The following is a 55,438-nucleotide window of genomic DNA, read 5'->3' on the forward strand; positions in this document are numbered from 1 at the left end:
TAGCGCAGCGGTAGCGAGTCCGCGATAGCGTTAGCGTTAGCGAAGCGGTAGCGAGGTACGAGCGTCAGCGTTAGCGATAGCGTAGCGTAAAGCCTGCGGCATAGCTTCGCTTAGAGCGAGTCATCGAGCGTCGGTACGAGCGTCAGCGTAAAGCCTGCGGCATAGCTTCGCTTAGAGCGAGTCATCGAGCGTCGCGTCATTACGAATTACGAATTACGAATTATTTAAAGGAATTCCTGAGTTGAGGCGATCGCTTTCACACTATCTCATATTTGGCTAATTCTGGGGTACGCCCTTTCAACCCAATCATCAGTTTGAGCATAAATACTTTTAAGATGGGTACTCGCTGCATCAACCATAAACCCAAGCGACGAACTACTACCACAGGTAAGAAGTTATTAGAGAATATTCGATCTAGTAAATCGGTGAAACCTAAAATTGTCAGGTTCTCTAGCTGACGCCAACGTTCATAGCGCTTGAGGATTTGCATGTTGCCGATATCTTCGCCTGCTGCGTGCGCTGCTTGTAGTACCTGTGCCAAAGCTGCTGCATCACGAATACCCAAATTTAAGCCTTGTCCACCGACGGGATGACAATTGTGTGCCGCATCGCCAACCAATGCCAATCGGGAAAGTACATAGCGATCGCTTTGCATGAGTTGCACTTGAAAAATAAAGCGATCGCCTAGTAGTTCTAACTTACCCATATGATCGCCATAGCGACGGCTTAATTCCGCCAAAAATTGCTCATCATTTAAAGCACACAAAGCTTGTGCTTCTGCGTGGGGGGCTGTCCACACGATGCGGCAACGGTTCCCAGGTAAAGGTAAAATCGCAAACGGGCCGCTAGACCAAAATCTTTCGTAAGCTGTGTTGTTGTGGGGTTTTTCTGGTTTGACAAAGGCGACAATGCAAGATTGCCAATACTTCCAGCCGTGGGTTTTAATACCAGCTGCTTGGCGAATCGGCGATCGCGCCCCATCTGCGGCTACAAGTAATCTACTCCGAACTGTCCGCAGTTGCTCAGCAACTTTAATATCTATTGCTACTATGTCCTGTTGGTATTGCGTACTCACCACTTCAGCCGGACAGAGGTAAGTGACATTGGGGCAATTTTGGACAAATTCCTGCAAAGGCTGCAATAGCGCTTGGTGTTCAGCCACATAACCCAACTCTGGTTTACCGATATCAGCCGTGTCGAACTCCACCACATCGGGATAATCGGCATCAGAAAGACGCACACGGCAATATTTGGTGATTTGAGGTAACATTTTATCCCAAATGCCAATTCCTTGATAAATCAGTGCCGAAAGCATGTGAACGGCGTAAGCTTGTCCCTTAGCGACTGCGGTGGAGGTGACTTTGGCTTCGATGAGTAACACACTCAAGCCTGAATCTTTTAAAGCCGAGGCTAGGGTTAAGCCAATAATCCCGCCACCGACAATTACCAAATCATAATCGTATCCCAGTGTACGGGGAGGGGTAGGAGTTTGATTAAGCTCTGCTAGCGCCATTGTTAAGATAAGTTACAAACCTTAATTAATATTCTTACGCGATCGCGCCTGTTTGAGCAAGAAAGCTCATTAAATAATTCGTAATTCGTAATGACGCTCGTACCTCGCTACCGCTGCGCTAACGTAATTCACATCAGACGTAATGCGGTTTTGCTAAAGTAAGTCAGTGATGGAAAATAGCCGTTGGCGGTCTAGTTCCTGAAGCCGCAATTTTTCGGTGTAGAATGCTTGATAATATGATTGCCATCGTTCTGGTTCTGCTTGCGGATCCGTTTGCTGCCATAGTTCTAAGAAATAGCGATAGCGCTTTTCTCTGAATACTCTTTCGATACAAGCGATCGCAGCTTGAATTACTTGCGGAGTACGCAATATTTCTTTTTTGCTGTTCTCATTCAGATGAAATAAATGAGAGATTAATCCTATTTCTTCAGATAATTCTAGGTACTGATTTTGCAAACTTGAGATTAAATCTAGTTGCTCTCCTGTTAACTCTAAAATCTGTCGCCACAAAAGTCGATGGTGAGAAAGGCTAAATTCTAAATCTCGCTGTCCTAAAGCTTCAATAATAGTTTGACGTTGTTCGGGGCAATGCAGGTAAATTTGCAGCAATAAAGCCTCTGCTAGTTCTAAAAGACTGCGGGCTTGCTCTGAAGGAAGTCGAAGGGAAGTGGGGGGGGATTGAGAATTTCTGGTGCTTCCCCACTGTTTACTTGCTGGTAAAGGCTGAGAGTAGGTAGCCGCAGCTGGAGCAATTTGAGTTAAGAGGTTTTCTACTCGTAACGGTATCAGTCTGCTATCTCCTAAGCTGAGTATTTCTGCACAGTGGGAAACGTAATAGTTACGCGTATCACTATTGGCTATATTTTTCAGTAATTTTACTATTTGTTGAGTTACTTGCTGAAAATCAGTAGCCTGTTTTAAGTCACGGTCTTTGATAATTTGGTCAATCTGCCAATTGAGCCAAAGTGGAGCATTTGCTAACAGTTCCTGATAGTCTTCTGGGGTTCGCTCACGCAAGTATTCATCGGCATCTTTACCATTGGGCAAATTGAGAATTTTGAGTTGGACTTCGCCTTTATATGCTAAATCTGCAATTTCACCGATCGCTCTTTCAGCGGCGTTTGTCCCTGCTTTATCAGCATCAAAGTTGAGAACTAACTGCTTGGAGTCGGTATAACGTAATACTTGTCTAACTTGTTCTAAGCTGAGGGCAGTACCAAGAGAAGCGACGGCATTGTTGATACCCACAGCATGGAGGGCGATCGCATCAAAATATCCCTCCACTACTACAGCTTGATCGAGTTGCGAAATCCCAGTTTTGGCTTGATCGAGGGCAAATAGTGTTTTACCTTTACTAAAAAGTTCTGTTTCTGGTGAATTGAGATATTTGGGTTGTTGAGACACTGTGTTGCGGGGGTTCCCAGAATTGTAACAAGTGTCGTCATTGGTAAGAGTTCTGCCACCGAAGCCAATCACCCGTCCTTGGACATCGCGAATGGGAATCATCAAGCGATCGCGAAACACATCATAATAACTGCCCCCTTCCTTGCGCGGTTTAATCAATCCCGCTTTTTCTACTACCTGCACCGGATAGTGCTTATCTAGCACTAGATAGCGATAGAGGGTTTCCCAACCTGCGGGTGCATAACCTAAACCAAACTGCTGAATTGTTTCTTCTTTGAGTTGGCGATTAGCTCGCAAATATTGAATTGCATTTTGCCCTTGTGATTGTCTGAGGGCGTGTTGATAAAACTGTGCTGCGGAAGCGAGAACTTCGTATAACTGCTCACGCAAAGACAACTGACGCTGTAATTCTTGTTTTTGTTCAGGTTCTAAGGTTTGCACAGGCACTTGATAACGCCGTGCTAAATCTAGCACCACTTCAGTAAAAGAGTGTTTACCCAAATCCATTAAAAACTTAATGGCATTGCCTCCAGCTTGACAGCCGAAGCAAAAATACATTTGCTTACTTTGGCTGACTGTAAAGCTAGGTGTTTTTTCATCATGGAAGGGACATAAACCAACAAAATCTTTGCCTCGTTTGCGTAAAACTACGTATTCTGAGACGACATCTACAATGTCAGCTCGTAGTTTAATCTCCTCAATTGTGTCTGGGTGCAAGCGGGGGATTTGCATGGTATTGGGGACTGGGGAACAGGGGAACAGGAGAATAATTTAGTTGGCTTCCTCACTTAATTTTAGACCGCCAAATTTACTATTCACTGAGCTAACTACCCATTTTTAACCAACCAAAAACTTGTTCGGCAGTTAGTGCAAGTTCAATTTCTGGTAACACAGGTAAAGGGTCTTTCCCCTGTAGCAGCAATTGCTGCTGCTCTGGTAGAAAGACCAAGATACTGAGGTCATCAGGGTCAAGAAACCATCCCAGGCGGCTACCATACTTAAGACAGTGCAGAATATTGCCAATCACTTTATTAGGTTTTTGTTCTGGCGAGAGAATCTCGATTGTCCAATCTGGTGAGAGTTCAAAGTTATCTAGAACTTCATCATTGCTCGTAAGTGATATACGCTTCCACTGAAATACAGCCACGTCGGGTACGATTGAACGTTCCCCAAAGGTACAACGTAATTCAGGGAACGCATAAGCAATCTTTTTTTCTTCTGCAACATAATTGATCGCAGCACAAAGTTTACCTTGCAGGCGGCTGTGTCTCCCTTTTGGTATTGGCTTTTGAATAATCTCACCGTTGATGTATTCGCTTGCAGGCTTGGTTTCTGGGAGCTTAAGAAATTCTTCTAGGCTGAGGGGTTGGGTAATTGTGGTACTCATGGCTCCAAAATCCTGCGTGACGCGATGTTTTGGGGAAGGGTTGTCTTTTTTCCCTGATTTTTGCAACAAGTTTATTGGTCTTGAACTTTGGAGAAATAACAAAGGACAAAGGACAAAAGACTTCTGATGGCTATTATATTCTTGTTGCTCGACTAAAAATGATTCATAGATTTGCTGACGCTTGATTTTATCAGAGGAAATATTCAAGATGGGACGTGTTTTTATTTCAGCAGCTCATGGAGGCAAAGAAGCGGGAGGGATTGATCCAGGTGCGATCGCAGGTGGGACAACGGAAGCGAGGGAAATGATTCTGCTGCGGGATTTGATTGTTACGGAATTGCGATCGCGGAGTTTTGAAGTTTTAGCGGTTCCTGATGATTTAAGTGCTGCCCAAACTATTGCCTGGATTAATTCTCGTAGCCGTCGTGGTGATGTGGCTTTAGAAATTCAAGCTGATGCGGCAAATAATCCTTCCGTGCGTGGGGCTAGTGTCTTTTATATTGCCAGTAATAATGAGCGTAAAAGCAATGCTGAATTGTTACTAGTAGGACTTTTGCGCCGCGTACCCCAATTACCAAATCGTGGAGTCAAGCCAGATACAGATAGTGGCTTGGGCCGTTTAGCATTCTGTCGCCAGACAACACTACCTTCTTTATTGATGCAGGTAGGCTTTCTTAGCAGTCCAGAGGATCGTTCTTTGCTGCAAAATCGTCGCCGCGATTTTGCGTTGGGAATTGCTGATGGGCTAGCATCTTGGAGTCGTGTAATTGACCCCAGTCCTGGAAATACTAATGAACCAACCTATCAACCAATCAACATTAATATTAATGGACAAAAGTACTCAGAACAAGGAATTTTAATCAACGGTAACGCTTATATTCCGATTGATTTAGTAGATCGGTTGCGGATTGACCTCTCGAAAATAGCTAATATCCGCAGAATTACTTATCGCAAAGTAGTATATGTTAAAGCCGTGGAACTGCGTGATTTTAACGTTGCAGTCGGTTGGGACGCAGCCACTCGCACAGTTAGCTTGCGATCAAATTTAGTAGTTTGTCCTGGTCAATTTGACCGATTAATGTCAAACGGCACTACATCAGAAGTGCAAATGCAACTATTTCTGCGAAACAACAACGAAAATGCTTTGGTAAAATTTCCTGATATCCCCAAACTCTATCGAGAAGAAGCCACTACAGAAGGTGTAAACTATGACATTGCCTTTTGCCAAATGTGTTTAGAAACAGGATTTTTGCGCTTTGGTGGTGATATCAAACCTGAGCAAAATAACTTTGCGGGTTTAGGCGCGATTGGTGGTGGTGCCCAGGCTGCTTCTTTTGAGAGTGCCAGAATTGGCGTGAGAGCGCACATTCAACATTTAAAAGCTTACGCTAGTCTAGAACCATTAGTAAATGAGGTTGTAGACCCACGGTTTCGCTTTGTGACACGTGGTATTGCCCCATTAGTAGAACAACTAGCAGGACGCTGGGCAGCTGATTTAGACTATGGTACCAAGATTACAGCGATGCTCAAACGGTTGTATGAATCAGCAGGAATGCTGTGAGTGAGGGAATGGGGACGCCGAGAAATTTTCTCCCTCATCTCCCTCATCTCCCTCATTCCCCACTCCAACCCAGAAGCATAAAATAAGCTAAAATTCAAGCAGAGTAAGCATTTCCCGCTGGAAAACGCCCCATGCTTGAAACATTGCAAACCCGATTCTACGAACTAGAACAATTCGCCAACACCCTTGTCTCTAACCAGCTGACTCACCTCAGTTTGCTGAGTGTTCTGATAATTTTTGTCGCTGGCTTGCTAACCAGCCTCACGCCTTGTATGCTCTCTATGCTACCAATTACCATTGGTTACATCGGTGGTTATGAAGCAAAAAGCCGTCTACAAGCAGCTGCACAATCTACTTGGTTTGCTTTGGGATTAGCAACCACATTGGCGGCATTGGGAGTAATCGCCGCTTTGGTTGGCAAAGTCTACGGTCAGATAGGTATCGGTTTACCAATCATCGTCAGTATCATCGCCATTCTCATGGGGTTGAATTTACTCGAAGCTTTACCGCTGCAATTTCCATCTTTTGGCGATACTAATTGGATTTCGCAAGATTTACCGCCGGGTGTACGTTCTTACGCGATTGGATTAACTTTTGGTCTGGTTGCATCTCCTTGTAGCACCCCTGTCTTAGCCAGCATATTGGGTTGGGTTGCTAGCACGCAAGATTTAGTTTTAGGTGCTGCTTTACTACTTTCCTACACAGCAGGTTATGTAGCACCGTTAATTTTGGCTGGCACTTTTACCGCAGCAATTAAAAAGTTGTTAGAGGTACGGCGTTGGTCTGGTTGGATTAATCCAGTCAGCGGTGCGTTGTTGGTAGGATTTGGTGTAATTTCCTTAGTTTCGCGGTTTCCCTTTGGCAACTTTTAAACAATGACTTTAGAAAATTCCGCATCCCCAAAATCAAGTTGGTGGTCAATCGTTGGTAAGTATTTTAAGCAGGACTTCTTACCTATATTGACAGATTTACGCTTGGCGATCGCCTTACTGCTGATCATCGCACTTTTCAGCGTTAGCGGTACTGTAATTGAGCAAGGTCAATCACCCGCATTCTACCAAGCCAACTACCCAGAACATCCCGCATTGTTTGGTTTCTTGAGTTGGAAGGTAATTCAAGTAGTCGGCTTAGACCATGTGTATCGTACTTGGTGGTTTTTATCGTTACTAATTTTATTCGGCACAAGCTTAACAGCTTGTACATTTACCCGCCAATTACCAGCCTTAAAAACTGCCCGTCGTTGGAAATATTACGAAGAACCGCGACAATTTCAAAAGTTAGCTTTGAGTGCAGAACTAGATACAGGTTCTCTCGATTCTCTAGGCGAAATATTACGAAAACATCGCTATAAACTTTTTCAAGAAAAAGACAATATTCTCTATGCGCGAAAAGGAATAGTTGGACGCATCGGGCCGATTATTGTGCATATAGGCATTGTATCGATATTGCTGGGCGGAATTTGGGGTGCAATGACAGGATTTATGGCCCAAGAAATGGTTCCTAGTGGCGACACGTTTCAGGTGAAAAATATTATTGATGCTGGGCCTTTTGCTGCTACCAACGTTACCAAAGATTGGTCTGTGCGAGTTAATCGTTTTTGGATTGATTACACTCCCTCTGGTGGAATTGACCAATTTTATTCGGATATGTCTGTCTTAAATAATCAGGGAAAAGAAGTTGACCATAAACAGATTTTTGTCAATCAACCTCTGCGTTATCATGGCGTCACTTTCTATCAAACTGATTGGGGAATTGCAGCTGTTCGCGTCAAAATTAATAATAGCCCCATTTTTCAGTTACCCATGGCACCTTTGGATACCAAGGGCAAAGGGCGTATTTGGGGTACATGGATTCCCACTAAACCAGATTTGAGTGCAGGTGTCTCTCTGTTAGCTAGAGACTTGCAAGGGATGGTGTTAATTTATGACTCTACTGGTCAACTAGTTGATACTGTCCGTGCGGGTATGTCCACTAAGGTCAACGGTGTCACACTAAAAATTTTAGATGTAGTTGGTAGTACTGGCTTACAAATTAAATCTGATCCAGGGATTCCCATTGTTTATACAGGGTTTGCTGTGCTGATGGCAGGTGTAGTGATGAGTTATTTTTCTCACTCCCAATTTTGGGCATTACAAAAAGGCGATCGCTTGTATGTTGGTGGCAAAACTAATCGCGCCCAAGTTGCCTTTGAACGCGAGGTTTTAGAGATTTTAGATCAGTTGAGTTTACAGCCAAAGATTGAGCAAACAGAAACCATATCAACTTAAAAAATATGCTTTTAGAATTACAACAAATTATCGTCAAACCAGGACAACAAATGTTACTGCAAGATATTAACTGGCAGCAGCTAGAAAACATCTTAGAAGAATTAGGAGAAAAGCGTGCAGCACGTATTTCTTATAGTGATGGCTGGTTAGAAATTATGGTTCCATTGCCTGAACATGAAAAAGATAAAGAAATTGCTGGTGAATTAGTCAGAATTCTCTTAGATGAACTCCAGATTGATTTTGAACCTTTCGGTTCAACCACTTTGAAAAATGAGCGAACACAACAAGCTGTAGAACCGGATACCTGTTTCTATATTAAAAATCAAGCTGCTGTCATTGGCAAAAAACGCCTAGATTTAAATGTAGAACCACCACCAGATTTAGCAATCGAAATTGATATTACTTCCCGCACTAAGTTTGATAACTATCGGATTTTGGGAGTACCTGAGTTATGGCGATATAGTCCAAAAGGATTGCAAATTAATCTACTACAAGCAGGGAAATATATAGAATCTAATTTTAGTCCCAATTTTCCTAATATCCCAATTATTGAACTAGTGAACGAATACACTGAGCAGTGCATGAAAGTTGGCAGAAGTCAAGCAATTAGAGCCTTCAGAAGTTGGGTCAAACAAAATTTACACTAAATGTGATGTGTTTTTCAAGTGATATCCAGGTGCGTCAGCAAACAAAAACCCTTAATCACCCAAGAAATTATTCGTACTGACACACCCTACTAACTCTGGCGCAGCGCTTCAGAAAAACGCGTCATTGTTCCAATCACACTACTTGTACGCTGGCTCACCTGTTTACTCATAACTTAAAAAATATGCTTTTAGAATTACAACAAATTATCGTCAAACCAGGACAACAAATGTTACTGCAAGATATTAACTGGCAGCAGCTAGAAAACATCTTAGAAGAATTAGGAGAAAAGCGTGCAGCACGTATTTCTTATAGTGATGGCTGGTTAGAGATTATGGTTCCATTGCCTGAACATGAAAAAGATAAAGAATGCATCGGTGATTTAGTAAAAATTCTCTTAGATGAACTCCAAGTTGATTTTGAACCTTTTGGTTCAACCACTTTGAAAAATGAGCGAACACAACAAGCCGTAGAACCAGACACCTGTTTTTATATTCAAAACCAAGCGGCTGTAATTGGCAAAAAACGTCTAGATTTAAATGTAGATCCACCACCTGATTTAGCAATCGAAATTGATATTACTTCCCGCACTAAGTTTGATAACTATCGGATTTTGGGAGTACCTGAGTTATGGCGATATAGTCCAAAAGGATTGCAAATTAATCTACTACAAGCAGGGAAATATATAGAATCTAATTTTAGTCCCAATTTTCCTAATATCCCAATTATTGAACTAGTGAACGAATACACTGAGCAGTGCATGAAAGTTGGCAGAAGTCAAGCAATTAGAGCCTTCAAAAGTTGGATTAAACAAAACTTACACAGTTCCGTGGGTTTCAGTCCCCCGGTTCTATAATCGGCAAGTTTTGTGTTGGGGTCTTACAAAGTTCAGAAGACGCTGCGCGAACATGATCGACTGTGCAATTTATGTGCAATGCAGACATTTTTTAGCTTATAATTACGCCACACCCACAGCTACCGATGGGAAAATTACTAAGGCTGTTTATTAAAAATTGTCACAGATAGATTTGTATGCCTGCTCAACTTCAACTCAAGCGAATAGCTCACTTTCTCACTCTAGTTGCTGTTGCGTTGAGTGTTGTTGCTTGCGCTGCTCATAGTAAAAATACAAATAAGGTTTATCTTGTTGGTGCCGGAGCAAGTTTTCCGGAACCTTTGTATCAGAACTGGTTTTTAAATTACAACAAACAAAACCCCAACGTCGAAATTAACTACCAAGCAATAGGTAGTAGTGCTGGAGTGCAACAGTTAATTAACAATACTGTAGATTTTGCAGCCAGCGATGTGGCAATTACCAATGAACAAGCAGCTCAAATCAAACGAGGAGCGATCGCTTTACCCATAACTGCTGGTTCTATAGTAGTAGCTTACAATATCTCTGATATCCCAACTGGTCTAAAGCTACCACGTCAGGTTTATGTAAATATATTTTTAGGCAAAATCACAAATTGGAATTCTCCCCAAATAGCTCTAGCTAATCCTGAGATAAAATTGCCAGATTTACCAATTCGAGTCATACATCGAACTGATGGTAGCGGTACTACAGCCATATTTACAAAACATCTTAGTGCTATCAGCCCAGAGTGGAAACGCCAAGTCGGGGCTGGTAAATCTGTACAATGGCCAGTAGGAATTGGTGCAAATAGCAACACCGGCGTTACTGCCCAAATTCAACAAATCCCAGGATCTATTGGCTACTTAGAATACGCTTACGCCACACAAAATAAATTACGTGTAGCTGCTTTAGAAAATAAGGCTGGCAAATATATTACACCCACACCAGAATCAGTATCTAAAACTTTAGAGTCGGTGAAACTTCCTGCTGATAACTTGATTGCTTTTATTACAGATCCCACTGATGCTAAAGCTTACCCCATCGTTACTTATACCTGGCTTCTAACCTATCAATACTATCAAGACCCTCTCAAAGCTAAAGAACTAAAAAACTTTGTTGATTGGGCTTTGATTGAGGGACAAAAATCTAGTCTGCAACTTGGGTATATTCCTTTATCTAAAACAGTTGTGGCTCAAGTCAAATCTGCCGCCAGTAAAATTAAAGAATGATGCCATCTTCCATTGGTGCAGGTATCTGTTCCTACTCCCTCTTATTTTTGGTGACGTACTTCAACTACAGTATGCACATTACCACGAGGAGTAAAATCTGCTTTGACTGTAACTTCTAAAGGGTCACAAGCGGCTACAAAATCATCCAAAATTTGATTGGCTGATTCTTCGTGAGAAATATAGCGATCGCGATAGCTATTAATATAAAGTTTCAGGGCTTTTAATTCTACTACCCGCTCATCAGGGATATAGCTAATATAAATTGTGGCAAAGTCGGGATAACCAGAAAACGGACACTTGCAAGTAAATTCTGGCAAAGTAATATTAATGTCGTATCGCCTACCCACACGCGGATTCGGAAAAGTAATTAGTTCACCTTCCGCAATTTTGCGTTCGCCATACTTGATTTGTTGGGTTGATTGCTCAGTTGTCATTTGTTGTTTGTCATTTGTCATTTGTTATTTGTCATTGGTCATTTGTTATTGGGAATTGGGAATTGGTTATTCCCCGCGTCCCCCTGTCCCCGCGTCCCCGCGTCCCCGCGTCCCCGCGTCCCCGCGTCCCCGCGTCCCCGCGTCCCCCTGTCCCCGCGTCCCCGCGTCCCCCTCGTCCCCTCATCCCCCTCATCCCCCTTCCCAGTCTGGACAATTTTCATCATCCCAACCGTGAGGATGCATCGCACAGACTAATAAATTACCACCATAAACCTGACCATGGTAATTCTGACAACCCATGCAAGCGGGATTTTTGTCTAGTGTGGGTTCGACTGGATAAGGAAAACCTGGGTCTACGTCTGCAACAATATCTTCAAGCTCCCAGTAAATCTCTAAAATTGGTTCAGTCAAATCTTGGAGATACTGATCAACTTCAGTAGCAATGGTATTTTGTACCTGCTCGGTAATTTCTTCCGTCAGCTCAAAAAAGGCATCTACCATTTCATTCATTCCTAGAAAGAAGCGCTCTACTTCCACTGACACTGTTTCTACGATGTCCATCAATTCTTTCTGCCACTGTTCCATAAACTTGACGCCCTTAAAATTATAAATAAGGCGTTTATTGCTACCTGATTTTAAGCAATAGATTACACCCTAGAAGATGCATATTATCAAGCTTTTTTGTATAACACCATGTCAAAGTGCGCTTAGTATCAAATGTTTAAATTAAAGTATTACTTTTTATTAATCTTTTTGTAGCCGTTTTAATTCTTCTTGCAGATCTAATACTTGTTGGCGTAAATGATCAACATTTTCTGTAGATCTTTCTTTGACGGTTGGCTCTTCATCTTCCTCTAAGATTTCGATGCGTCGAGGTTCAGAAGAGGGTGTTTTTTCAGAAGTTTCACTAGATGCTTGAGGCTGCTGAGCTTGCTTCATCATGTCTTCGACGAAACGGCGGGCTTCTTCTGTGGTCATTTCGCCCTTTGCCACCATCTCGTCTGCCAGTTTTTGGACTTGAGATCGCAGTTCGGTTAACTTACCTCCTGCTTTTTCACCTGCGTAAGAAGCCAACCCAACACCGAGGTAAAAAGCTTTTTGAACAATATCTCCAAAACCAGGCATTGCTCCTGAAGCTCCTAATAAATAGGGCGACCCGGAGACTACGCCTACTACAAGCATCCCGTATTGCTGCTACCTTCCGGTTCTGACAAGGTTTAGGCGTTGCAGTCGCGTAGATCCAGGTCTATAAAACAGCATAACATCAAAATTACGTAACTGTTGTTATTCAATTACAATTCTCCATTCATAAAGTTGATAATTGACACAGCCGTTTTGCACTAAGGGGTCAAGAGCTACAATTGATTCTGCTTCATCCTTGGAAGCTGCCTCAAACAACAACATGCCACCTCTTTGCTCTGCCCAATAGCCCGATCGCGCTTTGTGTCCTTTGGCAATCAACTCTTGGATGTAGGCTTTATGAGCCGGTACATATTGGTCAAAGGTGGGTTTATCGACCTTGCCCTGTTCAATCTTGACAAAAGTTGGCATTTATTGTTACCTCGAATAGGGACTGGGGAATGGGGACTGGGGACTGGTTGCAGTTTTTCCGGTTTTAATGAGAAAATCCCACAACCAAGCATGAAAATATCTCTTCCCTACTCTATAAATGAACCGTTTTTTCATTGCTCTGTTACCACCACAACACATTCAGGAGTACGCTAACGAAATTAAGCAGTACTTTGCTGATAAGTACGCTAGTTGTTACGCGCAAAAATCCCCACCACATATTACGCTACAACCCCCATTTGAATGGGCCGATGAAAATGTGACACTCCTAGAAGCATCTTTGCGGGAATTTGCCAGTAGGCAACAGTCAATCACAATAACACTTAAGGGATTTAGGGCTTTTGCACCCCGCGTCATATATATTGATGTGGTAAAAAGTCAAGAACTTTTAACCTTGCAAGCAAATTTAATGACGCATACAGAAACTGACTTGAGAATTGTGGATCAGGTTAGCAAGGAACGTCCTTTTGCGCCTCATATGACAGTAGCATTTCGGGATTTAACACGACAAAATTTTAAAGCTGCTTGGCCAGAGTTTGAACAGCGTCAATTATATTTTGAGTTTATGGCTGAGCAGTTGACGCTGTTAATTCACGATGGTAGGCGTTGGCATGTTAAATCAGAGTTTAGTTTTATCAGCGATCGCCTTTCAACCACAAACTATTGACGCTTGGAGGCAAGATCCCCGACTTTTTCTAAAAGTCGGGGATCTGTCCATGGCAACTGACTCAGATAAAAATTCCCCGCGTCTGCCTGTCTTTGCGTCCTCATCAACCCTAGCCTTGTTCAATAATGCCACCACCCAACACTTGATCGCCGTCATACCAAACTGCGGCTTGTCCGGGGGTGATGCTGAACTGAGGTTCATCAAACACTAAGCGGACACGGGAGTTTTCTAGAGGGATGACTGTGACTTGTGTGGGCATTGAACGATAACGGATTTGAACTTCTGCGCGAATTGGCGTAGATGGTTCAGCGATGGATACCCAGTTGACTCGGTTGACGGTGCATTCTGGTTGAGTTGCTTTAGTGCGATCGCCTACAATTACTCTGTTGTTAACCGCATCTAATTCAATCACATACAGTGGTTCTGGGGCAGCAATACCCAAACCTTTGCGTTGCCCAATCGTGTAGTGATGGACACCATCATGCTGTCCCAAAACTTTGCCTGTGACATCTACAATGTCGCCTGGTTTGGGGGCTAGATACTTATCCAGAAACGCTCGCATGGAACCGTTACTTTCCACTAAGCATAAATCCTGGCTTTCTGGTTTATCAGCAGTTTTCAGTCCGTATTCTGTAGCGAGGCGACGCGTATCAGCTTTTTGTAATCCTCCTAGAGGAAATACAGATGCTGCTAGTAAATCTTGAGACAAAGCATACAGAAAGTAAGACTGGTCTTTGTTGCGGTCAACAGCCCTTAATAATTGGTAACGTTCAGTTGCTTGGTCATAGCTAATTTTGGCATAATGACCTGTGGCAATGCGATCGCATCCCAGTTGTTCGCGAGCATACTGCACCATTGGCTCAAACTTGACAGTTTTATTGCATTGAGAGCAAGGTAAAGGTGTGATTCCCGCACTATAACCAGTCACTAGATAGTCAACAATATTAGTTTGAAAGACATCCCGAATATCTACAATTTGATGGGGAATGCCAAGTTGTTCACAAATATACCCCGCGTCGATCATTCCTTCAGAGCAACATTGACCTTTGCCTTTCATCAGCCAAAGAGTCAAACCAATCACTTCATAACCCTGATTATGTAGGATAGCAGCGGCAGTGGAACTATCAACACCACCAGAAAGACCAACGACGACTTTTTTCATATCTTTAAATTTTTGCTAAGCAAATGGCTATTCCCGACATAGCCTATGTATTTCGACGCTTCACTCGTGGGTTTAATGCACTCGAACGGGACTCATTTTACTCAGCACTATTTTAGTAACTGCTCAATTCTAACATACACTCTTCAAACCCTTGCTAGTTAAGCGCTTTGTTGGTATGAGGCAGGAGGGCGCAAAGACGCCGGGAAACTGCTGCCTTGTCTATGCGTGTTAGCGTTCGCGAAGCGTCTCGTAGAGAAGCGGGGCGTAGCCCGGCAAAAAAAGATTTATGCAAGAGGTTTAATGACAATTCCCCATTCCCAATTCCCAATTCCCCACGATATATTTGCTACAACAGCGAATTCATTAGTTTTTGTTTGTGACTCATATGTCAAGTGTAATCTTCAATCCAGTCATACCATTTCGGATGCTGTTGTTATTAGGAGGGTGGTTAGCGTTATTCTCTTACGCGACGCCAACTCAAGCGCAAACAGACAACAGTAAAGTATTACTAGCTCAACAGGAGGTAATTGAAACTTTACCACCACTGCCAAATCTCCAACCAGTTCCTTTGAGTCAGCAGCCGTTACCGCAACTGCAACCAACGCAACCAGTAGAAGTTAATCAATATGAGCAGAACTTTCAGCTCTCCGAATCAGTACAGCAATATAGCCAGAACTTTGAGCGCTACTTTGTGTATGTTGAAGGTAATGATACTCAGACATTGCAACAAGTTCGTCGAATTGAACCCAGCGCTTATGTCCGACGATTTAATGGGCGTGCTGTAATTCAGTCAGGGGTATTTAATAGGTCATCTGGCGCTCAACAGCGGATTAGAGAATTGGAATCAAGAGGAATTTATGGGGCGCGAGTAGTTAGATCTTCTAACGGACAAGAGGTTACTTCTTCCACTGCTTCCACTGGGTATTCTACTAATGACGGGTCTTATCGGCGAGATGATCCTAATCGTTACTATGTAGTTATTCCCGCCAAATTGGAAGATATAAACACTATAGCTAGTCAAATCCGGCAGAGAATTGGACAATATGACATTGTTTTTGAAAGAACCAAACCGCGAGGGCCACATGTAGCGGTAGGCCCTTTTCCTCAGCGTTCGGATGCTGAGCAATGGAACGACTATCTGCGAGATTTGGGATATGGTAATGCCAGGGTTTATTACGGAAAATAAGAAAAAGGGTAGAGAGGTTTTATTCTTTTTAGCCTAGGGATTAGATAAGCTCAGTCACCGGGGGAGAAATACCAATTCCCCATTCTCATGTTGTTGCCAAGTCTCCCTATTATGGTTTAAGTTTTAGCTTTCAGGATATCCGTGTAAACGATCGCTAGTTATGCAAGTAAAGTTAATTACACTAACACTCCTTGCCAGCGTGTGATCAAGGTGCTTTAATAGCGATCGCATTCTCAGACTGTTCTATCTGTACAAGACTCACAAGACACGCAGTAACTTGTCACCAAGCAACACCGCTGTGTTCATAAAATTACAAATTCAAAACATTAGACTTAGAGATAGGACAAAGTAGTACCATGTCCTTTACACTAAATTCCCCCAAAAGCTGAATAGGAGCATGTATGGAGCCAATTATTGCTATAGTGTTAGCCCTTATAGGTTATGCCCTGGGTTCTGCAAAGCTGATTAATCAAGGTAATGAGGCTTTAGTAGAGCGTATGGGGAGATATCATCGCAGACTCAGACCCGGACTTAACTTTATTGTTCCCCTAGTCGATCAAATTGTTATGGAGGATACTACACGGGAGCAAATTTTAGATATTAAGCCGCAGAATGTAATCACCAAAGATAATATCTATTTAGAAATCGATGCTGTATTGTTCTGGCGGATTAGAGATATTGAAAAAAGCTTTTACGCAATTGAGGATCTCCAAGCAGCGCTGACACAACTAGCAACAACTACACTCCGAGAAATCATTGCTCAAAACACTGTAGAAGAAACCAATGTTACCCGCTCTGAGATGGACAGAGCCATACTCGACCAATTAAATCATACAACCGCAGACTGGGGAGTTGAGATTCTGCGCCTAGACATTCAGAGAATTACACCCCCTGAAAGTGTGCGAAAATCGATGGAAGAAGAACGAGCCGCTGAAATTAAAAAACGGGCACTAATTTCCGAAGCAGAGGGAGAGAAAGAAGCCGCCATTAAAAAAGCCCAAGGAACAATGACTTCAATGCAAATCATTGCTCAAGCCTTGCGTTCCCATCCCGAAAGCAAAGAAATTCTACGGTATCTCGTAGCTCAAGATTACGTAGATGCTAGCCAAAAACTGAGCGAAAGCAATAATGCCAAAATTGTTTTTCTAGACCCAGCTAAATCTAACGAAGTGTACGATCAGTTAATTGCCGAGTCAGTAGTTCAAGAAACTAACACCAAAAACTCTGAGAATGGTAATACCTAAAAATCAAGCCGCGCTGTGGCTCGAAATAAAGCATCAGCTACCAGCGACACATCACGCATCTGTTGAACATCGTGAACTCGCAGGATATCAGCACCATTAAAAATGGCAGCACAACAAGCTGCTGCTGTTCCCCAAACTCTTGCTTTTGGGTCTGGTTGGTTAAGAATGCGTCCAATAAAACTTTTACGAGATGCTCCTATTAAAATAGGGCACTTTAATGGCTTCAGTAGCTGCAAGCAGCGAAAAATTTCTAAATTTTGCTCATAGGTTTTAGCAAAGCCAATTCCAGGATCGATGATGATTTTATCCTGGGCAATGCCCGCAGCGGTTGCTGCTGTAATTTGTTCTGCTAAAAAACTATAAATCTCTGCCATCAAGTTTTGATAATCGGTCTGTTGTTGCATCGTTTGTGGGTTTCCCCGGATATGCATGATCACAATCGGCACATTTAAATTTGCAACCGTTGACAACATATCTAAGTCAAAAGTGCCACCAGAAATATCATTAACTATATCTGCTCCAGCTTCTACAGCTGCTTTAGCTACAGATGCTCTAGTTGTATCCACAGAAATGGGGACTGAAATTTTTGGTCGTAACACCTGCAACACTGACAGCACTCGGTCAAGTTCTGCCGCTAGAGTTATTTGTTTTGCACCTGGCCGAGTTGATTGACCACCGACATCGATTATATCAGCACCAGCAGCCACTAACGCTTGTGCTTGCGCTAAAGCCGCAGAGGCAGTGTTAAACTCGCCTCCATCACTAAAACTATCAGGCGTCACATTTAAGATACCCATCAAATAGGTTCGCTGTCCCCAGTCGAAACAGCGTTCCCCAATCATTAAATTACTTGGCATAAATTTAATTAAGCATTCAAGTAGAGACGATTCATGGCTTAATTAGGTATTCAAGACGCGCCATGGCGCGTCTCTACAGCAAAATTTATCCCATCAATCACCAACACAAATTCTGACTTCTTACAATTCCTGATAATTTACAAGCCGAGCAAAACTCTCTGGTTCTAAACTTGCTCCTCCCACAAGAACACCATCAATTTCTGGTTGAGCCATAATCTCATCAATATTATTCGGTTTGACTGAACCACCATATTGAATTGATACATTGGGATTACCCAATTTGCTACGAATGAGGCCAATTACCCGGTTGGCCTCAGTTGCTTCACAAGTATCGCCAGTACCAATTGCCCAAATTGGTTCATAGGCAATTACTAGATTTTCCTGATCTATATCCACTAGGTCTTTATCCAATTGGTTAATAATCAGTGATTCAGTTTCCCCAGCGTCTCGTTGTTGCTTAGTTTCGCCAACACAGAGAATTGGCATCAAACCATGCCTTTGAGCAGCTCTCAAACGCAGATTAACGGTTGCATCCGTTTCGCCAAAGTATTGCCGTCGTTCGCTATGACCAACAATCACATAACGCACACCGATTTCGCTCAACATGGGGCCAGAAATTTCACCCGTGTAAGCTCCAAATTCTTCCCAATGAAGATTTTGCGCCCCTAACTGTACACGGCTACCATGCAAATACTTAGATAAAACGCTTAAGCCAGTGAAAGGAGGACATAACAACACTTCTCGCGTTTCGGGCGTTTCCTCCAAGTGAGGCAGAAATCCTTGTAAAAATTCCTTAGATTCTGCCTGGGTTTTGAACATTTTCCAGTTACCGGCAATAACAATTTTCCGCACAGTTGATTTCGTCAAGATTCTAACGCTATTAGATGCATTTTTTACTCTACTACTTTTTCGGACACTCCTCGTCTTTCAAGGCTGGAAGTAGTGCTGAGTATAGTCCTGTCAAGATGATATCGAAAAAAGTTCTTTTCGATATCAAAACTATTCTCCCCCTTTTTGTCCTCCCAGACCCACTTTAGCGCGATAAAACTTCCATTAGAAGTTCACAATCGCAATGTTGCTAAATATACTGCTAAAGTTTAATGCTCTTGTAACCTGGAAAATGAATATCTAGTTGAAACAAACTAAATTTGAAATGCTCGTTGCGTGAGCGTTTTGAATTTTGGATTGTATATTTGATTTCAGTTTAAAATCCAAATTAACTAATAATGATATTAGCATCTAACAAAACTTTCACAAGTTATGTTTACCCTGATCTCGCCTTAGACAACTTCAGTGCTATTAACAAACCAATTTTCAATCTTTAAATTATTAAAAAATTCAAAATCAGAAACATTATTAGTTACCAATATTAAATTACGACAGTAAGCAATACTCGCAATTTGACCATCTACAAAAGCAGGAGTTTTGCCAATTTTGGATAATCTAGCCCTTTGTTGAGCGTGCCATTGTGCCGCCTTTAAATCGTAATCAAAGACTGGTAAATTTAATACCGATTCATGAATATAATTCCAAAGAGACTCTCGCAGCTTAGATTCTGGCAACCGCAAACAGCCATGTAAAAGTTCATGAATAACAACACTAGAAACAGCAACTTCTGATTTATGAATATCTAGTTTGTGCAAAACGTTGACATTAGGAATAGAACGTGTTGGCTCTGAGAAAATATTGGTATCCAGTAAGTATTTTAAGCTCATAGATCAATTTCTCTTCCCATACTGCGATCTCGTAAGTCAGCGAAGTCATCATCAGTAAAGATAATCCCCTCGCTTTGGATTACGCTTCTAAATTTTTGTAATCCCTCCCAAAAATTATCCCCTCTAGATTCCTCCTTTTTTTTACGGAGAAACTCAAACAAATAGTCCCGTTCTTCTGTGGGTAAACTTTCAATAGAATTAATAATTTCTTGTAAATTCATCATAGAACCTCCTAATCAAGTAAACCCTACCTTTGCTAACTCTATTTTAATCTCTAAATCTAAAGTCTCAGCTTCTTACATCTGTGCCGCCAAATACGTAGCCTGTGCCTTAAATAATCGCTTCTGGGAAGCTAATGTGATGGTCATAAATTTGACTTGCAAATAACGGCTTACTTAAAAATCTCCTTTTTCCTTTTGCATTAAGGCTTTAATTCCCTTTCACGCAGCATAGCAACAATTTCTCCTAATCTGCTTTCAGGATGCCAAATGATAATATCTGGTATGTCGCACTGACCATACTCTTTTACCAATGCAGGTTAAAAATCATTACGATAAAAGACGGGGTGAATTTAAAATTTCAAATTGATATGACTTCTACATTACCCATGCCCGATTCTCATCATAGCGATTCGACCGACGCTGAGATTAATTCTCACAATTGGGAGGATGAACTCGATAGTGCCATTTTTAGCTTTGAGGATATTCAAACGGAACTCAACTATAAACAAGCACAAACAGCGCTACGAAATTTGGTTGCTAATCTCGACCTCACCCCCCAGGAAAAAGACGGTTTGGAGGCAGAAATTGGTGATTTGGAAACCATGCTGGAGAAATTAGACTACATGGTCGTACAAATCGCTGCTTTTGGCATGGTGGGACGTGGCAAGTCTTCTCTACTCAATGCTTTGGTGGGGCAAACAGTATTTGAAACAGGCCCCTTGCATGGTGTTACCCGTGCTGCACAACGCGTTAATTGGACTATCACTGAGGAAGCAGTAGGAGAAACACAACGCGCATTAAGAGTTACTTTACCTGCGATCGGTCAATCTCAGGTAGAGTTGATTGACACTCCTGGGTTAGATGAAGTAGATGGGGAGACTCGTGCTGCATTAGCTGAACAAATAGCAAAACAGGCAGATTTAATTTTGTTTGTGATTGCTGGCGACATGATGCAGATAGAACAAGTTGCCCTTTCTCAACTGCGAGAAGCTGGTAAACCAATCATTTTAGTGTTTAACAAAACAGACCAGTATCCAGAAGCAGATCGCATGGCAATCTATCATAAAATCCGGGATGAAAGAGTGCGGCAATTACTCTCACCTCTAGAGATTGTCATGGCGGCAGCATCACCATTGGTGAAGACGGCAATTTATCGTCCTGATGGTAGTCGAGGCGTGCAATTGCGTACAGGTACTGCTCAAATCGAAGAATTGAAGCTGAAAATTTTAGAGATTTTGCACCGTGAGGGTAAAGCCTTGGTTGCCCTCAATACTATGCTGTATGCTGACAACTTAAATGAGCAGTTGGTGCAGCGAAAACTGATGATTCGAGAACAGAACGCGAATCAGTTAATTTGGAAAGCTGTGATTACCAAGGCAGTTGCGATCGCTCTCAACCCTATCACTGTGGTAGATATACTGAGCAGTATTGTCATTGATATTACTCTTATTTTGGGCTTATCTAAACTTTATGGCATCTCCATGACTGAAGCCGGTGCGGTGCAGTTACTACAAAAAATCGCTTTGAGTATGGGTGGTATTGGTGTAAGTGAATTGTTAGCCAACTTAGGCTTGAGTGGATTGAAAACTTTACTTGGTATCTCTGCATCAGCTACAGCTGGCGTAGCTATAGGCCCCTACATATCGGTGGCAATAACTCAGGCAGGTGTCGCGGGTGTGTCTTCCTATGGCATCGGACAAGTTACCAAAGTTTATCTAGCTAATGGTGCAACTTGGGGCCCCGATGGCCCGAAAGCCGTAATTAATCGTATTTTATCAACCCTTGATGAAGCCTCAATTCTCAACCGCATCAAAGATGAATTGCAACAGAAACTCAAAGTAAAAAGTTGAATCAAGGGTGGGGATGCGGGGACGAGGGGACGAGGGGACGCGGGGATGCGGGGATGCGGGGACGAGGGGACGCGGGGACGCGGGGATGCAGAGAGTAATCAATTTTCCATTCCCAATTCCCCATTCCCCAGCATGAAATTATCTCTAATCACCGATGAATCATTTGTGTGAAACCAGATCCCCGACTCTCAAATTAAGTCGGGAATCTATCGACTTTTAGCTTCTACCTTTAAAAGAGTCTAACCAATTTTGAACTTGCTCACGGGCAATATCGCGACCGCCTAGACCAAAAGCCAAAGCAATAGCAACAGCGATCGCACCTAGCAAAAGTCCAAAGGCTAAATTCACAATATCACTGGCAACACCAATCTGTTGTAGTGCCATTGCTGAGACTAGGGCAATAATAGCAATCCGCGCCACTTGACCCAAAATTCGCGCCTGGCGATCGCCAGAACTGGTAATCAGGTTGAAAGCCAAATTTGCCAAGAATAAACCAATAGCAAAGATGATTAATCCAGCCAGAATCCGCCCTAAAATTACTAAAATTCCGGTGACTAATGTTGTTAAGGCGGGAATATTCAAAATATTCACCGCTGCAACCGCAGCAAACAGTAATATGCCAACTAAGACGACAATACCAGCAAATTCCGATGGAGTGCGGGTTGGCTGCGCCGGCGCTGCTGGTTCTGCGGGAATCACAATCCGTCTGGTTGGTGTAGGCAAACCTAAGACAGAGAAAATATTGTTAAAACCCAGACTAGTCAGAATACTCGTTACCAAATCGGCAACAAACCGACCCAAGAAATAGGCAACAATTAAAATCGCTGCTGCCGTAAAGATTGCTGGCAGAGCGTTGAGTATCTGCTGTAACATGCTGATTGCAGGTACAGATATAGCCTCAATTCTTAAAGCATTGAGGGCTGCGATCGCCACAGGAATCAAAATCAGAATATAGACAATTGTGCCGATAATATTCGACAGAGGTTGTACTCCCGTCGAGGAAGAGAGTCCAAATCGGCTGCCTAAGTGATCTATGCCAGTTGTGGCTAGCAAGTTAGTGACAATCCGCCGCACTACATTAGCTAAAAACCAGCCAACAGTGCCAATTAGCAGCGCCGCGAGAATATTGGGCAGAATTGAGAGAATTTGTGTAATTAAAGCTTGTACTGGTTGTAGTGCCTGTTTTAGATCCAGAGCATCTAAAATTGGAATCAGAAATAATAAGAAAATGAACCAGTACAGAGCATTACTAATCGTCTCACTCAAAGATAACTGTTGCTCAAGGCTGATGGGATCTTGTAGCGATTGTTGATTTAAACGCTCATCTAGCCTGAATGCTTGTAATATCCGCATCGTTCCCAGCTTGACAATAGTCGCTAATACCCAAGCAACCCCAAAAAGAATCCCCGCAGCAACTAACTTTGGCAAAAAGCCAACAAGTTGTTCAAGAAAAGTATTTAGCGGTCGAGAAGCTATCTCTAGCTGTAATGTTTGTAAAACAGCTACCGCAGTAAACAAGATAATGCTCCAAAAGACCAAGCTGGAGAGTAATTTCTCCACTTGGGGAAGACCCTCACGACCCGTTACTCCAGCGGCAATTCGGTTATCTATGTTCGTGCGATTCAGGATTCCCTGCGCCACAGCTGCGGCGATCGCTGCAATCAACCAACCAACCAATAAAATTGCCGCAGCCCCAAGCAACCGGGGTGTAAACAGAATCAACTGCTGAAAAATTCCTTGCACATCAGTGATCCCTTGGTTCACTGCTTGCTGCGTTGGTTGCAAACTTGGCGATTGTGCCAAAAGTTGTTGCGTCCTCATCGACAAACTAAGCCCTATGACCTGGGTCATTTCTTGCCAAGTTGTATTCATAGTTTTTTAGGAAAGAAGGTGAATAATTCATCGCCCACACTTAAAATGCTTTTAGAGTGGATTTCTGGGAAAAATCTCTCATCTCCGTAAGTTTACTAGTATTTTGTCCATCAACTTACTAGTAAAAACATATATGGCACTCATATCAAGAGTAATTTTTGACTTTGTTACACAGTGAGGCCTTTTAACGGTTAAGGAGTAACGCACAAACGCAATTTGAAAACCCAATCCCTAATCCCCACTTCCTTGTCATGCAACATAGGTTGAAACCTCAACCTTTTGGGCAACCTAGTTTTCCCTGTTCCCTGTTAGAGTTTCCTTTCATTCAGACTTAGGCTGATTACATCTAAACAAGTTGATGAATACTTCCTGCAAGCGACAGATGAAAAACGATGTGAACGACTATTAAGATATGTTTCCGTTTTGCAATTCTGTAATATTTGTAGTATGTATGTAATATACTGGTAGCGTTGACATTTTGCGCTACTCTAAATTGCAGCAACACCACAAAGGGCGTGGAATGTCCCAAATTTTCGAGCAATCAATTCAAATCAATACCACAGCTGCGGTAGTGGAACGCTGTATTACTGACTTAGCAATCATGCATCGCTGGCTGAATCCCGTCTTACGCTGCGAACCAGTAGGTGAAGCATGGAGTACAGATGTAGGTAGTCAAAGTCGTTTTATAATTCAAATTCCTCTACTTCAACCCACTTTAAATAGCGTCGTTACAGAACGGCAACCAGGTTTAATAGTATGGAAATTCCAGGGATTTTTTCAAGGAAGCGATCGCTGGGAATGTCAACCGCTTGAAAAGGGAACGCGCCTACTCAACCGCTTTGAGTTTGAGATTCCCAACCCTTTAATAAGTTGGGGTTTCAATACCTTCGCTGCATCTTGGACACAACAAGACATGCAAGCCCAACTACGCCGCCTCAAACGAGTCGCAGAAGAATTTAGTCAATAGTTTAGTTGTGGGGGATTGGGGAATTGTCATTTGTCATTAGGTTATTCTCCTCATCCCCCTCATCCCTTCTTGCCCAATTTGGTAATTAACTGCTGAATCACCAATGCATCCTCGGCGTCAGGAACTTTGGCTAAGTAATTTTGCAAGTCTTCTACTGCTTGAGGATAGTAACCGAGTTGATAATAAATCAGACCGCGATCGCGCAATTCTAAGGTCATACTAGGAAACAGCAACAAAATTCGTTCCACTGCTGCTAAGGTTTTTTCTAAGTTTTGCTGTTTTAAGTAAATATACTTAAGATTTGTGAGCATCCTTGCTAAAAATTGCCGATGACTCACCACTGCTAAAAATTCTGGTTGTAGCGTCACTGGTTGTTGATAAAACCTAGACAGCCTCTGTTGACAATCTTCCGCAAATATTATCTCACCACGATTGAAAGTATCAACAAAAATCTCCATATCTGGAAGATTTGGACGGATTAGGAAATGTCCTGGCATTCCCACACCTACCATTGGAAAATCAATTCGTCGCGCAATCTCTAAATAAACTAGCGCCAAAGTAATAGGAATTCCCGTTCGGCGGTCAACCACATCATTGAGAAAGCTATTACGAGGATCGTAGTAGTTAACTTTATTGCCTGCAAATCCCAAATCATCGTAAAGATACTGATTTAAGCTTTGAATTATTCGCAGAGGATACCGTGAAGTGGGTAAGCGTTCTTGAACTTCAAACGCCATTGTAGCGAGAGCATTGAGGTATTCTTCTGGATCAAGATTGGGATATTCTTCCTGTGCGATGTATAAAGCTGCCTTTGCTAGGTCAATATGCTCGTCAGTTTGCTGAATTTCCTGGTAAAAATATTGTCGTGCTGACGAGAAGTTCATAATCAATGGCTCAGGGGAGATATAAGGTTAAAAAGGTCAAATGACATCCGTTTTTTGTAATACCAATTCTGCAACTTCACAAAAAAACGGTATAACTATCTCTATTTTAGAGATATTAAGAAGATTTGAAAATGTAATTTTTACAGAGAACTTCAGAAATTTTAAATTCAGTGGAATCTAGCTTTACTGTAAGCAGCTAAATAAATACCTACTTTGACCCTTTGTAAATTCAAAATTAACAACTAAAAACTAAAAAATCCAAATTTAGCATGGGTTTCAAAGTTTGCATTTGTTGCATTCTTTTTCAAATTAGTATTAGTTTCCCCTGTTCCCGATTCCCTTTCACCAAAGATCATGACAGCTTTTTTACTTTCGGTGTTCTGAGGTGCGATCGCTACACAGTTTCTAATTAACACACAATTCTATTTATAAACCTATTTTAAAGCAGTAGTCTAATTTTACAAAGTTTTATCTAAGTAACTAATCGATAATTCTGATTTACAGTGCTATTTATCTAAGTTCTGGCTGTAATACTATCAAATTTAAAATGTAATTCTTGTGTGAATCTACGTAAAAACTCTCGCCACAAAATAATTTTTCTAGTATTCTACGTAATATAGACAAGTGAGGAAATCACGGACAAACACCTCACTAGTTAATTAAAGGCAAAAGCGAGATTAAACATCTAAATGTTCTCCAGTATTTCTCTGTAACGTCTGACAAAAAATCGCTAGCTTTTTCGATAACCAAAGGCTAAATACTTGCATATAAATTTTCAGGCACGATGCTTATCTCTGCCGTAATTCTTTGTATGCATATGTAAACATATCAATCGTTAAAATTCACTTTTCCAGGAAAAAATATCATGCAATCCTTGACTAATTTATTAAAGTATAGTGCCGTTTCTTTATTCGGTTTAGGATTAGTAACTGCACCTGCTCACGCTGTTAACATCACTAACACTAGCGACGCGAATGTTTTAGTTAATAGTATTTTGGGTTCAGGCATTACAGTGTCAAATGCTACTTATAATGGCGCTCCTATTGCATCTGGCACATTTACAGGTGGTATTGCTTCAGGAATTGGCATCGAAAATGGAATTATTTTAACTTCTGGTGATGCTAACTTGGCACCAGGGCCAAATAATCAAGATGGTGCAACAGGTAATAACGGCTTACCTGGTGATGCTGATTTGGACGGCTTGATTCCTGGATTTAATACTTTCGATGCCAGTGTTCTTGAATTTGATTTTGTTTCGGATACAGGCAATCTCTTTTTTAACTACGTCTTTGCGTCAGAAGAGTACAACGAATATGTCAATAGTAGTTTTAATGATGTATTTGGCTTCTTCTTAGATGGTAACAATATTGCGTTAATTCCTGGAACTACTACACCAGTTTCAATTAATAATGTCAATGGTGGTAATCCTTTGGGCACTAACGCTAAAAATTCTGAGTTCTACAATAACAACGATGCATCCGATGGTGGGCCATTTTTCAATATTCAATATGATGGTTTCACCAAGGTATTTACTGCCAAAGTAGAAGGATTGAGCGTCGGTAAGCATAAAATTAAGCTGGCGATCGCTGATGCCGGAGATAGCATTCTAGACTCAGCTGTATTTATTCAAGGTGGTACATTCTCTAGCGAACCACCAAAAGATGTCCCCGAACCTGCTTCTATGTTGGGTGTATTAGCATTCGGTGCTTTTGGCGCTACCTCAGCAATGAAGCGTAAACAGCAACAAAAAGCAGCTAAAGCTTAAAAATTCTTAGGAACAAGGATTTTTCTCCCAATCCTACTACGTAAAAATTCTCAAACTGGATAGTTGCCGGTCAGGCGATCGCTTGACACGGCAATTTTATTTTTCAGTCTTCCGTTACATAAGACCTATTCACAACTGTTCATAAGTAGACAAATCTGCTCATGATCTAGTTTGATGCTTACTTCCTCATTCATCCTGGTAGTGTCGGCACTCACCAGTCCAGAGGCGAAAACGGTCTAACTGACCGCTATATGTGTCGAAGTTATGGAGAAACTTCTAGGTGAGGCGCTGCTAACAATCCTCTGTCTATGGAACTTGCACTTCGCCTGTGGCACGTTTATCAAACGCCAGTCTAAGCTGGAAGGGTTATCCTCTGACGGCACGGTTGTTAACCGTTACTAATGCTAATATTCTAACATATTTTCTCCAATACCTACTCAAAATTGACTAGTTATGAACACAGATGTCTAGGAATTATGTTACAGTTTCCAACCCTAGCCCCTCTAAAAAACCAGTGTTGCAGCCCAAACAGCCAAACTTCTTTTTAAGGAATTACTAAGGGAGTTGTGTCCCCTTACGATGCTACAGTGAGAGATGACATTGCTTAATCTTATGTCGTCTACGACCCAATCTGAAATATAGCTTCAATCATTAGGCTCAGCATGGTCACAACCGCAGAAAAAACAAACATTGGTTACATTACCCAAATCATTGGTCCAGTTGTAGACGTTAAGTTTCCCGGCGGGAAATTGCCTCAAATCTACAACGCTCTGACCATCAAAGGCACCAACGAAGCTGGACAAGAAATCAAACTTACCGTTGAAGTGCAGCAACTGCTGGGCGACAACCAAGTACGGGCTGTTGCAATGAGCACCACCGATGGCTTAGTACGTGGTCTGGAAGTTGTCGATACTGGCGCTCCCATTAGCGTACCAGTTGGTAAAGCTACCTTGGGTCGCATTTTCAACGTACTGGGCGAACCCGTGGATAACAGGGGCCCTGTAAATGCTGAGGCGACTTTGCCTATTCACCGCGCTGCTCCCAAATTTACTGAACTGGAAACTAAACCTTCCGTGTTTGAGACTGGGATTAAAGTTGTTGACCTCCTGACTCCCTATCGACGCGGCGGTAAGATTGGTCTATTTGGCGGTGCAGGTGTCGGTAAAACCGTGATCATGATGGAGTTGATTAACAACATCGCTACTCAGCACGGTGGAGTATCCGTTTTTGCTGGAGTGGGTGAACGCACCCGCGAAGGTAATGACCTCTACAACGAAATGATTGAATCCGGGGTGATCAATAAAGACAACCTCAACGAATCAAAGATTGCTCTAGTCTACGGTCAGATGAACGAACCACCCGGCGCGAGAATGCGGGTTGGTTTGTCAGGTTTGACAGTAGCAGAGTACTTCCGCGATGTGAACAAACAGGACGTGCTACTGTTTATTGACAACATCTTCCGGTTCGTACAAGCAGGTTCGGAAGTATCAGCGCTGCTAGGTCGGATGCCTTCTGCGGTGGGATATCAGCCTACACTGGGAACTGATGTCGGTGAACTGCAAGAGCGGATTACCTCAACTACAGAAGGTTCAATTACCTCGATTCAAGCAGTTTACGTACCAGCAGACGACCTCACCGACCCCGCACCTGCAACCACTTTCGCCCACTTAGACGGAACCACAGTACTGTCTCGTGGTTTAGCAGCTAAGGGAATTTACCCAGCTGTAGATCCCCTTGGTTCAACTTCTACCATGCTCCAGCCCAGCATTGTCGGCGACGAACACTACAATACTGCTCGTGCGGTGCAATCAACTCTACAACGTTATAAAGAACTCCAAGATATCATCGCCATTCTTGGTCTTGATGAACTATCTGAAGAAGATCGTCTCATCGTGGCACGGGCACGGAAAGTCGAGCGCTTCTTATCTCAGCCGTTCTTTGTAGCAGAAGTATTTACCGGTTCTCCTGGTAAGTATGTGAAGTTGGAAGACACCATCAAAGGATTCCAGAAAATTCTCTCTGGTGAATTGGATGATCTGCCAGAGCAAGCTTTCTATTTAGTAGGCGATATTAACGAAGCGATCGCCAAAGCTGAAAAAATCAAGGGTTAGTCATTAGTCATTAGTCATTGGTCATTAGTGAAGCGCTAATGACCAATGGCAAATTGCAAAAGACAAAGCGCAAAGTCTGAGCTGAGGTTTCCTCCATACACCGAAGGGGTTGCCGCAGCGAAAAGTCTGGGCGGTGGCTTCCGCCAATCAGAACTTTGTAAGAGAAGACATAGGACAAAAGACAAATGACACTAACCGTTCGTGTAATTTCCCCAGACAAAACCGTCTGGGATGCCGCAGCTGAAGAATTAGTTTTACCCAGCACTACAGGTCAACTGGGCATTCTCACTGGACACGCACCACTTTTAACCGCTTTGGATATAGGTGTGATGCGAGTACGCGCTAACAAAAATCAAGCTTGGCAAGCGATCGCCCTTTTGGGTGGCTTTGCTGAAGTCGAAGAAAACGAAGTGACAATTCTGGTAAATGGCGCTGAACGTGGCGATGCCATCAATCTTGAAGAAGCTCGTGCTGCTTATAGCCAAGCAGAAACACGTCTGAGTCAAGTGACACCAGATGACCGTCAAGCACAAATCCAGGCAACCCAAGCCTTTAAACGTGCCCGCGCTCGCTTTCAAGCCGCTGGTGGTTTAATTTAGAATTAATTTTAACTTTACATGTAAATAGGGTGAGCTTGTTTGCTCATCCTATTTACTAGTAACTAATACTAACTATCTCTAAACTTGCATTTTATAACCTACATTCCGCAGATATTAAACGTCAGCCCTAGCGATCAGTTTTCAAGCGAACACTATATAACTGGACACAGTATCACTTATCTAAAACTATCTGAATCAAACTTTTTCACCAATTCAACTTGCTCAATTTTTTGCTTAATCCAAGCATCAAACAAATCAGTAATAATTTGTTGACGCAGTATATTATCCAGTTGTGGTTGAACAATCTCCTCAACAAAAATTAGGTGTATTCCCTTTGAGGTGACAATTGGTTTCAAAAGTTGAGGTGGTGTAGCTGAAAAAACAGCAGCAGAAAGCTCTGGTTTTAAATCCTTGCGGCGTAATGTTCCTAAATATCCGCCTTTTCGGCGTAATTCAGTATCTTCAATATATTTGTGAGCAACATCATAAAAACTCATCTCTCCTTCTTGAACAGCATAGAAAAGTTCTAATGCTAGATCTTCATCGTCTAGTACAACTTCGTACATGACTACGCCAGCATACTCTAGTTGATGTTCAAAGAAGTAAGGCTCTATTTTATCTACAAATAGATTTTGGCTTAACTTGCCAAAAAGGACACTAGTGTAGACCATTTCTTCAAAATTATCTATGGACAGACCATGTTTTTCTAGCCATACCCAAGTATCTTCAGCACTGTTGAGTTTGTTCACTAATCGAAAAATATCTGCTGCTTCTTGTAATTCTTCTGTTTCCACATTGATGCCAGCTTCCTTAGCAGCATTTGTCACTATCTGATGTGTAACAATTTGTTCAATTATTTCCGGTATTTTACAAGATAGCTTGATTTGCTGAAGAATATCTGTATTGGTAATAGTAATAGCTTGTGACATGATGTTTTCAATTAGTTCGATACAATTAACAGGGCGCACAAAGATTTTTATTTTTCTTTAAAGAAAAATATCTGAAAATGAGTAACTCTAAAAATGCATAATTACAACGAAATACTTATAATTTTACTCCTCCTTGTTGCAACTGCTTGAATGGATCAAGTAGAAAATCAATAATTCGGCGCTGCCGCACAATTACTTCTGCTGTTGCTGTATCTCCTGGACGTAAAGGAATACACTTATTATTTGAGACAACACAACTCTGTTTTAGAGAAATATCTAGGTTATAAGCTGCCACTTTTCCAGATGGTGTATCTATTTCTGTAGTGGTAGGAGAAATTTTAATTAATTCTCCTGAGATTACCCCGTGGTCTTGAAACGGATAAGCATCAAACTTGAGCTTTACTGGTAATCCTGTTCGCAAAGAACCACTTTCAGTAGTTGCCATTTGTGCCCGAACTATTAAAGGTGAACTAGATGATGCAATCTCTGCAACCAGAGTCCCTGGTTGTACAACTGCTCCAGGTTTTTGTATTGGTAATTGAAATAATGTACCGCTTGCAGTAGCTCTAATTTGTCGCTGTCCCAACTGAAATTTTAATGATTGAATCTGTCTCTGGCTTTGAGAAATTTCTGACTTGAGTGAAGTAATTTCTGTTTCTAAATTCTTTTGTTGTTCTTCAATTTTCAGTGCAGCTAGCTTACCAGTACGAGTCAAAGTTTGATAACTTCTTTCTTGTTCTTTAAGTCGTAATTCTGCCTGCTTAATATCCGCATTGTTTTGGCGAATAGTTTGCTCATAAATACTTTGTTGTTCTGCTAAACGTAACTTAGATTGTCGAATATCTGACTTTGCTTGTTCATATAATTTTAGTCTTTCTTGTGCCGCATCTTCCTTATCAACAACATTAATTTCTGCCGCAATACCTTCTTTAAAAGCTTTTTGATAACGTTCTAATTCTCGCTGAGCGATCGCTAAACTCACCTCAGCTAATTTCTTAGCATTTAGACTCTGCTCAAAAGTTTGCTTAGCTTGATTAACCTGAGCTAATTTTTCTTCTTTACGTAAATTATAAGAACTCACAATAGCTTGTAAATTTTGATTAGCTTGGTCAATTTGTGCTTGCTTTTCTAACTGTTGGGACTGATTTTGTTGCTGTTGAGTTGATAAAGAAACAAATAGCTGATTTTTAGCTGCATTTAATTGCGTAAATCGATTTAATTGCCCCTCTAATTTATCTTGTGTTTGCCGTAATTCTGTTTTTACTAATTCCGATTCTAATACTAATAAAGTTTGCCCAGTTTTTACTGTATCACCTTCTTTGACTCGTATTTCGGCAACTGTGCCAGCAACAGCTGCATCAAGCTTAATTGTTTTATCCCCTGGCTCAGTTCTGCCTCTAGCTGTGCCAGTCTCATCTACTTTGGAGAGTATTGCCCAAGGTAAAATTATACACACAAATGTTACTAAAAAATATAATATTCCTCTTGTCCAAACTCGAGGTAAGCTATCAAGTGTTTCTTTAGTAATATCAGACCAACCATCATTTTTCGTATTTGAGATTGATGAAGTGGCAATCTCTGAATAAGATGTTTCTTCTGGTAATGTATCGCTGATTCGTCCATTCAATATATCTGGCATAACTTTTCCTAATATCCATGTTGAACTTCGGTTGAGTAATGGATAATTGGATACCCATTACCAATTACTAACGCCGTAGTCTTCACGATTTATGTTGTCCCATGCAACTGCTGTTGATTTAGATAGAAATAATGTCCTCGTTTTGCCATTAATGCATCATGAGTGCCACTCTCAATCAAAATTCCTCGATCTAATACTAAAATTAAATCTGCGTTCCGCACAGTAGAAAGTCGATGGGCAATTACTAACGTAGTTCTATCCTTCAAAATTGTGTTCAAGTTTTGTTGTATTACCCTTTCTGATTCGGTGTCAAGATGGGAAGTTGCTTCATCTAAAACCAACAGTTGAGGATTGCCTAATAAAGCTCTAGCAATAGCTATCCGTTGTCGCTGTCCACCAGATAATAATCCCCCACCTTCACCAATTTGGGTTTCGTACCCCATCGGCAGTTTTTTGATAAACTCATCAGCACCCGCTAATTGTGCCGCTTCGATTACTTCTGATAAAGTTGCTCCAGGATGCGCTAAGCAGATGTTTTCCCGAATCGTACCGCCGAATAAAAAGGTATCTTGGTCAACTACTCCCACAGAAGAACGTAAAGAGCGTAGAGAAATACTAGTAATATCTTGTCCATCAATCAGTATTCTGCCATCTGTAGGGAGATACAAGCCTAAAGCTAATTTAGAAATGGTAGTTTTTCCTGAACCGCTACGTCCTACCAAAGCTACCATCTGCCCCGATTTTACTTCAAAACTGATATTTTCAAGAATATTAATGTCACTTTCTGGGTGATAGCGAAATGTTACATTGTCAAAGCGAATATTTCCTTTAACTTGTGGTAGGTTTTGGCGTGCTTGATGCTGTAAATCTTCTTCTGGTTCTGCATCTAATACATCATTAATCCGTTCTACCGCAATCACAACCTCTTGCAATTGATTCCATAACACACTCAGGCGTTGAAATGGTGTAATAATATTTCCCACTAACATATTGAATGCCACCAATTGTCCAATAGTTAACTGGTTTTGAATTACCTGATGTGCGCCGAACCACAACAAACCTGTTGTAATTAATGCTTGAATTGTATTACTAAATATTTGCAGACGATTGCCAATAACTTGTCCATCAAAATTGGTTTTAATCTCTTTGTTTAATAATTCTTCCCAATGCCATCTGACTGTTTGTTCTACGGCAGTAGCTTTCACTGTTCGCATACCAGTTAAGGCTTCAATTAGATAGCTACTTTCTTTGGCAACAGCATTAAATATTTCTCTAGAGATTCTTTGTAAAAAAGGCGTAGCAACTAATGCCAACAGAGCAAACGGCGGGATGATTAACAATGCCAAAAGTGCCATTTGCCAACTGTACCAAAACATCAATCCTACATAGATAAAGACAGTAAGTAAATCTAAGAGGATAGATAATGCTTCACCCGAAAGGAAACGTTGAATTTTGCGGTTTTCTTGAACGCGAGAGATGATATCTCCAACATAACGCGACTCAAAGAAATTCAATGGTAGCCGGAGGGTATGGCGAATAAAGCCAACAATGAGTGCGAGGTCGATTCTGTTAGCTGTGTGGTCTAAGAGATATTGTCGTAGCCCCGTCATTGCTACTCTAAAGAGGTTGAATATCAGCAACCCTAACCCTACTGCTGTTAAAGTGAGTTCCGATCGCTGTACCACCACGCGATCTAAAATTAATTGGGTAAATAACGGGGTGACGAGTCCAAAAATCTGAATAAATACCGAAGCAATAAATACCTCCAGCATTACCAACGAGTGCGGCTTCATCAACTCAAAGAATTGCCAAAAAGGAGTGGAAGTCTCCTTAGTCTCTTTGAGCATGGCTGTTGGTTGCAGCAGCAATGTATAACCAGTCCAGTTGGCATTAAACTCAGCATGGCTGAGGGTGCGTTGACCAATGGCAGGGTCAGCGACAATCACATGCTTAGGGGTAATTTCGTAAACAACGATGTAATGTTTGCCTTCCCAGTGGACGATCGCAGGTAATTTTTGCTTAGCTAATTGCTTTAAACTAGCTTTTACCGGTCGTGTAGCGAAACCGATGCTTTCCGCCGCCGCTAATAATCCCCGCAATGATGCACCATTGCGGTCTACATTGGAGATATCCCGCAAGCGATTCACACTGAAGTTCTTTCCCCAATAGCGAGACACCATCACCAAACAAGCCGCGCCACAATCAGATGCGCTGTGTTGAGCAAAAAATGGATAGCGCCGTAATACCCGTTGCCATAAATGCCCTACTTGCTGCGTCGGACTAGGGAAATAAGCTTTGCTAATCTTGTTAGCGTGCGGCAAATCCGCACTATTTGACAAATTGGTTATTTTATAGTTTTTGCTAGAATCTTCGGTTTTTATGGGTGGGTGGTCTGAGTCTGTCTGTTGGGGATAACGAGATAGCGCTTGATTCCACAAATGCTGTTCAATTTGTGGATATTTAGCCATCAATGGCCATAGCACCTTACCCGGTATAAAGCATAGTTGCAAATTAACTGAAGCCCTCGCTGCATATGGCTGCAACTGTGCATCGGGAAACAAGGTGAATTCTGCAAAGGCGGCCCCAACTTCCAAAGTGGCAATTAACTCATCGGTACTATTTAGCAGCCTCACCTTACCAGCAATAATGATGTAGATACCTGGCTCAACATCGGTTCCTTGCCAGAACTTACCAACTTTTGGGTTGAGATGCTTAGCTTGTTGAAGACAATGTTGAAACTCCTCTGTGGCCAGAGAACATCCCAGAGTACTGTTTAACTGTTGTGGAGAAACCAAATGAGCGGATAGATTTTGCGCCATGAGTCTCTGAGTCTTTTTCTATGTTTGCAAAGTTGATGGGTAAAAATTCCGAATTATCTGGAATATTGGCTGATTTCAGATCACTAATCAAGATTTTGGAGCTATTATTTTGCTCATTATTGTTACCCTGAATATTGTTCGACTTGGGTCGTGTCGATAATCCCATCTGTTTCAGCAGTCGCTTGATGTGTCGGTCACTGACTTCAACACCAAATTCTTTCGCCAAATGTTTTTGCAACCAGTTCGCTGTCCACCGTCGAAACGAATATCCATGATTACGGGGACTGCTACCAACCAGTTCTTTAAGACGGCTGAGATATTGGTCATTTACTGCTTTAGGACGACCGATTGGACAATCTTGCCATTGGTGCGCCATTCCTGTGCGGGCTATGTGCGTCCAATGTCTTGCTGTCGCAGCACAACACCCCAAGGTTTGACAAATTTCTGTTTGAGTTTTTCCCTCGTCTGCCAACAACATGATTTCTATGCGTTGGCGATAAGATTCAAGTAAATTTTTATGTAAACTTTCTAGCAGCAGTTTCCGCTGAAAAGGTGTTAAATACTTACCACCTGCTGTACTAGGATAGTTGGTTTGAGGTTTTGTTTGGCAGTCAGACATAAACTTAGAATTTACTAGTTTTGCAGACACACAAATGTTTTGTACTTAGAGGATATTTACTTAAGTACTATCAAATGTATCAATGAGTCCTTCAGGTGCTAGTTCTTACCCCCCCAAGAGTATATGTCACTCTGTATAGGCTCAGGTTAAGCTACAAATCATCTTTGTTGATTCCGAAGAAAATCCCTAAATTTTCGATGTTGAAATATTAATTCAAAAATCAAGCTTTGTGTATAATCACCGTCTATTATCACTATAATTAGTATCAATATTCGTATGATTTCCAAGAATATATACATAGCTCAACGTAGCTCATTCAGGACTTATGTAAGTATCAGATTATTTTCGTGAAGTTATGCACAAGACAAAAAACTTAGTAATGCAACATCCGTGCATAGGCGCGTTCGTTGCTAACCATGACGATTCCAGTAAACTATTGTAGAGACACAGCATTGCTACATCTCTACAAATACTACGTCTCTACGACTGAATCAGATTGCAGTCTAATTCCCCGCTCAATTATTTGCTATCTCAGCAGTTTGTATCAAATTTTACTATGCTCAAAATTTGCCTCTTGGCTTAAATTCTGTTTATAGGGAGAGTGATAGTAAACGTTGTGCCTACCCCAACTTGACTATTAACCACAATAGACCTCTTGCATAAATATTTTTTTTGTTGGGCTACGCCCCGCTTCTCTAACACGCAGAGGCGCAGAGACGCAGAGAAGAGAACGCAAAGAAGGACTTTTGCAAGAGGTCTAATCTCTCCTCCGTGGGCCTCGACACACTTCTTAACGCTCGCCTAGAAAAATATCTTTCTAATTCCTCGTGGGCTTCTCTGCCAAACGCTACGCGTAACTTGCTTAAGCGCAGGGGTACGACTTTGCTCAGCACACTTCCCCATTCCCCAAAAAACTAATACCACGTTCTAAACAACATCCGCATTTTGTAGCCGTCAGCGGTAATAGGTAAGCCTAAATAAATGGGCATCCAGAAAACGAAAGCAGAGAAAATGAGAAATGTTATCGTGACACCTATTATCCGAAATTCACGATAATAACTGCGAAGACACTGGTCAACAAACCAAGCGATCGCTAAAAATACAAATATCACAGCACACATGTAGTGATAGATAAAAACGCACCTTGTCACTTTCACCCAAGGCAGTAAGTTAGCAGCGTAATTTAAAACTACATACAGAGCAATCCAAGTATCGACACCAACAGTTGCAGGTACAGAAAAATGCTTTTGTTTTACCCAAGGAATCACAACTTGTGCAACTAGCATTCCAACCATAAACAAAATCGCAGCAACACCAAGCCACCACAAAACCGGATTCCCCATTGCATGGACATCATAAACTATTTTTCCAGTCCCAGAAGGCAAAGGCGGCCCCACAACAGGTAATGGTTCAGTGAGACTTTGAGCAGTTTGGAAGTAATATGCCATTGGTCGAGTCAACAAAGGCCACTTGTACCAAGCAGCACAATAAGGATGCACATTGGTGCTATTACCACCCATTTCGAGGTGAAACTTCAAAATTGCTTGATGTACTTCGATAAATCCAAACCTTTGATCTAGTTGCAGGTGAGGAATCCAGATTAGGCTGTAAACTAATCCAGGGATAATTCCTAGATAAAACCCCATCTGGAAGATATTTAGTTGAGTTAGGTTTTGGAGTGGTGAGGGGGGTGTGGTTTGACTTCTGGTGTCAAAGACACTCTCGCTAGCTTGCTTCCCCATAGGGGTACGCTCACCAACCGAGGATGAGGTGAGAAAATGTAGTACACGAATTACCCAGGCTGCTACCCAAATGAAATAAGCACCCAATAGGAACCATAAACCATTCCACTTAGTAGCTGCTGACGCACCAAAACCAACACCAGCTATCACTAACCACAAAGTACGTCTTTGATTTTGGTTTGCCAATGCCAATAATAAAAACCATTGACCTAACAAACCAAAAATCACGATATAAATATTGTTCAGAGCATAGCGAGACTCTACTAAAAATATGCCGTCACAAGCTGTGAACAAACCTGCAAGCAAAGCAAAGCTACGACGATAACTTAACTGATAGGCAATTGCGGTAACAACTACGGGAATAAATGAACCAGTGAGGGCATTTGTCCAACGATAACTCCAAGGCGATCGCAATGAACCTGTCAGCCCATTGACGGTATCATGCCCAAAAGGGATGTGACTACTAATCCAAATTCCAATGCCAATAATATATTGACTCAGTGGCGGATGAGCATTAAAAAATGGCGTATTGGTAAGATAATTATTACCAAATTTAGCAAAGTAAACTTCATCAAACACTAGGGTGTTGAATCGTTCCAGTCCCCAAAATCGCAGGGCAACTGAGAACAGAAATATACCCACTATCCCAATTTGGAACCACTTTTTAGTCATTGGTCAGTTTAATTCGTAATTCGTAATTCGTAATTAAAATCCGATAAAGTAATTTGGGTTTGTAATCAAAAATTGCATTTCTTTTTCCTCTTGGCATCAAATTCGCCCATTAATTTTGTATTTGTTAATTCCAGAAAAAAGTTTGATGATTTCCATCAATAAATTAAGGGACTCATATCTGAAATTACGAATTAATTATTACCCAGTATTTCTCATCCCAGCAGCAATACCGTTAATAGTTAATAATGCTCCTCGCAATAATTCGCCTTTGCTGTAACGAGAGTGGATAACCCCGGTGGTAGTGGTAGTGCGAGACTGACGCAGGCGTTTGAGTAGGGAAACTTGGATAAATCCCAGAGGGACAATTGTACCATTGCGTAATTGCACAGACCGCTGCAACACAGGATCACCATCTAAAAGTCGATTGTGTCCGGTGATTTGTAAGACCAAATTCCTTGTGAGATAGAATTCGCTAGCAATTTGCTCAAAAACTTTCTCAAAGCGGGGTTTATCTTCAGGACTAGACAATTCCTGAACGTAATGCTGTGCCATTTGAATGTCTACTTTTGCTAAGGTCATTTCTGCTTTAGAAATAACCATCTTGAAGAAGGGCCACTTCACATAAAAGTAGCGTAACAATTTTAGGTGTTCTTCTGGCTCTCCGTTCAAGAATTCCTGAACAGCCGTGCCGACACCATACCAAGAAGGTAGCAAGAAACGGGTTTGTGTCCAGCTAAATACCCAAGGAATCGCTCGTAAACTGCTTAAATCTTTCTTGCCGGAGGGACGCCGCGCGGGACGAGAACTAATTTGCAGTTGGCTAATTTCTTCAATGGGGGTTACTTGATGGAAGAAGTCAATAAAATCAGGCTGCTCGTAGATTAAGGCACGATAATGTTGACGCGATCGCACTGCTAATTCTTCCATAATCTCGTTCCAAGGTTCAATATCATCAAACCCTGTCCGTAGCAAACTCGCTTGAATCACAGCAGTGGTGATGGTTTCCATATGATACAAAGCCAAGTCTAGTAAGGAATACTTAGAAGCTAGAACTTCGCCTTGTTCGGTAATCTTGATGCGTCCATTGATGCTGTGGCCAGGCTGGGCCAAAATCGCCTCATAAGCTGGCCCACCACCACGTCCCACAGAACCGCCGCGTCCGTGGAAAATTCGCAAGTTTATACCATGTTCCTCGGCTATTTGCTGTAGTGATTTTTGGGCTTTATGAATCTCCCAGTTACTACTTAAAAAACCAGAGTCTTTATTACTGTCAGAATATCCCAGCATTACTTCTTGTAAGTTGGGAGTGAGTGGTGAAGATGACGCGGGGAGGGGGAGACGCGGTGACGCGGTGAAATTCTCTGTATTTCCTGTATTTCCGTGTCTCCGTGTTTCCGTGTCTTCTATAGACGCGGTGAAATTCTCCGTGTCTCCCTTCGGGTTCGCAGTCGCCTGCGGAGGGAAACCCTCCTGCAGCGCTGTCTCACCGTGTCTCCGTGTCTCCGTGTCCTCTAATTGGTCGTAGCCGCCAGCTAATAAGGCCCGATACAAGGGAAGCGAAAATAGTTGCCGCATGACGCTTCTGGAGCGTTGCAAGTCTTCTACTGTTTCAAATAGAGGTATAACTTGAATCGTGCCGACGGCGATGGCGGGGTCAAAAAGTCTCGCCTCTTTGGCTAACAGCAATACTTCCAATACGTCGCTGACTTCGCGGCACATACTGATAATGTAGGTATGGCAGATGTTGATTCCAAACTCTTGCTGTAGCGATCGCACTATGCGGAAGGTTTCAATGACATCATTGGTTTTTTCGGAAAATGGCAGTTCCGCTGGAATTAATGGCCGACGGGTTTGTAGTTCTCCTGTTAACCAAGCAACTCTTTGCTCCTCATTGAGTTCGTTATATGCTTGGGGTAAGATTTGCAGGTATTCAAGAATCTCGTCAAGTGCATCGGCGTGGCGGGACGATTCTTGACGGATATCTAGCTGTGTCAGGTTAAAGCCAAATATTTCTACCTGACAGACGAGATTTTCTAATGCTCGGCAACTTAAACCTGTTTCTGTTAAGTTACGTTGAATTAATCGCAGTTCTGCTAAAAAGTCATTTCCCGAACGGTACATTGGGGAATCTTCGTTTGTTGGTGTTTCCCGCTTATATAAGGCTAAATTGCGATCGCGTGTATTCTCCAGCCGTCTGAGTACATAAGCCAACTTCAGCCGATAGGGTTCTTGCCGATAACGCAGTGCCAAAGCATCATATACTTCACTCAACTGCGATTGATCTAACTCCAGAGATTCCAGTAAATCTGGCAAAACATCACTCCAGTGCATCGATACACTTAGTAATTCAATCAGTTGCTTAACTGACCGGATGTATCTCTCTAACACCATTTTGCGCTGATAACAAGCGGTCTGCCAAGTGGTTTCTGGTGTAACTGAAGGGTTCCCATCTCTGTCTGAACCTACCCAAGAGCCAAAAGAGCAAAAGTTTTTGCTTGGTGGTTCCAGCCAAGGAAAGGTGTTATTTAGGGTGTGTTTGAAGCGTTTATAAAGTTGAGGAATGCCATCAAATAACACTTCTTGGAAGTAGTGTAAGGCATAGTCTACTTCATCTAAAACCGAGGGCTTGAACTGATGGAGTTCGTCAGTACGCCACCACAGGCGAATTTCTTCTAGCAACTGTTCGCGTAAGTCTTCGGCTTCCCAAGGATATCCTCCCCCCATTCCCCCACGACTTTCTAGAGCATCGAGTTGTTGTAGGAGTCTTACGACTTGTCGCTGCTTATCACGAATGGTGTGACGAACAATTTCCGTTGGGTGAGCGGTGAAAACTAAGCGCACATCCAGTTGGGAAATGAGGCGCTGAATTTGCTGCGGTGGGACATTGAGATGAAATAAATGGGGAAATAAACTGGCGAAAGTACCTTTTTGTTTGCCTTGCGCTCTATCTACCCAATTCTTGGTGAGCAAGTCTGCTACTATTCCCCGACTTACAGGCGTGTCGTCTTCTGTTTGGTTGGATGAATAGATAATATTGGGTAGTGTTTCTAGGTCATCTATTTCTGTTTCAGTTTCATAGCGAGTCAATTGCTGCCGTTGTTCATATTCCTGCTCTATGATGTTGATCAACTGAAAATACAGAGCGAACGCTCTAGCAGCTCGAATTGCTTCGTTGATATTCAGTTGCTCAATCAATTTGACAGCTGAGGATGCCTGGTCATTAGTAGCTTGTCCTTCTGGTGAACATAAATCGCGTAACTGTCGCAATAAATCCACCATATTTTGACCGCATTCTTGGCGAAGAACTGTTTCCCACAATTCTTCGACTACTTGTAGACGATGACGCAAAAATAATTCTGATGCTGGGTATATATTCACAGTCTGAGACGAAGAGTATAAAAGGTAACTCATATCTTCTATGCTGGTAAAGCCGATTGCTGTTTTCTTTTGGTAGTTTTGCACCGAAAACTCATGGAGTTTACCCTGAGAAAGCCAAAACTTAAGTATAATTAGTTACCAACACTTGTACCGTTATCTTCTGGAAAATCGAGAATGGGTAAGCGATCGCCGCGAAATAATTCCTCACTGGCTTCCCCTATGGCTTTGAGGGCTTTTCCAGTAGTTTTTTCCGTAGTCAACAGCAGTAGTATAGACGCTGTACCTATTTGTAAGAGTAGAAATTGGGGAATGTTAAACAGAACCAGATTTAGTCCAGAATTGTCAGATGGTTGTTGGTTTGCAGGTGGCATAGCTACTTCTTATTTTTAGGAAGACGAGTAAAATAAACGCAAAACTCAATGTTAGTCCGACTTGCAACCGTACATGACTATCTTGGCCGATTTTGCAAGCTCCAAAGGTAACAAAAGTGTTAAAAAAAAAGGTCAAAGTGTGATACATCTATGGTTCTAGTTTACAAGTGCAGGCACTATCCCCCAATCATCGCTTCCTGTAAAGTTCACTGCCCATGAAAACAGTATTACCAGATAGCCAGCAATCCTTAGTACAATGGGTAAGCCAAGCAACAGGGATCAACACTTTCGGGGTGAAAGTCCGGTTGCGGGGAAACGACCTTCACATTCTTTGTGAAGGCATGGAGTGTCCGCAACGTTGGCGCACTCTATCTGATTTGCTGCAAGCACTACAGCAAACAGATTTGGATACCCTAACAAGTAATGAACAACCCTCAATATACCAAGTATTTGTCTACGGTCGAAAGAAGGGGCAACCACGACCTAAATGGTGCCATCGGGTTTACTTAAATCAATTAGATCGGCATTTAGAGCAGGTGCAACAAGCCCTGCTAGTCAACTCAGACAAATCGAAACAACCAGGTGGAGCGCTAATTGTCTCCAATGAGAGTTTGGCTCGCCAAGGAAACCCACAAGCCATTGCTCGTTATCTTAGCGAAACTCTCAGTAACTTGGGTGTGTCAGTTAAAGTAAAAATTAAACAGCATCAGCCCCAAGAAAGTCGCCTGTGGATATTTTGTCAGTCCAGCTATAGCCCTGATCCTTCATTACTAGCTGAACCAGTAGCGCAAAAGTTACGTCATCTTCAACTTTCTGGCTACCAAGATGCGGTGATTGTTTCGCAGGTAAGTGGTGAAACCGCACCCGATTGGCGCTTAAGGGTGGATTTGACACCACCAGATGTCATGCTGAAGGAGTGGGCACGTTGGGGAGATGTGCAAGCGATCGCCAGACTATTAACTGAGGTATTGTCAGAGTTAAAAATAGCCGTACAAGCTTCTTTAAAAGAATCAACTCTCCATATCTTTTGCAAGCCAGCTTTTGACCCCTTAGAAACTGCCCCAGCCCCAGATAAAACAATCTGCCAAGAAGCAATTATACCATTGCTAGAGGCGATCGCACCCCAAGGTATTCTTGCTGCCACTATCTACGGGCAAAAAACTACTGACAAGCAGCCCAATTGGGTTGATTGGCTATCCCTCCCGGCGACGGAACATCCCGCCCTCGCTACATTACCACTGGAACTGGCAACAACTGGCGATCAAGATGCGATCGTTTTTTTACTAGAACGACTACTCAACCCTGATTTAGATCGGCGTTTGCTCACTGGTGGAATTCGCGTACTACTTTTAGACAAAGGTGACTTATTACACGTAATGTGTGATGCTCCCGTGTGTCCAACGCGCAAGCAAGTAGCTAGCAAAGTAGCTCAATTCATCCGTCAATTAAAACTTCGCGCTATTGCAGGGGTACGTGTTTACGGACGCCGCGCTGGTAACAAAGAACCTGCTTGGAACTACGGCGTGGATTTTGAGCATCGCCAAAGATTAGTACCAGAGGCAATCCCAGAATTTGCAGTCACCACTGATTACATTGACGATTTGGTGACTTGTGATCCTGACGAGCCAATTTTACGTCCTAACCTGACTACAGAGGAAGTTCAGAGTTTCGTTACCGGAGTAGCAAGAAATTGGTTAACCACGGCGACAATATCAGCCAAAAAATTCTTTTTAGGAACCCAGCTGTTTACCGAAACTCAAGAAGCAGCAGAGCCAAATTTTGATCCACAAGGACTCAAAGTTGCCATAGTATGGGGAACATTGGGATTATTGCTCACCCTCCAAACCGATTGGATTTTAGGTATAATCATCGCTCGCACGCTACCGAGTCCACAAAAAATCGCCAATGTCTCAACCCCATCATCTGCTAAGCAAAAAAGAAAAGAACAGCAAGATCAGAGGATGGCATTTTTCACCGACACTTCCAAGAAAAAATCTCCTCAAAATAATTCTGCATTTAATAATTCTGGGTTTACCCAAAGTGATGAGCAATCTGGGAGTTTGGCAGCCGCACCACTCAAAGAAAAGGCAACCGCAACCGCTATTTTGTTGGCCGCGCGATCGCAAATGCCAAGCTTTAATGCTAGACAATTAGATGAGCAACTAGCACTGTATAAACAGCGTCTGGCTCAAACTGGTAGTCCCCCCGATGTGTTGGTAATTGGCTCCTCCCGCGCCTTGCGAGGCATTGACCCCCAGGCACTTGCTAAAGCTTTAAAAACTCAGGGTTATCCGAATCTTGATGTATTTAACTTTGGTATTAATGGCGCCACAGCACAAGTTGTAGACTTTGTGATTCGTCAAGTATTGCAACCAAAAGAACTACCCAAACTAATTTTGTGGGCAGATGGGGCCAGGGCTTTCAACAGTGGTCGTGAGGATATGACCTTTAGGGCAATTGCATCATCACCAGGCTATAAAAAAGCGTTGCAAAAAACACCATCAACTGCAAGTAGTAACGAAAATTCCCCAAATTCTGCAAATAATTCCAAAGAGCAAAAGACAAAAGCCGAAAAACAGGAAACAAACAGCTATCAAGCTGTCAACCAGTGGTTAAATAACGCTTTAGCTGCGGTTTCTGCTACCTACCCAAACCGCGAGCAGATTAAAATCTTACTGCAAAAACAATTAGACTCGTTGCCTTTAGTGAGCGATCGTCATCCCACAAGCACATCACAAAAACAGTCAACAGATGGTACAGAAGACACCTCCCAACAAGCAGTTGATTTTGATGGCTTCCTACCTTTATCTATTCGCTTCAACCCCGCTAGATACTATCAAAAATATTCCAAAGTATCAGGAAATTACGACAACGACTATAAATCTTTCCAAGTAGGAGGCGTACAAGATACTGCACTACAATCGGTGCTGCAATTCACCCAGTCTCGCAAAATTTCCCTAGTGTTTATCAACATGCCTCTCACGGCAGAATATTTAGATCCAATACGCAAACAACATGAACAAGAATTTCAGCAATATATGTCGGGTTTAGCTAATAATCCCAACTTCATTTATCGAGACTTAAGTCAACAATGGCTAAAAGCCAACGATTACTTTTCCGACCCCAGCCACCTCAACCGCTTTGGAGCATACGAAGTCTCGAAAAAGCTAGCCAATGACCCAATGATTCCTTGGCCAGCGAAGTAGGCACTTCGACTTCGCTCAGTGACCGGGAGATGAGGGAGACGCGGGGACGCGGAGAATAACTAATGACCAATGACAAATAACTAACCAATGAGTTTTATATCAATTTTCTATGGCTTATTCCTGCTAAGTGTACTGGGAATTTACTGGTCTTTAGCACAATCTAAATTACGTTTATGGACGTTACTAATTGCTAGCTTGGTTTTCTACTCATCCTTACAATTTCAATACATACCTTTGCTGTTAGCACTGACTTTTATTAATTTTCGATTTGGGTTAGAGATTGGGAAAAACACTTCACCAGGAAAACATTCTTTAGAATGGGAAATTTCCAATGAAGAATGGCAATTTGCCCAATCGGATTGGAATCAACGTCGATTAAAACTTTTATGGTTGGGTATATCTTTAAATGTAGTCTTACTCTTAGGATTTAAATATGTAACTCCCTTCATGAAGTTAATTTTACCGCTATCAGCCAACTCACCAGATAGCTCTTTTAAATTAATTGCACCTTTGGGGATTTCATTCTTCACTTTTGAGTGCATCGCTTACTTAGTTGATGTCTATCGTGGTGCCCCTGCTGCTGAACAATTTCTCAAATTTGCTACCTATAAATTATTTTTTGCTAAGTTAATTTCCGGCCCTATTACTCGTTACCACAACTTATCAAATCAACTTAATACATTACATTTGCCAACTGCTGATAGAGTGGCAGAGGGATTATGGTTGATTGCTAGAGGTGCAGTCAAAAAAGGAATTTTTGCAGATCACTTGGGGATCTTTGTAGATCTATGTTTTGGCAATCTACCACGGGCAGGTAGTACAGATCTCTGGTTAGCTACATTTGCCTACGGTTTGCAGTTGTATTTAGATTTCAACGGTTATGTAGATATTGCCCGTGGCAGTGCTTTACTTTTTGGTTTAGTTTTACCAGAGAATTTTGACTTCCCCTACTTTAGCACCAGTATTGCAGACTTTTGGCGACGCTGGCACATGACGCTTGGAGATTGGTTACGTAACTATGTTTACTTTCCTTTAGGTGGTTCTCGTCAGGGTTTAGCCCGCACTTGCTGGAATTTAGTTACAGTGATGCTGATTGCTGGCATCTGGCATGGTTCCGCTTGGGGTTATGTGGTTTGGGGCGCATTCCACGGCATAGCCCTAGCAGTACATCGACTCACAGATGCATTTAGTGATCGCTTTGAATATTTAGAACTATTCTGGCAAAATCCTATAGGTATAGTTGTGGGTTGGTTTTTGACCCAATCTATGGTTTTCATTTCTTGGATCTTATTCCGCTTACCTAACCTCCAAGACTCTTCTGTAGTGCTGCGTCATCTTTGGGGATATCCTGCTGATGCACAGTTTGCCCAAAAGGTATACGTAGAAGTCTTAAATATGAGTCAATACCAACTCGCTTGGGTGCTGCTAACCATAGCTGCTTTTATGGGCATACTCTACGCCTTCAACCGTAGCCTCAAGCTAGAGTTTAACTGGCCTGTCAAGCTTGTCTTTGTACCTTTGTGCCTCTACGCCGTTTGGTTATTAGCTCCTGAAGGTAGCCTACCTTACATATATTTCGATTTCTAATTGATTTCATAATTCTAAATTTGAATTTGTAGAGATATAGCAGTGCTACGTCTCTACATTTTGGTAGGGAAAATTCAAAATCTATAGTAATTCTTAATTCACTCAGGATAGGTTAAACGCCCCGCTACTCGCTAACAAAACTAAACTTTACATTTCAATACATTTCTTAATTAAGTTGAATTAAGCAACGTCAATTAAAATTTTGTAATCAAAAATTTACATTAAAATGAGCATTTCAAGAGTTTTTGTTACAGAGTGTTAAGCAAAATATCAAGTAAACAAAAATTCATGTAGACTCAGATGCATCGGGTAAAAAATTAATTACCTGATACATTTCTACAAACATAAAGCACTCATAAAACAATGACCACAACCATTCAACGTCGCGAAAGCGCCAACGTATGGGAACGGTTCTGCAACTGGATTACCAGCACTGAAAACCGGATTTATGTCGGTTGGTTCGGTGTACTGATGGTACCCACCTTGCTAGCCGCTACCATTTGCTTCATCATCGCATTTGTTGCTGCTCCTCCTGTAGACATCGATGGTATCCGTGAGCCTGTTGCAGGTTCATTGATCTACGGAAACAACATCATCTCTGGTGCTGTAATTCCTTCTTCTAACGCTATCGGTTTACACTTCTACCCAATCTGGGAAGCAGCTTCCTTAGATGAGTGGTTGTACAACGGTGGCCCATACCAGTTGGTAATTTTCCACTTCTTGCTCGGTTGCGCTTGCTACATGGGCCGTCAGTGGGAATTATCTTACCGCTTGGGTATGCGTCCTTGGATCTGTGTAGCTTACAGCGCACCTTTGGCTTCTGCTACAGCAGTATTCTTGATCTACCCCATCGGTCAAGGTTCCTTCTCTGATGGTATGCCTTTGGGTATCTCTGGTACCTTCAACTTCATGATCGTGTTCCAAGCAGAACACAACATCCTCATGCACCCCTTCCACATGTTAGGTGTGGCTGGTGTATTCGGCGGTTCTTTGTTCTCTGCAATGCACGGTTCTTTGGTAACTTCCTCATTGGTTCGTGAAACAACCGAAACCGAATCTCAAAACTACGGTTACAAGTTCGGTCAAGAAGAAGAAACCTACAACATCGTAGCTGCTCACGGTTACTTTGGTCGCTTGATCTTCCAATACGCTTCTTTCAATAACAGCCGTTCTCTTCACTTCTTCTTGGCTGCTTGGCCTGTTGTCGGTATCTGGTTTACCGCACTGGGTATCAGCACCATGGCGTTCAACTTGAACGGTTTCAACTTCAACCAATCCGTAATCGATTCTCAAGGTCGCGTCATCAGCACTTGGGCTGATGTAATCAACCGCGCTAACCTGGGTATGGAAGTAATGCACGAGCGTAACGCTCACAACTTCCCCTTAGACTTAGCTGCTGGTGAAGTTACCCCCGTTGCTTTGACTGCTCCTGCTATCAACGGTTAATACTGAAGTTAGCTGAATTATAAAGCGCCCCCCCTGATTAATTAGGGGGGGCGCTTTTAGTATTTCTATAAAAATTAGATAAATAGCAAAAAATACTACAAGAATAAAAACAAAAATTAACTGTAGAATACATAAGCCGCATCCTTTTTCTCAGAATCATGGGCAATACTTTTGGACATCTTTTTCGCGTTACTACTTTTGGTGAATCTCACGGCGGTGGTGTGGGGGTTGTAATTGATGGTTGTCCCCCACAACTAGAAATCTCGGCTGAAGAAATTCAAGTAGAACTAGATAGAAGACGTCCAGGACAAAGTAAAATTACGACTCCTCGCAAAGAAGCGGACACCTGTGAGATTCTTTGTGGAGTATTTGAAGGGAAAACTCTGGGGACACCCATTGCCATTTTGGTGCGGAATCAAGATACTCGTCCCCAAGACTATGATGAGATGGCACAAAAGTATCGCCCTTCCCACGCCGATGCCACCTATGATGCCAAATATGGGATTCGTAATTGGCAGGGTGGAGGCAGATCCTCCGCACGTGAGACAATTGGCAGAGTTGCAGCTGGTGCGATCGCCAAAAAAATTCTCCGTCAAGTTGGTAATATTGAGGTTATTGCTTACGTTAAGCGCATTAAAGATTTAGAAGGCATAGTTGACCCCAACACCGTTACCTTAGAGCAAGTAGAAAGCAACATCGTCCGTTGTCCAGATGCGGAATGTAGCGATCGCATGATTGGATTTATTGAGCAGATTGGCAGACAAGGTGATTCTGTCGGTGGTGTAGTGGAATGTGTAGCGCGGAATGTACCAAAAGGTTTGGGTGAACCTGTATTTGATAAATTAGAAGCAGACATTGCTAAGGCTGTAATGTCTCTGCCTGCTAGTAAAGGGTTTGAAATTGGCTCAGGTTTTGCAGGGACGCTATTAACCGGAATTGAGCATAACGACGAATACTATATTGATGAAAATGGGGAAATTCGCACCGTAACCAACCGTTCTGGCGGTATTCAAGGGGGAATTTCCAATGGGGAAAACATCATTTTGCGAGTTGCATTTAAGCCAACAGCAACAATTAGGAAAGAGCAAAAAACGGTAACTCGTGAAGGTGAGGAAACATTATTAGCAGCCAAAGGACGCCACGATCCTTGTGTGTTACCGCGTGCTGTGCCGATGGTGGAGGCAATGGTGGCTTTAGTGTTGTGTGACCATTTATTGCGGCATCATGGACAGTGTAAGGTATTGTTGACTTAGCAATTAAAATTAACGATTTTAGAACGCGGTGCGAAAACTGAAGATATAGATAATGAACTAAAACGAGTATTTAGTAGTAAAAAAGATGAGAATAAACGACATGAAGCCGCAGAATATTTACTGAAAAAAGATTCAAAACGCTACTCTTGGGCAAAATCTTATCTGAAAAAATCGCAAGATAATAGTAAATAAACTGGGTGACATCGCCAAAGTTCCAAAGCATGACCAGATTCATTCACGACCAATTTGCCAAAGATTATCTCGAACAATTACTCACCCCTTACGGCGAAGTCCAAGCACCTAAACGAGTCGCAGGCGAAGTCAGACAAATAGACGTTTATTTCATCCGCACATCACAACCAACTACTATTCCAGAAACGTTTAGACTGTTGTCTCAATTTACTACCACACCTGCATTATTTGAACCTTTCCGTAACGCTGCATCCGTTACAGAAATTTGCGATTGTCTTTTAAAATTATTAGAGTTACGCAGCGATTTACAACGACAAGCAAATCGAAATAACACTCGCATTGTTGAATCTGACATACCCAAATTATGGATTCTGACGCCGACAGCATCAGTAGCACTTCTATCAGGATTTGGTGCTACCACTAAAGTTGATTACTTACCCGGAGTTTATTTCTTAGCACAACATTTACGTACAGCTATAGTCGCAATTCATCAGTTACCCATTATTCCTGAAACTTTATGGTTAAGAATTATTGGTAGAGGAAATGTCCAAAAACGGGCAATAGATGAATTAGAAGCGCTAAATCCCGATAATCCTTTTCGCCTAGCTGCGTTAGAATTACTATACAATTTGCGACAAAACTTACAATTAAATCAAAATCAAGACGCAGATGATAGGGAGTTAGTTATGCGATTAGCACCACTTTATCAACAAGACCGAGAACAGGCTTTTAAAGAAGGGGAACAACAAGGACTACAAACTGGTATTCAAACTGGTATTCAAACTGGTATTCAAACTGGTATTCAGCAAGGGGAACGGTTGGTAGTAGAAAATTTACTCAAGGTTCGCTTTGGTGAATTAGATGATGAACTGCAAGCAATTATTGTACCTTTACTAGCATTATCACCAGAAGAATTTACTCCTTTACTGTTGCAATTATCTCGTGAAGAATTAATTGCTAGGTTTCGTTAGTAAAGCTATGGAGAGTTACTTATGCGATTAATACTACACTTGGTAGTGAGGTGATGATGCTGCACTACACACTTAGAAGTTTCCCATAGAATTGTTACGAAAAATTATGACCTCAATTGCCAAAACCCGGTTGTATGAGCAAGATTTTGTCGCATGGACAGAACAAACTCTAGAACTGATTCGTGCTGGTAAGTTGGAACAAATAGATTGGGAGGCTGTGAGTGAGGAAATCGAAAGCTTGGGTAAATCCGATAGACGCGAATTGAAAAGTCGTTTGGAGGTGTTGTTACAACACTTACTCAAGTGGCAATTCCAGCCGAATTTACGCAGTAGTTCTTGGTTGAACACGATTGATGAACAACGCAATCGGATTGAAGATTTACTAGTTGATAGTTCCAGTCTCAGACTTTATGTTGAAGAGGTTTTAGCTGACTGCTATCGTCGGAGTAAGAAAGCAGCTACTCATGAAACGAATTTAGTAATGGATACTTTTCCTGCGGATTGTCCATATAATACTGCTCAAATTTTGGATGTTGAGTTTTTACCGTAGAGCGATCGCGCGGCAATTGCTTAACGATGTAAGATATTTCATTAAGGAAACAAGAGCGATCGTTGATGAGCGATGCAAAAAGCTATGAGCAAGACTTTCTGTTATGGACACAGAAATATTATCAGCGTGCCCGTCGAGATGCAGCAAAGGAAACTCAAAAACCAATAGAAGCTTTTCCTTCTGAGCGTCCTTTCACTATTGAGCAAGTTCTGAATCCAGAATTTTTTGCATAGTTTTACCATTCTCAAAGTACGTTCGGAGTCGGGACTTTAGTCGTGATTTTTCAAAAGCACTAGAGTGTGAACCACAAACGCTTGCAATTAAGGCTTTATTTATTTAGAAATAATACGGACTGGGCCTTACCAACCCTGTAGAGGGTATTGGCAGAAAATTTCAGTTAAGTAATTTAAGTTAGATTACTGATGCTAAGGTCATAATTATGAATGAGTGGTATAAAGAGGATCTCGCGTTTATTCATGATGTCGGTTTCCGTGACTTTGCTCTTAAGTCTGCTCCTGGTATTCTGGAAATTCTAGAGCAAAGCAAATTGCGTTGTGGTTTAGTAGTTGACTTGGGTTGTGGTAGCGGATTATGGGCACAAGAACTCATTAAGGCTAATTATCAAGTTCTGGGAGTTGATATCTCCGAGTCGATGATTGCTATTGCACGAGAAAGAGTTCCAGAGGCAGAATTTAGAATTGATTCACTATTCAAAATTGATCTTCCGCCATGTCATGCTGTCACGTCGATTAGTGAATGTCTTAGTTACCTATTTGATGCAGATAGCGATCGCCAAACCCTTGTCAAGTTATTCCATCGCATATATGATGCTTTAATTCCTGGAGGTGTATTCGTCTTCGATGTCGCGGAGATGGGACAGGTAACACCAAACGCTAAAGTGAGGAATTACACTATCAGCAAAGATTGGGCGGTATTAGTTGAAAAAGAAGATAATCCTCAGCAGGGAACTTTGACTCGTAGAATTACCAGTTTCCGCCAGGTTGGCGAACATTATAGACGCTCCCAAGAAGTACACTATCTGCAATTATACAGAGCCACATCGATCGCTAGTGAACTGCGGCGTGTTGGCTTCCGTGTGCAAACAATTCGTTGTTATGGTCGATACCAACTTCCAAAAGGTCATGTAGCGTTCATTGCGCGCAAGTTAGCATAATTAAATAATTCGTAATTCGTAATTCGTAATTCATAATGACGCTCCTTCGTCGCTACCGCTGCGAAGCGCGTAATTCGTAATTTCAAAGCCAAATTTAATTTTTTTTGTTATGGTGATCCCAAAGGAATCATTAATTACTTACGAAATTTAGTAGTTTGTTAACTTTTGATATCAGAATTTATTAGTTGGGATTTTTGTGTTTAAGCACACATTATTCACCAATTATACTTAATTAATCAACAAGCCAACGATCGCCAGATCACTAAAGTATTAACTTGGGAGGTAATACTGATGGAAACAGTATCTAAAAGCGCTTTTTATCCATCTTCCAAAGAACAATCGCTAGTCCTCTGGTTTGATGAAGTTGGCATTAGTGATATACACCTGGTAGGTGGTAAAAATGCCTCTTTGGGAGAGATGATTCAACGGTTAACACCCAAAGGTATTAGTGTTCCCACTGGGTTTGCAACTACTGCCTACGCTTATCGCTATTTTATTCAATCAGCCGGGTTAGAAGTCAAGTTGCGTCAACTCTTTGCTGACTTGGATGTGGAAAATGTCAAAAATTTACGAGAACGGGGGAAAAAAGCGCGATCGCTGTTAATGCATACACCATTTCCTGTAGAATTGCGTCAGGCGATCGCCACAGCCTACCAAAGCCTATGCGAACAATACAATGCAGATACAGATGTTGCAGTCCGTTCTAGCGCTACTGCTGAAGACCTCCCCGATGCTAGTTTTGCTGGACAACAGGAAACTTACCTCAATGTTGTTGGTGTCGAGGGAGTTTTAGCCGCCTGTCATAAATGCTTTGCTTCCCTATTCACTGACCGTGCAATTTCCTATCGCCACACCAAAGGATTTGACCACTTTAGCATTGCCTTAGCCGTCGGTGTGCAAAAAATGGTACGCTCCGATTTAGCTACCTCTGGAGTAATGTTTTCCATAGACACAGAAACCGGTTTTAAAGATGCGGCACTGATTACAGCAGCTTACGGTTTAGGAGAAAATGTTGTCCAAGGAGCCGTAAATCCTGATGAATATTATGTTTTTAAACCAACTTTAAAAGCAGGGTTTCGCCCAATTATCGATAAAAAATTGGGCAGCAAAGAACTCAAAATGATCTATGACGACGGCTCTAAATTCATCAAAAATGTTTCAGTTTCTCTACACGAAAGAGGCAAATTTGCCCTCAACGATGAAGAAATTTTACAACTAGCAAATTGGGCAGCTTTAATCGAAGACCATTATTCTCAAGTCCACGGAATTTATACCCCGATGGATATTGAGTGGGCCAAAGATGGGATTACCAATCAATTGTTTGTCGTTCAAGCACGTCCTGAAACTGTGCAATCACAGAAGACGGGGAATGTATTGCGGAGTTATCGCCTATTGAACAAAGACGCGGAGATAGAAGATTTCTCCGCGTCCCCGCGTCCCCGCGTCCCCGCGTCAGCAAGAAACCCCCTAGTAACTGGACGCGCAATTGGCGAGGCTATTAGCCAAGGAAAAGTACACTTGATTTTAGATGTGCATCGAATTGAGCAATTTCAGGCGGGGGAAGTGTTGGTGACAGAAAGAACAGACCCCGACTGGGAACCAATTATGAAACGCGCTAGTGCAATTGTGACTAATTCAGGTGGGCGTACTTGTCATGCAGCAATTATTGCTAGAGAATTGGGTGTACCTGCGATCGTCGGATGTGGCAACGCTACAGAAGTTTTGAAAACAGGTCAAGAAGTGACGATTTCTTGTGCGGAAGGAGAAGAAGGAAAAGTTTATCCAGGCTTATTACCTTTTGAAGTTCAAGAAGTTCCTTTAGAAAACTTGCCCCACACCAACACTCAAATTTTAATGAATGTGGGTAATCCTCAAGAAGCATTTAGTTTATCTGCAATTCCTAATGATGGTGTAGGTTTAGCACGGACAGAATTTATTATTGCTAACCAAATCCAAATTCATCCCATGGCATTAATTTACTATGACTTATTAAAAGATGAATTTGCGAAAACTAAAATTGCTGAAATCACTGCACTTTACGATGATAAACCTCAGTATTTTGTTGATAAACTAGCCCAAGGCATCGGTAGAATTGCAGCTGCATTTTATCCTAAGCCAGTGATTGTGCGAATGTCAGATTTTAAAAGTAATGAATATGCCAATCTATTAGGTGGTCAACAATTTGAACCCGATGAAGAAAACCCAATGCTTGGTTGGCGAGGGGCAGCACGTTACTATGATGAAGGTTATAAAGAAGCTTTTGCCCTAGAATGTCATGCCATTAAGCGAGTGCGGGAAGAGATGGGTTTGCTCAATGTTATCCCCATGATCCCCTTCTGCCGTACTCCCGATGAGGGCCGTTTGGTGTTAGCAGAAATGGCAAAAAATGGTTTACAGCAAGGTGCTAATGACTTACAAGTTTACGTCATGTGTGAATTGCCTAGTAATGTCATTTTGGCTGAAGAATTCGCTAATGTATTTGACGGTTTCTCGATTGGTTCCAATGACCTAACTCAGCTCACACTAGGTATAGATAGAGACTCAGCCTTGGTAGCACGGTTATTTGATGAACGCAGTCCGGCTGTCAAGCAAATGGTGAAGATGGTCATACAAACCGCGAAAAAATACCAACGCAAAATTGGTATTTGTGGACAAGCACCCAGCGATTACCCAGAATTTGCTCGATTCTTAGTTGAACAAGGAATTGACTCGATGAGTCTCAATCCAGATTCGGTTTTAAAGACAATGTTGGAGGTGGCAAAAGTCGAGAATGGTAAATATTGAACAGCAATGCGCTCATCGAATTTGTTGTTGCGGGGTTGATAACCGCCTCCATTGAGACGATGTTCCGCTTTCAATAGACCTCTTGTATAAATATTTTTTTTGTTGGGCTACGCCCCGCTTCTCTACGAGACGCTTCGCGAA

Annotated in this window: 46 protein-coding genes and 1 other RNA gene; 24 read left to right on the forward strand and 23 right to left on the reverse strand. The window is 42.0% G+C overall.

Features of this window, described 5'->3' with window-relative positions; translation table 11 throughout:
* Positions 1 to 256 precede the first annotated feature (256 nt).
* From AC5JMF_RS04250 to AC5JMF_RS04260, 3 genes are all read right to left on the reverse strand, one after another.
* Complete coding sequence (locus AC5JMF_RS04250; protein WP_495794478.1) at positions 257 to 1,513, reverse strand: FAD-dependent hydroxylase; 1,257 nt, start codon at positions 1,511 to 1,513, stop codon at positions 257 to 259.
* A gap of 153 nt (positions 1,514 to 1,666) precedes the next feature.
* The gene (dnaG, locus tag AC5JMF_RS04255) at positions 1,667 to 3,649 is read right to left on the reverse strand and encodes a DNA primase (protein WP_495794479.1); all 1,983 of its coding nucleotides are present in this window, start codon (positions 3,647 to 3,649) and stop codon (positions 1,667 to 1,669) included.
* Positions 3,650 to 3,740: 91 nt separating this feature from the next.
* The gene (locus tag AC5JMF_RS04260; protein WP_495794521.1) at positions 3,741 to 4,304 is read right to left on the reverse strand and encodes a Uma2 family endonuclease; all 564 of its coding nucleotides are present in this window, start codon (positions 4,302 to 4,304) and stop codon (positions 3,741 to 3,743) included.
* 208 nt (positions 4,305 to 4,512) lie between these two features.
* Between AC5JMF_RS04260 and tftA the strand changes: the two genes are divergently transcribed.
* The 6 genes from tftA (at position 4,513) to pstS (ending at position 10,862) form a co-directional block, all read left to right on the forward strand.
* Positions 4,513 to 5,865: a hormogonium tapered terminus morphoprotein TftA gene (gene tftA, locus AC5JMF_RS04265; RefSeq protein ID WP_495794480.1), complete on the forward strand. Its 1,353-nt coding sequence runs from the start codon at positions 4,513 to 4,515 to the stop codon at positions 5,863 to 5,865.
* Positions 5,866 to 5,996: 131 nt separating this feature from the next.
* Entirely contained in the window at positions 5,997 to 6,737 is a 741-nt protein-coding gene (locus tag AC5JMF_RS04270) for a cytochrome c biogenesis protein CcdA (protein ID WP_495794481.1), read from the forward strand.
* Between the two features lie 3 nt (positions 6,738 to 6,740).
* Positions 6,741 to 8,132: a cytochrome c biogenesis protein gene (locus AC5JMF_RS04275; RefSeq protein WP_495794482.1), complete on the forward strand. Its 1,392-nt coding sequence runs from the start codon at positions 6,741 to 6,743 to the stop codon at positions 8,130 to 8,132.
* 5 nt (positions 8,133 to 8,137) lie between these two features.
* Entirely contained in the window at positions 8,138 to 8,779 is a 642-nt protein-coding gene (locus AC5JMF_RS04280) for a Uma2 family endonuclease (protein ID WP_495794483.1), read from the forward strand.
* A 182-nt stretch (positions 8,780 to 8,961) separates the two neighbouring features.
* Positions 8,962 to 9,633, forward strand: a complete 672-nt coding sequence (locus AC5JMF_RS04285; RefSeq protein ID WP_495794484.1) for a Uma2 family endonuclease — start codon at positions 8,962 to 8,964, stop codon at positions 9,631 to 9,633.
* Between the two features lie 176 nt (positions 9,634 to 9,809).
* Positions 9,810 to 10,862 (forward strand): phosphate ABC transporter substrate-binding protein PstS, encoded by a 1,053-nt coding sequence (gene pstS / locus AC5JMF_RS04290; RefSeq protein ID WP_495794485.1) that lies wholly within the window; start codon positions 9,810 to 9,812, stop codon positions 10,860 to 10,862.
* Positions 10,863 to 10,903: 41 nt separating this feature from the next.
* Here pstS and queF read toward each other — a convergent pair whose 3' ends face one another.
* From queF to AC5JMF_RS04315, 5 genes are all read right to left on the reverse strand, one after another.
* Complete coding sequence (queF, locus tag AC5JMF_RS04295; protein WP_495794486.1) at positions 10,904 to 11,317, reverse strand: preQ(1) synthase; 414 nt, start codon at positions 11,315 to 11,317, stop codon at positions 10,904 to 10,906.
* Positions 11,318 to 11,485: 168 nt separating this feature from the next.
* Positions 11,486 to 11,881, reverse strand: coding sequence for a hypothetical protein (locus tag AC5JMF_RS04300; protein ID WP_495794487.1), 396 nt, complete (start codon positions 11,879 to 11,881; stop codon positions 11,486 to 11,488).
* A gap of 159 nt (positions 11,882 to 12,040) precedes the next feature.
* Positions 12,041 to 12,421 (reverse strand): phasin family protein, encoded by a 381-nt coding sequence (locus AC5JMF_RS04305; protein WP_495794488.1) that lies wholly within the window; start codon positions 12,419 to 12,421, stop codon positions 12,041 to 12,043.
* 25 nt (positions 12,422 to 12,446) lie between these two features.
* Positions 12,447 to 12,543, reverse strand: an RNA gene (gene ffs, locus AC5JMF_RS04310) — signal recognition particle sRNA small type.
* Positions 12,544 to 12,580: 37 nt separating this feature from the next.
* A complete protein-coding gene (locus AC5JMF_RS04315; protein ID WP_495794489.1) occupies positions 12,581 to 12,847 on the reverse strand; it encodes a YciI family protein in 267 nt (88 codons plus the stop codon).
* Positions 12,848 to 12,965: 118 nt separating this feature from the next.
* Here AC5JMF_RS04315 and AC5JMF_RS04320 point away from each other — a divergent pair, with 118 nt between their 5' ends.
* Positions 12,966 to 13,532 (forward strand): 2'-5' RNA ligase family protein, encoded by a 567-nt coding sequence (locus AC5JMF_RS04320; protein ID WP_495794490.1) that lies wholly within the window; start codon positions 12,966 to 12,968, stop codon positions 13,530 to 13,532.
* A gap of 109 nt (positions 13,533 to 13,641) precedes the next feature.
* Here AC5JMF_RS04320 and mnmA read toward each other — a convergent pair whose 3' ends face one another.
* Positions 13,642 to 14,694 carry a tRNA 2-thiouridine(34) synthase MnmA gene (gene mnmA, locus AC5JMF_RS04325; protein WP_495794491.1) on the reverse strand — a complete coding sequence of 351 codons (1,053 nt, stop codon included), beginning with the start codon at positions 14,692 to 14,694 and terminating at the stop codon, positions 13,642 to 13,644.
* A 385-nt stretch (positions 14,695 to 15,079) separates the two neighbouring features.
* Here mnmA and AC5JMF_RS04330 point away from each other — a divergent pair, with 385 nt between their 5' ends.
* Both AC5JMF_RS04330 and AC5JMF_RS04335 read left to right on the forward strand, forming a co-directional pair.
* Positions 15,080 to 15,880, forward strand: coding sequence for a hypothetical protein (locus AC5JMF_RS04330; RefSeq protein ID WP_495794492.1), 801 nt, complete (start codon positions 15,080 to 15,082; stop codon positions 15,878 to 15,880).
* Positions 15,881 to 16,281: 401 nt separating this feature from the next.
* Positions 16,282 to 17,124, forward strand: coding sequence for an SPFH domain-containing protein (locus tag AC5JMF_RS04335; protein ID WP_495794493.1), 843 nt, complete (start codon positions 16,282 to 16,284; stop codon positions 17,122 to 17,124).
* Here AC5JMF_RS04335 and folP read toward each other — a convergent pair.
* The 4 genes from folP to AC5JMF_RS04355 form a co-directional block, all read right to left on the reverse strand.
* Positions 17,121 to 17,981, reverse strand: coding sequence for a dihydropteroate synthase (folP, locus tag AC5JMF_RS04340; RefSeq protein WP_495794494.1), 861 nt, complete (start codon positions 17,979 to 17,981; stop codon positions 17,121 to 17,123). The genes AC5JMF_RS04335 and folP overlap by 4 nt on opposite strands.
* Before the next feature lie 120 nt (positions 17,982 to 18,101).
* Positions 18,102 to 18,833 carry a triose-phosphate isomerase gene (tpiA, locus tag AC5JMF_RS04345; protein ID WP_495794495.1) on the reverse strand — a complete coding sequence of 244 codons (732 nt, stop codon included), beginning with the start codon at positions 18,831 to 18,833 and terminating at the stop codon, positions 18,102 to 18,104.
* Between the two features lie 428 nt (positions 18,834 to 19,261).
* Positions 19,262 to 19,696, reverse strand: a complete 435-nt coding sequence (locus tag AC5JMF_RS04350; protein ID WP_495794496.1) for a type II toxin-antitoxin system VapC family toxin — start codon at positions 19,694 to 19,696, stop codon at positions 19,262 to 19,264.
* Complete coding sequence (locus AC5JMF_RS04355) at positions 19,693 to 19,920, reverse strand: hypothetical protein (protein WP_495794497.1); 228 nt, start codon at positions 19,918 to 19,920, stop codon at positions 19,693 to 19,695. Before AC5JMF_RS04355 ends, AC5JMF_RS04350 begins: the two co-directional genes overlap by 4 nt.
* A 365-nt stretch (positions 19,921 to 20,285) precedes the next feature.
* On the opposite strand from AC5JMF_RS04355, the gene AC5JMF_RS04360 reads away from it, so the two are divergent.
* Positions 20,286 to 21,767 (forward strand): GTP-binding protein, encoded by a 1,482-nt coding sequence (locus tag AC5JMF_RS04360; RefSeq protein WP_495794498.1) that lies wholly within the window; start codon positions 20,286 to 20,288, stop codon positions 21,765 to 21,767.
* A 216-nt stretch (positions 21,768 to 21,983) separates the two neighbouring features.
* Here AC5JMF_RS04360 and AC5JMF_RS04365 read toward each other — a convergent pair whose 3' ends face one another.
* The gene (locus tag AC5JMF_RS04365) at positions 21,984 to 23,639 is read right to left on the reverse strand and encodes a mechanosensitive ion channel (RefSeq protein WP_495794499.1); all 1,656 of its coding nucleotides are present in this window, start codon (positions 23,637 to 23,639) and stop codon (positions 21,984 to 21,986) included.
* 520 nt (positions 23,640 to 24,159) lie between these two features.
* Here AC5JMF_RS04365 and AC5JMF_RS04370 point away from each other — a divergent pair.
* Positions 24,160 to 24,606: an SRPBCC family protein gene (locus AC5JMF_RS04370; RefSeq protein ID WP_495794500.1), complete on the forward strand. Its 447-nt coding sequence runs from the start codon at positions 24,160 to 24,162 to the stop codon at positions 24,604 to 24,606.
* 59 nt (positions 24,607 to 24,665) lie between these two features.
* On the opposite strand, the gene AC5JMF_RS04375 is transcribed toward AC5JMF_RS04370, so the two are convergent.
* Together AC5JMF_RS04375 and AC5JMF_RS04380 are read right to left on the reverse strand one after the other, a co-directional pair.
* Positions 24,666 to 25,490: a SirB1 family protein gene (locus tag AC5JMF_RS04375; protein WP_495794501.1), complete on the reverse strand. Its 825-nt coding sequence runs from the start codon at positions 25,488 to 25,490 to the stop codon at positions 24,666 to 24,668.
* Between the two features lie 242 nt (positions 25,491 to 25,732).
* Positions 25,733 to 25,906 carry a hypothetical protein gene (locus AC5JMF_RS04380; protein ID WP_495794502.1) on the reverse strand — a complete coding sequence of 58 codons (174 nt, stop codon included), beginning with the start codon at positions 25,904 to 25,906 and terminating at the stop codon, positions 25,733 to 25,735.
* Between the two features lie 449 nt (positions 25,907 to 26,355).
* On the opposite strand from AC5JMF_RS04380, the gene AC5JMF_RS04385 reads away from it, so the two are divergent.
* The 4 genes from AC5JMF_RS04385 (at position 26,356) to atpC (ending at position 29,965) form a co-directional block, all read left to right on the forward strand.
* Positions 26,356 to 27,255 carry a choice-of-anchor L domain-containing protein gene (locus AC5JMF_RS04385; RefSeq protein WP_495794503.1) on the forward strand — a complete coding sequence of 300 codons (900 nt, stop codon included), beginning with the start codon at positions 26,356 to 26,358 and terminating at the stop codon, positions 27,253 to 27,255.
* Positions 27,256 to 27,519: 264 nt separating this feature from the next.
* Positions 27,520 to 27,657 carry a hypothetical protein gene (locus AC5JMF_RS04390; RefSeq protein WP_495794504.1) on the forward strand — a complete coding sequence of 46 codons (138 nt, stop codon included), beginning with the start codon at positions 27,520 to 27,522 and terminating at the stop codon, positions 27,655 to 27,657.
* A 260-nt stretch (positions 27,658 to 27,917) separates the two neighbouring features.
* Positions 27,918 to 29,366, forward strand: coding sequence for a F0F1 ATP synthase subunit beta (atpD, locus tag AC5JMF_RS04395; protein ID WP_495794505.1), 1,449 nt, complete (start codon positions 27,918 to 27,920; stop codon positions 29,364 to 29,366).
* A gap of 185 nt (positions 29,367 to 29,551) precedes the next feature.
* Positions 29,552 to 29,965 (forward strand): ATP synthase F1 subunit epsilon, encoded by a 414-nt coding sequence (gene atpC / locus AC5JMF_RS04400; RefSeq protein WP_495794506.1) that lies wholly within the window; start codon positions 29,552 to 29,554, stop codon positions 29,963 to 29,965.
* 176 nt (positions 29,966 to 30,141) lie between these two features.
* Here the strand turns inward: atpC and AC5JMF_RS04405 are convergent, their stop codons facing one another.
* From AC5JMF_RS04405 to AC5JMF_RS04435, 7 genes are all read right to left on the reverse strand, one after another.
* Positions 30,142 to 30,894, reverse strand: coding sequence for a peptidylprolyl isomerase (locus AC5JMF_RS04405; RefSeq protein WP_495794507.1), 753 nt, complete (start codon positions 30,892 to 30,894; stop codon positions 30,142 to 30,144).
* A 115-nt stretch (positions 30,895 to 31,009) separates the two neighbouring features.
* Complete coding sequence (locus AC5JMF_RS04410) at positions 31,010 to 32,533, reverse strand: beta-barrel domain-containing protein (RefSeq protein WP_495794508.1); 1,524 nt, start codon at positions 32,531 to 32,533, stop codon at positions 31,010 to 31,012.
* Positions 32,534 to 32,622: 89 nt separating this feature from the next.
* The gene (locus tag AC5JMF_RS04415) at positions 32,623 to 35,352 is read right to left on the reverse strand and encodes a peptidase domain-containing ABC transporter (protein WP_495794509.1); all 2,730 of its coding nucleotides are present in this window, start codon (positions 35,350 to 35,352) and stop codon (positions 32,623 to 32,625) included.
* Positions 35,246 to 35,971, reverse strand: a complete 726-nt coding sequence (locus tag AC5JMF_RS04420) for a helix-turn-helix domain-containing protein (RefSeq protein WP_495794510.1) — start codon at positions 35,969 to 35,971, stop codon at positions 35,246 to 35,248. The genes AC5JMF_RS04415 and AC5JMF_RS04420 overlap by 107 nt, the downstream gene beginning before the upstream one ends.
* 914 nt (positions 35,972 to 36,885) lie before the next feature.
* A complete protein-coding gene (locus AC5JMF_RS04425; protein ID WP_495794511.1) occupies positions 36,886 to 38,385 on the reverse strand; it encodes a dolichyl-phosphate-mannose--protein mannosyltransferase in 1,500 nt (499 codons plus the stop codon).
* Between the two features lie 198 nt (positions 38,386 to 38,583).
* Positions 38,584 to 41,796 carry a phosphoenolpyruvate carboxylase gene (locus AC5JMF_RS04430; RefSeq protein ID WP_495794522.1) on the reverse strand — a complete coding sequence of 1,071 codons (3,213 nt, stop codon included), beginning with the start codon at positions 41,794 to 41,796 and terminating at the stop codon, positions 38,584 to 38,586.
* Positions 41,797 to 41,894: 98 nt separating this feature from the next.
* On the reverse strand, positions 41,895 to 42,134 hold the full coding sequence (locus AC5JMF_RS04435; RefSeq protein WP_495794512.1) for a hypothetical protein: 240 nt from the start codon (positions 42,132 to 42,134) through the stop codon (positions 41,895 to 41,897).
* A gap of 215 nt (positions 42,135 to 42,349) precedes the next feature.
* On the opposite strand from AC5JMF_RS04435, the gene AC5JMF_RS04440 reads away from it, so the two are divergent.
* The 9 genes from AC5JMF_RS04440 (at position 42,350) to ppsA (ending at position 55,297) form a co-directional block, all read left to right on the forward strand.
* Positions 42,350 to 45,340: a DUF1574 family protein gene (locus tag AC5JMF_RS04440; protein ID WP_495794513.1), complete on the forward strand. Its 2,991-nt coding sequence runs from the start codon at positions 42,350 to 42,352 to the stop codon at positions 45,338 to 45,340.
* An 87-nt stretch (positions 45,341 to 45,427) separates the two neighbouring features.
* Positions 45,428 to 46,927, forward strand: a complete 1,500-nt coding sequence (locus tag AC5JMF_RS04445; protein ID WP_495794514.1) for an MBOAT family O-acyltransferase — start codon at positions 45,428 to 45,430, stop codon at positions 46,925 to 46,927.
* Positions 46,928 to 47,290: 363 nt separating this feature from the next.
* Positions 47,291 to 48,373 (forward strand): photosystem II q(b) protein, encoded by a 1,083-nt coding sequence (gene psbA / locus AC5JMF_RS04450; protein ID WP_495794515.1) that lies wholly within the window; start codon positions 47,291 to 47,293, stop codon positions 48,371 to 48,373.
* Positions 48,374 to 48,531: 158 nt separating this feature from the next.
* Positions 48,532 to 49,626: a chorismate synthase gene (gene aroC, locus AC5JMF_RS04455; protein ID WP_495794516.1), complete on the forward strand. Its 1,095-nt coding sequence runs from the start codon at positions 48,532 to 48,534 to the stop codon at positions 49,624 to 49,626.
* A gap of 221 nt (positions 49,627 to 49,847) precedes the next feature.
* Positions 49,848 to 50,789 (forward strand): RpnC/YadD family protein, encoded by a 942-nt coding sequence (locus tag AC5JMF_RS04460; protein ID WP_495794517.1) that lies wholly within the window; start codon positions 49,848 to 49,850, stop codon positions 50,787 to 50,789.
* 106 nt (positions 50,790 to 50,895) lie between these two features.
* Positions 50,896 to 51,339: a DUF29 domain-containing protein gene (locus AC5JMF_RS04465; protein ID WP_495794518.1), complete on the forward strand. Its 444-nt coding sequence runs from the start codon at positions 50,896 to 50,898 to the stop codon at positions 51,337 to 51,339.
* Positions 51,340 to 51,374: 35 nt separating this feature from the next.
* Positions 51,375 to 51,572, forward strand: coding sequence for a DUF29 family protein (locus AC5JMF_RS04470; RefSeq protein WP_495794523.1), 198 nt, complete (start codon positions 51,375 to 51,377; stop codon positions 51,570 to 51,572).
* 206 nt (positions 51,573 to 51,778) lie between these two features.
* The gene (locus AC5JMF_RS04475; RefSeq protein ID WP_495794519.1) at positions 51,779 to 52,513 is read left to right on the forward strand and encodes a class I SAM-dependent methyltransferase; all 735 of its coding nucleotides are present in this window, start codon (positions 51,779 to 51,781) and stop codon (positions 52,511 to 52,513) included.
* A 291-nt stretch (positions 52,514 to 52,804) separates the two neighbouring features.
* Positions 52,805 to 55,297 carry a phosphoenolpyruvate synthase gene (gene ppsA / locus AC5JMF_RS04480; RefSeq protein WP_495794520.1) on the forward strand — a complete coding sequence of 831 codons (2,493 nt, stop codon included), beginning with the start codon at positions 52,805 to 52,807 and terminating at the stop codon, positions 55,295 to 55,297.
* Positions 55,298 to 55,438: the final 141 nt, after the last annotated feature.

The sequence above is a fragment of the Desmonostoc vinosum genome (genome assembly GCF_059505385.1).

What these genes read in the sequence shown, in the direction of transcription:
- AC5JMF_RS04250 (WP_495794478.1), bottom strand. Translation starts at nt 1,513, where the DNA reads ATGGCGCTAGCAGAGCTTAATCAAACTCCTACCCCTCCCCGTACACTG.
- dnaG (WP_495794479.1), bottom strand. Translation starts at nt 3,649, where the DNA reads ATGCAAATCCCCCGCTTGCACCCAGACACAATTGAGGAGATTAAACTA.
- AC5JMF_RS04260 (WP_495794521.1), bottom strand. Translation starts at nt 4,304, where the DNA reads ATGAGTACCACAATTACCCAACCCCTCAGCCTAGAAGAATTTCTTAAG.
- tftA (WP_495794480.1), top strand. Translation starts at nt 4,513, where the DNA reads ATGGGACGTGTTTTTATTTCAGCAGCTCATGGAGGCAAAGAAGCGGGA.
- AC5JMF_RS04270 (WP_495794481.1), top strand. Translation starts at nt 5,997, where the DNA reads ATGCTTGAAACATTGCAAACCCGATTCTACGAACTAGAACAATTCGCC.
- AC5JMF_RS04275 (WP_495794482.1), top strand. Translation starts at nt 6,741, where the DNA reads ATGACTTTAGAAAATTCCGCATCCCCAAAATCAAGTTGGTGGTCAATC.
- AC5JMF_RS04280 (WP_495794483.1), top strand. Translation starts at nt 8,138, where the DNA reads ATGCTTTTAGAATTACAACAAATTATCGTCAAACCAGGACAACAAATG.
- AC5JMF_RS04285 (WP_495794484.1), top strand. Translation starts at nt 8,962, where the DNA reads ATGCTTTTAGAATTACAACAAATTATCGTCAAACCAGGACAACAAATG.
- pstS (WP_495794485.1), top strand. Translation starts at nt 9,810, where the DNA reads ATGCCTGCTCAACTTCAACTCAAGCGAATAGCTCACTTTCTCACTCTA.
- queF (WP_495794486.1), bottom strand. Translation starts at nt 11,317, where the DNA reads ATGACAAATGACAAACAACAAATGACAACTGAGCAATCAACCCAACAA.
- AC5JMF_RS04300 (WP_495794487.1), bottom strand. Translation starts at nt 11,881, where the DNA reads ATGGAACAGTGGCAGAAAGAATTGATGGACATCGTAGAAACAGTGTCA.
- AC5JMF_RS04305 (WP_495794488.1), bottom strand. Translation starts at nt 12,421, where the DNA reads ATGCCTGGTTTTGGAGATATTGTTCAAAAAGCTTTTTACCTCGGTGTT.
- AC5JMF_RS04315 (WP_495794489.1), bottom strand. Translation starts at nt 12,847, where the DNA reads ATGCCAACTTTTGTCAAGATTGAACAGGGCAAGGTCGATAAACCCACC.
- AC5JMF_RS04320 (WP_495794490.1), top strand. Translation starts at nt 12,966, where the DNA reads ATGAACCGTTTTTTCATTGCTCTGTTACCACCACAACACATTCAGGAG.
- mnmA (WP_495794491.1), bottom strand. Translation starts at nt 14,694, where the DNA reads ATGAAAAAAGTCGTCGTTGGTCTTTCTGGTGGTGTTGATAGTTCCACT.
- AC5JMF_RS04330 (WP_495794492.1), top strand. Translation starts at nt 15,080, where the DNA reads ATGTCAAGTGTAATCTTCAATCCAGTCATACCATTTCGGATGCTGTTG.
- AC5JMF_RS04335 (WP_495794493.1), top strand. Translation starts at nt 16,282, where the DNA reads ATGGAGCCAATTATTGCTATAGTGTTAGCCCTTATAGGTTATGCCCTG.
- folP (WP_495794494.1), bottom strand. Translation starts at nt 17,981, where the DNA reads ATGCCAAGTAATTTAATGATTGGGGAACGCTGTTTCGACTGGGGACAG.
- AC5JMF_RS04350 (WP_495794496.1), bottom strand. Translation starts at nt 19,696, where the DNA reads ATGAGCTTAAAATACTTACTGGATACCAATATTTTCTCAGAGCCAACA.
- AC5JMF_RS04355 (WP_495794497.1), bottom strand. Translation starts at nt 19,920, where the DNA reads ATGATGAATTTACAAGAAATTATTAATTCTATTGAAAGTTTACCCACA.
- AC5JMF_RS04360 (WP_495794498.1), top strand. Translation starts at nt 20,286, where the DNA reads ATGACTTCTACATTACCCATGCCCGATTCTCATCATAGCGATTCGACC.
- AC5JMF_RS04365 (WP_495794499.1), bottom strand. Translation starts at nt 23,639, where the DNA reads ATGAATACAACTTGGCAAGAAATGACCCAGGTCATAGGGCTTAGTTTG.
- AC5JMF_RS04370 (WP_495794500.1), top strand. Translation starts at nt 24,160, where the DNA reads ATGTCCCAAATTTTCGAGCAATCAATTCAAATCAATACCACAGCTGCG.
- AC5JMF_RS04375 (WP_495794501.1), bottom strand. Translation starts at nt 25,490, where the DNA reads ATGAACTTCTCGTCAGCACGACAATATTTTTACCAGGAAATTCAGCAA.
- AC5JMF_RS04385 (WP_495794503.1), top strand. Translation starts at nt 26,356, where the DNA reads ATGCAATCCTTGACTAATTTATTAAAGTATAGTGCCGTTTCTTTATTC.
- AC5JMF_RS04390 (WP_495794504.1), top strand. Translation starts at nt 27,520, where the DNA reads ATGGAGAAACTTCTAGGTGAGGCGCTGCTAACAATCCTCTGTCTATGG.
- atpD (WP_495794505.1), top strand. Translation starts at nt 27,918, where the DNA reads ATGGTCACAACCGCAGAAAAAACAAACATTGGTTACATTACCCAAATC.
- atpC (WP_495794506.1), top strand. Translation starts at nt 29,552, where the DNA reads ATGACACTAACCGTTCGTGTAATTTCCCCAGACAAAACCGTCTGGGAT.
- AC5JMF_RS04405 (WP_495794507.1), bottom strand. Translation starts at nt 30,894, where the DNA reads ATGTCACAAGCTATTACTATTACCAATACAGATATTCTTCAGCAAATC.
- AC5JMF_RS04410 (WP_495794508.1), bottom strand. Translation starts at nt 32,533, where the DNA reads ATGCCAGATATATTGAATGGACGAATCAGCGATACATTACCAGAAGAA.
- AC5JMF_RS04415 (WP_495794509.1), bottom strand. Translation starts at nt 35,352, where the DNA reads ATGGCGCAAAATCTATCCGCTCATTTGGTTTCTCCACAACAGTTAAAC.
- AC5JMF_RS04420 (WP_495794510.1), bottom strand. Translation starts at nt 35,971, where the DNA reads ATGTCTGACTGCCAAACAAAACCTCAAACCAACTATCCTAGTACAGCA.
- AC5JMF_RS04425 (WP_495794511.1), bottom strand. Translation starts at nt 38,385, where the DNA reads ATGACTAAAAAGTGGTTCCAAATTGGGATAGTGGGTATATTTCTGTTC.
- AC5JMF_RS04430 (WP_495794522.1), bottom strand. Translation starts at nt 41,796, where the DNA reads ATGAGTTACCTTTTATACTCTTCGTCTCAGACTGTGAATATATACCCA.
- AC5JMF_RS04435 (WP_495794512.1), bottom strand. Translation starts at nt 42,134, where the DNA reads ATGCCACCTGCAAACCAACAACCATCTGACAATTCTGGACTAAATCTG.
- AC5JMF_RS04440 (WP_495794513.1), top strand. Translation starts at nt 42,350, where the DNA reads ATGAAAACAGTATTACCAGATAGCCAGCAATCCTTAGTACAATGGGTA.
- AC5JMF_RS04445 (WP_495794514.1), top strand. Translation starts at nt 45,428, where the DNA reads ATGAGTTTTATATCAATTTTCTATGGCTTATTCCTGCTAAGTGTACTG.
- psbA (WP_495794515.1), top strand. Translation starts at nt 47,291, where the DNA reads ATGACCACAACCATTCAACGTCGCGAAAGCGCCAACGTATGGGAACGG.
- aroC (WP_495794516.1), top strand. Translation starts at nt 48,532, where the DNA reads ATGGGCAATACTTTTGGACATCTTTTTCGCGTTACTACTTTTGGTGAA.
- AC5JMF_RS04460 (WP_495794517.1), top strand. Translation starts at nt 49,848, where the DNA reads ATGACCAGATTCATTCACGACCAATTTGCCAAAGATTATCTCGAACAA.
- AC5JMF_RS04465 (WP_495794518.1), top strand. Translation starts at nt 50,896, where the DNA reads ATGACCTCAATTGCCAAAACCCGGTTGTATGAGCAAGATTTTGTCGCA.
- AC5JMF_RS04475 (WP_495794519.1), top strand. Translation starts at nt 51,779, where the DNA reads ATGAATGAGTGGTATAAAGAGGATCTCGCGTTTATTCATGATGTCGGT.
- ppsA (WP_495794520.1), top strand. Translation starts at nt 52,805, where the DNA reads ATGGAAACAGTATCTAAAAGCGCTTTTTATCCATCTTCCAAAGAACAA.